Below are 56214 nucleotides of genomic sequence, written 5' to 3'. Positions count from 1 at the left end.
CTGCTCGTCGACGCCGTACTGGCCACCGGCGGCACCGTCGCCGCGACCCGGCAGCTGGTCGACCTGTGTGGTGGCGTGACGCAGGCGGTTTCGGTGCTGATGGAGCTCGGCGCGCTGCCGGGCCGTGAGGCGGTCGGCGGTCTGCCGCTGACGGTGCTGGCCACCGTCTAGCCACACCGGTCGGCCCCTAGACTGGGTCAATGACCGAGGACCCGGCCGTCGAGAGCCCGCGCCAGCGGGTCTCCGAGCCCGTCCTCACCCCGCGCGGCATGCGCGCTCGGATCGCCCGGATCGGCACCCGCAGCCAGGACCGAAACCCGGTCCTCGACCCGCTGTTCAACGCCGTCCGCGCCAACCATCCCAAGGCCGACCTCGCGCTCCTCGAGCGCGCCTACACCACCGCAGAGCGCTACCACCGCGGGCAGATGCGCAAGAGCGGCGACCCCTACATCACCCACCCGCTCGCCGTGACCACCATCCTGGCCGACATCGGCATGACCGAGCCGACGCTGGTGGCGGCGCTGCTGCACGACACGGTCGAGGACACGCCCTACACGCTGGAGGAGCTGACCGCCGACTTCGGCGCCGAGGTCGCCGCCCTCGTCGACGGCGTCACCAAGCTCGACAAGGTGCAGTACGGCGAGACCGCCGAGGCCGAGACGATCCGCAAGATGATCGTCGCGATGGCCCGCGACATCAGGGTGCTGGTCATCAAGCTGGCCGACCGGCTCCACAACATGCGCACGCTGCGCTACGTCAAGCGCGAGTCGCAGGAGCGCACCGCGCGACAGACGCTCGACATCTACGCCCCGCTCGCCCACCGACTGGGCATGAACACCATCAAGTGGGAGCTGGAGGACCTCGCCTTCGCGACCCTGCATCCGAAGATCTACGACGAGATCGTGCGGATGGTCGCCGAGCGGGCGCCCTCACGAGACCAGTTCCTTGCCCAGGTGATCCACCAGGTGGAGGCCGACCTGCGTGAGGCGCGGATCAAGGCGACGGTGACGGGCCGGCCCAAGCACTACTACTCGATCTACCAGAAGATGATCGTCGGCGGCCGCGAGTTCTCCGACATCCACGACCTGGTCGGCATCCGCATCCTGGTCGACGAGGACCAGGACTGCTACGCCGTCCTCGGCATCCTGCACGCCCGCTGGAACCCGGTGCTCGGCCGGTTCAAGGACTACGTCGCGATGCCGAAGTTCAACATGTACCAGTCGTTGCACACGACGGTGATCGGCCCGCAGGGCAAGCCGGTCGAGCTGCAGATCCGCACCTACGCCCAGCACCGGCGGGCGGAGTACGGCGTCGCCGCCCACTGGAAGTACAAGGAGGCCGGGCGCGCCGGCCAGGACACCGAGCGCCCCGGTGACCTCGACGACATGACCTGGGTGCGTCAGCTGCTCGACTGGCAGAGCGACGTGGAGGACCCGGGAGAGTTCCTGGAGTCGCTGCGCTTCGAGATCAACCGTGCCGAGGTCTACGTCTTCACCCCGCGCGGCGACGTCCAGGCGCTGCCCGCCGGCGCCACCCCCGTCGACTTCGCGTACGCCGTCCACACCGAGGTCGGTCACCACACCATCGGCGCCCGGGTCAACGGCCGCCTGGTGCCGCTGGAGTCCCGCCTCGACAACGGTGACGTGGTCGAGGTCTTCACCTCGAAGAACCCCAACGCCGGCCCGTCGCGCGACTGGCTCAACTTCGTCAAGTCGCCCCGGGCCCGCTCCAAGATCCGTCAGTGGTTCACCAAGGAGCGGCGCGAGGAGGCCATCGAGCGCGGCAAGGAGCAGATCGCCAAGCTGGTCCGCAAGGAGGGTGTCGGCCTCAAGCGGGTGCTCACCCACGAGTCACTGACGCTCGCCGCCCAGCACTTCAACATCTCCGACGTGTCGGCCCTCTATGCCGCCGTCGGCGAGGGCAACCTCAGCGCGCAGGCGGTGGTGCGTCGGGTCATCGACCTGCACGGCGGCGACGAGGGCGCCCGCGAGGACCTCGCCGAGGGCGTCACGATCACCGGCCGGCGCGGTCGCGCCAAGGTCACCCCGGTCGGCGACACCGGCGTCGTGGTCAAGGGCGTCGGTGACCTGTGGGTCAAGCTCGCCAAGTGCTGCACGCCGGTGCCGGGCGACCCGATCCTCGGCTTCGTCACCAAGGGCGGCGGCGTCTCGGTCCACCGCACCGACTGCACCAACGCCGCCGACCTGCAGCGGCAGCCGGAGCGGCTGGTCGAGGTGGAGTGGGCGCCCACGTCGCAGTCGACGTACCTCGTCAACATCCAGGTGGAGGCGCTCGACCGCGCGCGCCTGCTCTCCGACATCACCATGGCGCTCTCCGACGCCCACGTGAACATCCTCAGCGCCCACCTGACCACCACTCGCGACCGGGTCGCGAAGAGCCGCTTCAGCTTCGAGATGGCCGACGCCACCCACCTCGACACAGTGCTCAAGGCGGTGCGCAACGTGCCGGGCGTCTTCGACGCCTACCGCGTCACCCAGTAGCCCCGGCCGGGCCGGGAGTCAGCCGGTGAACTCGTCGGAGGCCCGGCGGGCCATCTCGAGGAACTGCTGCCGCGAGGCGAGGTTCTCCTCGAGCTCGGTGACCTTCTTCGCCTCGCCCGCGGCGCGCGCCTTGTCGAGGTCGGCCTCGATCTTGGCGATCGCGCTCTCGAGCTGGCTCACCATGTCGTCGGCGCGGGCGGACTTCTCCGGGTCGCTGCGCCGCCACTGCTCGTCCTCCAGGGACCGGACCGCCTGCTCCACCTTGCGGATCCGGCCCTCGAGCTCCTTCATCCGGTCGCGGGGCACCTTGCCCGCGGCGTCCCAGCGCTCGGCGATGCTGCGCAGGCTGCGCTTCGCCGCCTCCAGGTCGGTGACCGGCAGCAGTGCCTCGGCCTCGACGAGCAGCTCCTCCTTGACCTTCGCGTTGGCGGCGTACTCCTCGTCGACCTTGGCGTTGGCGGCGTCACGGGCCCCGAAGAAGGAGTCCTGTGCGCCGCGGAAGCGCTGCCACAGCGACTCGTCGACGTCGCGGGGCGCGGGGCCGGCGGCCTTCCACTCGCGCATCAGGTCGCGGAACGCACCGGAGGTGGGACCCCAGTCGGTGGAGCCGGCGAGCTCCTCGGCGCGGACGACCAGCCGCTCCTTGACCACCCGGGCGCCCTCACGGCGCTCCTGCTGCTCGGCGAAGTGCGCCTTGCGGCGGCGGGTGTAGGCGGTCCGGGCGGTGGAGAAGCGGCGCCACAACGCGTCGTCGGAGGCGCGGTCGAGCCGGGGCAAGGCCTTCCACTCGTCGAGCAGCTCGCGCAGCCGGTTGGCGCCGTGGCGCCAGTCGTTGCTGTCGGCGAGTTTCTCGGCGACGCCCACGATGCGCTCCTTCTCGGCCCGCGACTCCTCGGCCTTGGCGGCGCGCTCGACCTTGCGGGCCTCGCGCTGCTCGGCGATGACGGGGGAGAGGGAGTCCAGCCGGCCGGCCAGCGCGGTCAGGTCGCCGACGGCGTTGGCATCGGTGACCTGTTCGCGCACCGTCTTGACCGACGAGGTGGCCTCCTCGGGGCTGAGCACGCCGGCGCGGACCCGCTGCTCGAGGAGCCCGACCTCGAACGCGAGCGCGTCGAAACGGTCGGTGTAGAACTTCAGAGCCTCCTCGGGCGTGCCCTCGGGATACTGGCCGACGGAGCGCTCCCCGTCGGCGGTGCGCACGAACACGGTGCCGTCGTCGGCGACGCGTCCCCACTCATGGCTCGTCACGTTGGTTCCCTCTTCGTCCGGCACGCGTCACCGCCGACGCGCAGGGACCATGCTAGTCATGGCCGTCCGTGGCGATGCGGAGGCAGCCCCCCGCGGTCGGTAGTCTGCCCGGGTGTTGATCGCAGGCTTCCCCGCCGGCCCGTGGGCCACCAACTGCTACGTCGTGGCGACCGGGCCCGGCGCCGAGTGCGTGGTGGTCGACCCCGGCAAGGACGCCGCCGAGGGCGTGGCCGAGGTGGTGCGCGAGCACCGGCTCTAGCCGGTGTCCGTGCTGGTCACCCATGGCCACCTCGACCACATGTGGTGCGTCGCTCCGGTGGCCGGCGGCTATGACGCCACCGCCTGGATCCACCCCGCCGACCGGCACCTGCTGACCGACCCGCTGGCGGGCATGTCGCGGGAGACCCGGCAGATGCTGCCCGGGTTGCTCGGCGACGCCGACGCGGCGTGGGCCGAGCCCGACGACGTGCGCGAGCTCGCCGACGGACAGCATCTCGAGCTGGCCGGCGTGGAGTTCGTCGTCGACCACACCCCGGCCACACCGAGGGGTCGGTCACCTTCCGGACGCCGTACGCCGAGGTGCCCGGCGTGTCCGCGGTGATGTTCTCCGGCGACCTGCTCTTCGCCGGCTCGATCGGCCGCACCGACCTCCCCGGCGGCGACCACCCCACGATGCTGCGCAGCCTGCGCGACAAGGTGCTCACGCTCGACGACGACGTCGTCGTGCTGCCCGGCCACGGGGAGCAGACCTCGATCGGCCGCGAGCGCGTCACCAACCCCTACCTGCTGGACGTGGCCGAGGCCGCGGCCGGCCACGTCCCGCCCGTGACCCGAGGACTCTGAGACCCGATGAGCAAGGTGACGCCCCTCAGTGGGTTCCCCGAGATGCTGCCCGCCCAGCGGGTGGTCGAGCGCGAGGTGATCGCGTCGCTGTCGCGCTGCTTCGAGCTGCACGGCTACGCCAACATCGAGACCCGCGTGGTCGAGCCGTTGGACCGGCTGGCCAAGGGCGGCGAGATCGACAAGGAGATCTACGTCCTGCGCCGGCTGGCCGCCGAGGGTGAGACCGACGACTCGGGCCTGGGGCTGCACTTCGACCTCACCGTGCCCTTCGCCCGCTACGTCCTGGAGCACGCCGGGCACCTGGAGTTCCCGTTCCGCCGCTTCCAGATCCAGCCGGTCTGGCGGGGTGAGCGGCCCCAGGAGGGGCGCTACCGCCAGTTCACGCAGGCCGACGTCGACGTCGTCGGCCGCGACGCGCTGCCCTTCCACCACGACGTCGAGGTGGTCCGGGTGATGGTCGAGGCGCTCGACGCGCTCCCGCTGCCGCCGCTGACCTTCTGCGTCAACAACCGCAAGCTGATCCAGGGCTTCTACCGCGGTCTGGGCATCCCCGACGTGGTCGCGGCGATCAGGGTCATCGACAAGCTCGACAAGCAGCCGGCCGAGGTGGTGGCCGAGCAGCTGGTCACGGTGGCAGGGGCGACACCCGAGCAGGCGCAGGCCTGCCTCGACCTGGCCACGATCGTGGCCACCGACGCCTCCGTCGTGGAGCGGGTCCGCGCCCTCGGGGTCTCCGACGAGCTCCTCGACGAGGGGCTGGCCGAGGTGGCCGCCGTGCTCGACGGGGTGTCCGACCTCGTCAACGACCACGTTCGGGTCGAGGCCCGGCTGCGGATCGCGCGGGGGCTCGACTACTACACCGGCACGGTCGTCGAGATCTTCATGGAGGGCTACGAGCACCTCAAGTCGGTCGGCGGTGGGGACGCTACGACGCGCTCGCCAGCGACGGCCGCGCGACCTACCCCGGGGTGGGGGTGTCCTTCGGGGTCTCCCGCACCCTGGTGCCGCTGCTGTCCGACGGCGTCCTCGCGGGCAGCCGTCCGGTCCCGAGCGCCGTCCTGGTCGCGGTGATCGACGAGGAGTCCCGGGCGGTCAGCGACGCGGTGGCCACGCAGCTGCGGGCGCGCGGCGTCCCGACCGAGGTGTCGGGGTCGGCCGCGAAGTTCGGCAAGCAGATCCGCACGGCCGACCGCCGCGGCATCCCCTTCGTCTGGTTCCCCCGGCTCGACGACACCGGCGCGTGGACCCACGAGGTCAAGGACATCCGCTCCGGCGACCAGGTCCCGGCCGACCCGGCGACCTGGGCGCCACCCACCGTCGACCTCCACCCGCACATCGTCAGCACCCAGTCCTCGAAGGAGCAGCAGTGATCCGCACCCACGACGCCGGCACCCTCCGCGCCGAGCACGCCGGACAGACCGTCACCCTGGCGGGCTGGGTCGCCCGGCGGCGCGACCACGGCGGGGTCGCCTTCCTCGACCTGCGCGAGGCCAGCGGCGTCGTCCAGGTGGTGGTGCGCGACGAGGAGGTCGCGCACGCGCTGCGGTCGGAGTACTGCCTCAAGGTCACCGGCGAGGTCGCACTGCGTCCCGACGGCAACGCCAACGAGGCGCTGCCGACCGGGGAGGTCGAGGTGATCGCCAGCGACGTGGAGGTGCTCAGCCCGGCGGCCGCGCTGCCGTTCCCGATCGACGACCACGTCGACGTGGGGGAGGAGGCGCGGCTCAGGTACCGCTACCTCGACCTGCGCCGCAGCGGGCCCAACCAGGCACTGCGGCTGCGCAGCCAGGTCAACAAGGCGGCGCGTGACGTGCTCGACTCGCACGGCTTCGTCGAGGTCGAGACGCCCACCCTCACCCGGTCCACCCCCGAGGGCGCCCGCGACTTCCTGGTGCCCGCGCGGTTGCAGCCGGGCAGCTGGTACGCCCTGCCGCAGAGCCCCCAGCTGTTCAAGCAGCTGCTGATGGTGGGTGGCCTGGAGCGCTACTACCAGATCGCCCGCTGCTATCGCGACGAGGACTTCCGCGCCGACCGGCAGCCGGAGTTCACCCAGCTCGACATCGAGATGAGCTTCGTCGAGCAGGACGACGTGATCGCCGTCGGCGAGGACGTGCTCGCGGCGGTGTGGGCGCTGATCGGCTACGAGCTGCCCCGGCCGCTGCCGCGGATGACGTACGCCGACGCGATGGCGCGGTTCGGCACCGACAAGCCCGACCTGCGGATGGGGCAGGAGCTCGTCGACTGCACGGCGTACTTCGCAGACACGCCGTTCCGGGTCTTCCAGGCCCCCTACGTCGGCGCCGTGGTGATGCCGGGCGGCGCCTCGCAGCCGCGCAAGCAGCTCGACGCCTGGCAGGAGTGGGCCAAGCAGCGCGGCGCCCGCGGCCTGGCCTACGTGCTCGTCCAGGACGACGGGGAGCTCGGCGGCCCGGTCGCCAAGAACCTCTCCGAGGAGGAGCGGGCCGGGCTGGCGGCCCACGTCGGCGCCGAGCCCGGCGACTGCGTGTTCTTCGCCGCGGGCCCGGTGAAGGCCAGCCGCGCCCTGCTCGGCGCCGCCCGGCTGGAGATCGGCCGTCGCTGCGACCTCATCGACGAGGACGCCTGGTCGTTCCTCTGGGTCGTCGACGCCCCGCTGTTCGAGCCCGCCGACGAGGCCACCGCCGCGGGCGACGTGGCCGTCGGTGGCGGCGCCTGGACCGCGGTGCACCACGCGTTCACCTCGCCGCAGGACCTCGACGGCTTCGACGCCGACCCCGGCACCGCCCTGGCGTGGGCCTACGACATCGTCTGCAACGGCAACGAGATCGGTGGCGGCTCCATCCGTATCCACCGCCAGGACGTCCAGAAGCGGGTGTTCGCGGTGATGGGCATCGACGAGGCGGAGGCGGAGGAGAAGTTCGGCTTCCTGCTGGACGCGTTCGCCTACGGCGCACCGCCGCACGGCGGCATCGCCTTCGGCTGGGACCGGACGGTGGCGCTGCTCGCGGGCAGCGAGTCGATCCGCGAGGTGATCGCGTTCCCCAAATCGGGCGGCGGGTTCGACCCGCTGACCGCCGCTCCTGCGCCGATCACGGCCGAGCAGCGCAAGGAAGCCGGAGTGGACGCGCCCGCGGCGCAAAGCATCCCGCCTGTGTCCTGATTTTGCGGAAGTACCACCAGGAGAGACCAGATCGTTACCTGCCGATAACCCTCATCGGGTTGCAGTTCACATAGAGTCGCTTCCGGACTTGACCGGCAACCCCGCCCGCAACCCGGGTGCAGGTCGCCGCGGACGCCCCCAAGACCATCAGATCCGAGGTGCTCATGAGTGTTCCGGTGCAGGACCCGCTCATCGACAGCGGCCACGAGCCCGAGCCCGCCGAGGGCGCTCGTGCCATCGAGAGCAAGTCGCCGACGCAGCTGGCGATGGAGCGGTTCCGCAAGGACCGGAAGTCCATGGTCGCCCTCGGTGTGGTGATCTTCTACTTCATCGCCGCGATCTCCGCGCCGATCCTGGTCCACTTCAACGTGCTGGACCCGCTCACCCCTCACCAGGACCTCCTCGACGTCAACACGCTGCCCGCCGGCAAGTGGTGGGGCATCAGCTGGGAGCACCCGCTGGGCGTGGAGCCGGGCGTGGGCCGCGACGTGCTCAGCCGGGTCTGGCTGGGCATCACCTACTCCCTGGTGGTGTCGCTCACCGCCTCGGTGATCGCGGTGGCGCTGGGCGTGACGCTCGGCATCATCAGCGGCTACTCCGGCGGCTGGACCGACGCCATCATCGGCCGCGGCATCGACCTGACGCTCGCCTTCCCGGTCACCCTGCTGCTGCTGGCCGGCTCCTCGGTCGGCACCTACTTCCTCACCTCCAAGGTCGGGCTCCCGGCCGGCCCCATCACCCAGGGCACCTTCGTGATCCTGGTGCTCGGGTTCTTCGGCTGGACCGGCACCGCCCGCCTGATCCGCGGTCAGGTGCTGTCGCTGCGCGAGCGCGAGTTCGTCGACGCCGCGCGGCTCTTCGGCGCCAGCCGGCTGCGGATCTGGTTCCGCGAGCTGCTGCCCAACCTGTGGGCCCCCGTGCTGGTCACCTTCACGCTCTACATGCCGGCGTTCATCTCGGCGGAGGCGGCCCTCGCCTACCTCAACGTCAGCGTGAAGCCGCCGACGCCCACGCTCGGCAACGTGCTCAACGACGCGGTCCAGTACGCCGGGAGCGACTTCCTCTACTTCTTCGCCCCCGCGTTCCTCATCGCGCTGATCGTCGTGTCCTTCAACCTGCTCGGCGACGGCATGCGCGACGCCCTCGACCCCAAGGCGGATCGCTGATCCGGGGTCGTCCCACGAATTCCACAGTCTTTCGGTGACCCGATGTCGCCGAGGGGGAGCGCCGGAACCCGGCGCCGACAAGATCAAGGAGAGGTAATGGCCAAGATGCGAAAGCGGATGGCCGCCGTGAGCGGAGCGGCAGCCCTGGTGCTGGCGCTCGCCGCGTGCGGTGGGTCCGACGACTCCGGCAGCTCAGGAGGCACCGAGTCCAGCGGCGCCGCGAGCGCCAAGGGCGGGACGCTGCTCTACCTGCAGCACTTCCCGTTCGAGGCGACCGACCCGCAGCGGATCTACTACGGCGTGGAGCTGGCCAACTTCCGGCGCACGCTGTACCGCTCGCTGGTGGCGTTCCCGTTCAACGAGGACCCCGACGTCGCCAACACCCCGGTCCCCGACCTGGCCACCGACACGGGCACGGTGTCCGACGACGGCAAGTCGTGGTCCTTCACGCTGAAGGACGGGATCAAGTGGGAGGACGGCACCGACATCACGTGTGAGGACTTCAAGTACGGCGCGTCGCGTGCGTTCGCCGACGACATCCTCACCGGTGGCGCGGGCTTCTACCTGAAGAGCTACCTGGACATCCCGGCGGGCAAGTACAAGGGCCCCTACGCCGGCAAGGGCCAGGACCTGTTCGACAAGGCCGTCGTCTGCGACGGCAACACCATCACCTACCACTTCAACAAGCCGTGGCCGGACTTCCCGCTCTCGGTGGCGTCGCTGATGGCGACCGACCCCTACAAGGAGTCGTTCGACAAGGGTGACAAGTCGAAGTTCACGGTGCTGTCCAACGGTCCTTACAGGATCGAGGGCAACAAGTGGGACGTCAACAAGGGCGCCACGCTGGTCCGCAACGACAACTACGACCCGTCGACGGACACGCCGGAGACCCTGCGTCAGGCCAACCCCGACCAGATCGACTACGAGCTCTACACCGAGAGCGAGCCGATCATCGACCGCCTGATCGCCGACGCCGGTGACGACCAGAACGCCGTCACCCCGGCCCGCATCCCGCCCGCCTACTTCACCCAGGTGACGCCGGACATGGAGTCCCGCACCGTCACCGTGGAGTCGCCGTTCACCGACTACCTGGTTCCCAACCAGCAGAAGATGACCGACCTGAAGGTGCGGCAGGCGCTGGCCGCGGCCACCGACGTGCCCAACTACGTCAAGGCCCTCGGTGGTGACAAGTCCGCGGTCGCCGCTGACGACATCATCAACCCGAACCTGCCGGGCTACGCTCCGCAGCCGGCGTTCGCCGACGGCTACCAGCCCGACACGGCCAAGAGCCTGCTCGCCGAGGCCGGTGTGTCGACGCCCTACGAGATCACCTACACCTACCCGCAGGGCGACACGGCCGACAAGGCTGCTGCCGTGCTGAAGCAGGGCTGGGAGGCCGGTGGCTTCAAGGTCAACCTCGACCCGCTGGGCGACACCTACTACGACATCATCAACCAGCCCGACAAGGACTCGGATGTCGTGTGGGCCGGCTGGGGTGCTGACTGGCCGTCGGCCATGACCGTGCTCCCGCCGCTGTTCGACAGCCGGGCCAACTTCGCCACCGACGCCAAGGGCAACGTGACGAACCTGGGTCAGGACTACGGCTACTACCAGAGCGACGAGTTCGAGAAGCTGATCGACGAGGCCGCCGTGGCCCCCGACATCGACGCCCAGAACCAGTTGCTGATGCAGGCCGACAACGTGCTGTCCAACGATGTCGCCTACATCCCGACCGACACGAGCGTGTTCTACTTCATCTACGGATCCGGCATCACCGGGTTCATGACGGACGCCTCGTCGAGCTCCTACCCGGACCTCGGTCCCATCGGAGTGACTCAGTGATCAAGGCTCAGTCACAGCACCACTCGTGACTGAGGGTGGGGGCCCGGACCTGTCCGGGCCCCCACCCTGCCGCTGCTCTGCCCCCGGTGCGGCTGCCGAGGCGCCCGCCACCATCCCCTCAAGAGGACGACAGGACCCACCGTGTTCGCCTACATCGTGCGCCGGACCTTCATCGGCATCCTGCTGCTGCTCGCGCTGACGATCGTCACCTTCTTCCTCTTCTTCAACTCCCAGGTCGACCCGGTCCGGGCCGCCTGTGGCAAGAACTGCACCCCCGAGCGCCGCGAGATCACCGAGCGGGCGCTCGGCTTCGACAAGCCGGTCATCCAGCAGTGGACCGACTTCATGAAGGGCATCGCGGTCGGTCGTGACTACCCCGCCGACCCCTCCCTGCTCAAGGAGCGGCCCGACCTCGCCGTGCACTGCGACGCACCGTGCTTCGGCTACTCGCAGGTCAACGCGGCCACCGTCAACGAGGTGATCGGCGAGGCCGCCCCGATCTCCATCTCGCTCGCCGTGGTGGCGATGATCATGTGGGTGGTGTTCGGCGTCCTGTTCGGGCTCACCGCGGCCATCACCAAAGGCTCGTTCATCGACCGAGGCATCGTCGGCCTCACCCTGGTGGTCTATGCCTTCCCGTCGTTCTTCATCGCGATCTTCATCCTCAAATACATCGCCATCAAATGGCAGCTGCTTCCCTATCCGAAGTACGAGTCCATAGCCGAGGGCGGGATAGGCGGCTGGTTGATCAACCTGCTCCTCCCGTCCCTGACCCTGGCGCTGCTCTACCTCGCCGGCTACGTCCGGATCACCCGGGCGTTCGTGCTCGAGTCGTTGACGGAGGACTACGTCCGCACGGCCAAGGCCAAGGGGCTCACCCAGCGGGTGGTGCTGTTCAAGCACGCCCTGCGGGCCGCCCTGACGCCGCTGGTCACCATGATCGGCCTCGACTTCGCCGGGCTCCTGGGGGGTGCCATCATCACCGAGCGCGTCTTCAGCTACTACGGTCTGGGCGCCTTGGCGGTGCGCGCCAACCAGTCCTCCGACCTGCCGGTGCTGGTGGCGCTGTTGATGCTCGCGGGCGCTTTCGTGATCTTCGCCAACATCATCGTCGACATCCTCTATGCCTACATCGACCCGAGGGTGAGGCTCGCCTGATGACCGACACCGCTCCCTTTCTCGAGATCGAGGACCTGAAGGTCTTCTTCCCGACCTCCGACGGCCTGGTCCGGGCCACCGACGGCCTCTCCTACACCCTGGAGAAGGGCCGCACGCTCGGCATCGTCGGCGAGTCCGGCTCCGGCAAGTCGGTCTCGTCCTCGGCGATCCTGGGGCTGCACCGGGGCAGCAATGCCCAGGTCAGCGGCCGGATCACGCTCGACGGCGTGGACCTGCTGGCGATCAGCGACAACGAGATGCGTCGCAAGCGCGGCTCCGAGGTCGCGATGATCTTCCAGGACCCCCTCTCGGCGATGCACCCCTACTACACCGTGGGCAACCAGATCGCCGAGGCCTACCTGGTCCACAACAGCGCCTCCAAGAAGGAGGCACGGACCCGCACCATCGAGATGCTCGACCGGGTCGGCATCCCGCAGCCGGACCGCCGGGTCGACGACTACCCCCACCAGTTCTCCGGTGGCATGCGCCAGCGGGCGATGATCGCGATGGCGCTGATCAACGACCCGACGCTGCTGATCGCCGACGAGCCCACCACCGCGCTCGACGTCACGGTGCAGGCGCAGATCCTCGACCTGCTGGTCGACCTGCAGCGTGACTTCGACACCGCGATCATCCTGATCACCCACGACCTCGGCGTGGTGGCGGAGATGTCCCACGACGTGCTGGTGATGTACGGCGGCCGCGCGGTCGAGTACGGCACCGCCAAGGAGATCCTGTCGCACCCGGAGATGCCCTACACCTGGGGCCTGCTCTCCAGCGTGCCCGACGTCGCGCGCGACACCAGCCTGCCGCTGGTGCCGATCCCCGGCAACCCGCCCAGCCTGCTCAACCCGCCGTCGGGCTGCCACTTCCACCCGCGCTGTCCCCACAAGGACAAGGTGCCGGGCGGCCTGTGCAGCACCACGACGCCGGAGCTGACGCCGGGCAGCCGCGGGACCAACCACCTGAAGCGATGCCACCTCACCAACCCCGACGAGGTGTTCGCCGAAGAGGTCGCGCCCGAGATCGGCCTGGAGGTGGGCGCATGAGCGAGGTCTCGACGGCGTCGACGGCGACGCAGGAGAAGTCGGAGTCCCGCCCGATCCTGGAGGTCAAGGACCTCCGGATGTACTTCCCGGTCAAGTCGACCGGCCTGATCCGCCGTACCGTCGGCCACGTGCAGGCCGTCGACGGGGTCTCCTTCCGGGTCGACGCCGGCGACGCCGTCGGGCTGGTCGGTGAGTCCGGCTGCGGCAAGTCCACGACCGGACGTGCGGTCACCCGGCTCTACAAGCCCACCGGTGGCTCGATCGAGTTCGACGGCCGCGACATCACCAACATCAGCGCGGGCGAGCTCAAGCCGCTGCGTCGCGATGTCCAGATGATCTTCCAGGACCCCTACACCTCGCTGAACCCGCGGCACACCATCGGCAGCCTGGTCGGCGCCCCGCTGGTGATCCACAAGATGCTGCCGAAGGACAAGGTGCTCGGCCGGGTGCAGGAGCTGTTGGAGGTGGTGGGGCTCAACCCCGAGCACTACAACCGCTACCCCCATGAGTTCTCCGGCGGTCAGCGGCAGCGCATCGGCATCGCCCGTGCCCTGACCCTGCAACCGAAGCTCCTGGTCGCCGACGAGCCCGTGTCCGCGCTCGACGTGTCCATCCAGGCGCAGGTGGTCAACCTGCTGCAGGAGGTCCAGCGCGAGTTCAACATCGCGTTCCTGTTCATCGCCCACGACCTGGCCGTGGTCCGGCACTTCTGCCCCGAGGTCGCGGTGATGTACCTCGGCAAGATCGTCGAGATCGCCGACCGGGAGACGCTCTACGACCGGCCCCACCACCCCTACACGCAGGCGCTGTTGTCGTCGGTGCCCGACGTGGGTGAGGTGGTGCGCGGCGCCCAGCGGGAGCGGATCCGCCTCCAGGGCGACGTGCCCAGCCCGATCAACCCGCCGTCCGGGTGCCGCTTCCGGACCCGCTGCCCGATCGCCAAGGAGATCTGCGCCGCGGTCGAGCCGCCGCTGCTGCAGATCGGGGCGAGGCACAAGGTCGCCTGCCACTTCCCGGGCGAGATCGGGGCGCACCCGACCGAGCCGGTGACGTCGCGGCTGCTCGGGGTGGACAGCTACGGCCAGCCCGACGCGGGCGCCTCGCCGGTGGAGATCCCGACCGGGTCGGGCTACTCCGACACCTGGTTCGACCTCAAGACCAACTCGCTGGGCCGGGGCTGACCGGGACCGACCGGGTGCCCGCCGGGGCAGTAGGGTCGCTCGCGTGGACGGCCTGTTCGAGTACGACGCACCCGCGGGCGCGTCGGAGGCGAGGGGCGGTGCTCCGGCGCGTGGCGGCAGCCTGACCGGCACCGACCATGCGTCCGCTCCGCTCGCGGTGCGGATGCGCCCGCGCACGCTGGACGAGCTGGTCGGCCAGCCCCAGCTGCGCGCCCCGGGATCGCCGCTGCGCCAGCTGGTCGAGGGTGACCAGTCGCTGTCCCTGCTGCTGTGGGGGCCGCCCGGCACCGGCAAGACCACCATCGCCGCGATCGTGAGCGGTCAGACGGATCGCCGTTTCGTGGAGGTATCCGCGGTGACCGGAGGCGTCAGGGAGGTCCGCGCGGCGATGGACTCGGCGCGCGCCGAGCTCGCGGCCACCGGTCGCGAGACCGTGCTCTTCGTCGACGAGGTGCATCGGTTCAGCAAGGCGCAGCAGGACGCCCTGCTCCCCGGCGTCGAGAACCGCTGGGTCACGCTGATCGCGGCCACCACCGAGAACCCGTTCTTCAGCGTGATCTCCCCGCTCCTGTCGCGCAGCCTGCTGCTCCGGCTGGAGTCGCTCGGCGACGACGAGATCGGTGAGGTGGTCGACCAGGCGGTCGCCGACGAGCGGGGGCTCGCGGGCGCCCTGTCCCTGAGTGCGGAGGCCCGCGACCATCTGGTCCGGCTGGCCGGTGGCGACGCTCGCCGGGCGCTCACCTACCTTGAGGCGGCCGCCGGCGCCGCGCGCAGCCAGGGTCGTGACGAGATCGACCTGGCCACGGCCGAGACGGCCGCCGACCAGGCAGCGGTGCGCTACGACCGCCAGGGCGACCAGCACTACGACGTCACCAGCGCGTTCATCAAGTCGGTGCGCGGCTCGGACGCCGACGCCGCGGTGCACTACCTGGCCCGGATGATCGAGGCGGGCGAGGACCCGCGGTTCATCGCCCGCCGCCTGGTGATCCTGGCCAGCGAGGACATCGGGCTGGCCGACCCCACGGCGCTGCCCACCGCGGTCGCGGCGGCACAGGCCGTGCAGCTCATCGGGATGCCCGAGGCCAGGCTCAACCTGGCCCAGGCCACCATCGCGCTGGCGGTGGCGCCGAAGTCCAACGCGGTCACGCTGGCCATCGACGCCGCCCAGGCCGACGTACGCGCGGGCAAGATCGGCCAGGTGCCGGCCCACCTGCGCGACGCGCACTACCAGGGTGCGAAGAAGCTGGGCCACGGCGCGACCTATGTCTACAGCCATGACGCGCCCTTCGGGATCGCCGAGCAGCAGTACGCCCCCGAGGTGGTGGCCGACGCGGAGTACTACCGGCCGACCGCGCTCGGCGCCGAGGCAGCGGTCAAGGAGCGGTGGGAGCGGATCCGCCGGCTGATCCGTGGCTCGGGACCGACCGGATAGGGTGCGGCGTTGTGACGTGGCTCGACCTGACGCTGGCGGCCGGCCTGCTGCTCGCCCTCGCGGCGGCGGTGGCGCTGGCGGTCGCCTTGCGCCGCGCGCGCCGGGACACCGGTGCCGATCTGGCGGCCACTCGGGCCGAGTCCGAGGGGCTGCGCGAGCGGCTCGACGAGCTGGAGAGCCGTCTGGAGCGGGACGCTCCACCGGCCGCCCCCGACACCGCCGCTGACACCGACGCCGACGGGTCGCCCTACGTCATCACCGCGCTGGGCGAGCCCGGTGCACCGGAGCCGGCCGCCCGGATCGAGGGGCGCCTCTTCGCCGACCTGCTGCTCCGCGAGACGGTGGTCAAGGCCGCGGGACTGGCCCACGGCGTACGCCGCGCCACCTCGCCCGAGAACCGCTTCCGGATGCGCTATGCCTACACGCGCGAGGTCAAGGCCGCTCGCAAGCGTCGCCGGGCGGAGCTGCGCCGGTTGCGACGCACTGCCGGGGCCACGGCCCGCCGGCAGGCGCGCGGGGACGCCGCATGAGGCGGGGGCTGTGGTTCGCCGCGGGAGCCGGGGCCGGTGCCTATGCCGTGGTCCGAGCGCGCCGGGTGGCCGAGATGTTCACGGTCGAGGGGCTGCGCGACCGGTGGGACGGCGTGCGCGCCGGCGCCCAGGTGTTCGCCGGGGAGGCCGCGGCCGGTCGGGCCGAGCGGGAAACGGAGTTGCGGGAGCGCTACGGTCTGCGGCCTGATGGGACACCCGGGCTGCCGCCCGGCTCCGACGCACCGAGACACCTGACCACCACCGACGAGGAAGGCAGCTGATGGACACCGAGCCGATGAGCACCGCGGAGATCCGGCGGCGGTTCGTGGCGCACTTCGAGCAGAACCGCTCGATCGGCGCCCACACCGCGGTGCCCTCCGCCTCGCTGCTCCTCGACGACCCGACGCTGCTGTTCGTCAACGCCGGCATGGTGCCGTTCAAGCCCTACTTCCTGGGTCAGGAGACCCCGCCCTACCCCCGTGCGGTCAGCGTGCAGAAGTGCGTGCGCACCCTCGACATCGAGGATGTCGGCAAGACCACCCGCCACAACACCTTCTTCGAGATGTGCGGCAACTTCTCCTTCGGCGACTACTTCAAGGAGGGCGCGATCCAGCTCGCCTGGGAGCTCGTGACGAAGCCGCGCCAGGAGGGCGGCTTCGGGCTCGAGGAGGGCCGGCTCTACCCGAGCGTCTACGCCGACGACGCCGAGGCGTTGGCCCTGTGGCGCAAGGTCACCGGGCTGCCCGCGGAGCGGATCCTCAAGCTCGGGAAGAAGGAGAACTACTGGTCGATGGGCGTGCCCGGGCCGGGTGGTCCGTGCTCGGAGATCCTCTACGACCGCGGCCCCGACTACGGACCCGACTTCGAGGCGGTGCGGCTGGGGCCGGACATGCCCTACGAGCTCGAGGACCGGCTGCTCGAGATCTGGAACCTCGTCTTCATGCAGGACGAGCTCAGCGCGGTCCGGGCCAAGGACGACTTCGACATCGCCGGCTCGCTGCCGAAGAAGAACATCGACACCGGCATGGGCCTGGAGCGGGTGGCGTTCCTGCTCCAGGGCAAGGAGAACAACTACGAGATCGACGTCCTCTACCCGGTGATCGCGAAGGCCGAGGAGCTGACCGGCCGTCGCTACGGCGCGGGCGGCCAGCAGGGCCATGAGGACGACGTCCGGTTCCGGGTGATCACCGACCACGTGCGCAGCTCGATGATGCTGATCGCCGACGGCGTGACGCCGGGCAACGAGGCGCGCGGCTATGTGCTGCGGCGGTTGCTGCGCAGGGTGGTCCGCTCGATGCGGCTGCTGGGCTATGAGGACCCGGCGCTGCCCGAGCTGCTCCCGGTCAGCCGCGACAAGATGGGGGAGACCTACACCCAGCTGCACCAGGACTGGGAGCGCATCTCCACGGTGGCCTACGCCGAGGAGCACGCGTTCCGTCAGACGTTGCGAGCCGGCACCCAGATCTTCGACCTGGCGGTGGGCGAGCTCAAGGGCTCGGGCGGCACCCAGCTCTCCGGCGACCGCGCCTTCGCGCTCCACGACACCTACGGCTTCCCGATCGACCTGACCCTCGAGATGGCGGCCGAGCAGGGGCTCTCGGTCGACGAGCCGGGCTTCCGCCGGCTGATGGGCGAGCAGCGCCAGCGTGCCAAGGACGACGCGCGCGCGAAGAAGGGCCAGCACCAGGACGCGCACGCCTACCGTGAGGTGGCCGACTCGATGGGGCGTCCGGTGGAGTTCACCGGCTACGACGTCACCGCCGACGAGGGCACCGTCCGTGGCCTGGTGGCCGGCGGCGAGGTGGTCGCGGCGGCGCAGCCGGGCGACGAGGTCGAGCTGGTGCTCGACCGCACCCCGTTCTATGCCGAGGGCGGCGGCCAGCTGGCCGACCAGGGGGTCATCGAGCTGGCCAACGGCGCGCGGCTCGAGGTGCTCGACGTGCAGTCGCCCGTGACCGGCCTGGTGGTGCACAAGGCGCGGGTCCTCGAGGGCGAGGTCACCGAGGGGCTCGCCGCGCACGCGGCGGTCGACCTGGAGCGGCGCCGGTCGATCTCACGCGCCCACACCGCGACCCACATGGTGCACAAGGCGTTCCGCGAGGCGCTGGGCGAGACCGCGACCCAGGCCGGCTCGGAGAACGCGCCGGGACGGTTCCGGTTCGACTTCTCAGCGACCGGTGCGGTGCCGATGTCGGTGATGCACGACGTGGAGGCTCGGGTCAACGACGTGGTGCTCGACGACCTGGCGGTCCACGCCGAGGTGATGAGCCAGGCCGACGCGGTGGCGTCCGGGGCGATGGCGCTGTTCGGTGAGAAGTACGGCGACCAGGTGCGCGTCGTGTCCGTCGGCGACTGGGCGCGCGAGCTGTGCGGCGGCACGCACGCGGGCCGGTCCGGACAGCTCGGCGTGATCAAGCTGCTCGGCGAGTCGTCCATCGGAGCCGGCGTACGCCGCGTCGAGGCGCTGGTCGGCGGTGACGCCTACCGGTTCCTGGCGCGTGAGCACGTGCTGGTCGCCCAGCTGTCGGAGGCGCTCAAGGCGCGGCCCGAGGAGCTGCCCGAGCGCGTGCACGACCTGGTGGAGCGGCTTCGGGCAGCCGAGAAGGAGATCGAGAAGGTCCGGATGGCGCAGCTGCTGTCGGGCGGCGCCGAGCTGGCTGCCGGCGCCGACGACGTTCACGGGGTGTCCGTGGTGGCGCACCGGGTCGACGGGGCGGGCGGCGGCGACGTGCGCACGCTCGCGCTCGACGTCCGTGGACGGCTCGCGGCGGGCCGGCCGGGCGTGGTCGTGATGATCGGCACCGCCGACGGCAAGGTGTCGGTGGTCGCCGCGACCAACGACGAGGCGCGGGAGCGTGGGCTGTCGGCCAACGCGCTGGTCCGTGCGGTCGGTCCCCTGGTCGGGGGCAAGGGTGGCGGCAAGGACGACGTCGCCCAGGGCGGCGGCACCGACGCCACCCGGGTCGACGAGGCCCTGGCCGTGGTGGCCGCGGAGGTCGCCCGGACGGTCGGCGCCTGACCATGAGGTGGGGCGTCCGCCTCGGTGTCGACCCCGGGGATGCCCGGATCGGCGTGGCCCGGAGCGACCCGTCGGGGTTCCTCGCGACGCCGGTCGAGACCGTCGCCCGCGGCGCCGGCGACCTGGCCAGGATCTCGGCTCTGGTCGCGGCGGAGGAGGCGGTCGAGGTGGTCGTAGGGCTGCCCCGGTCGCTGTCCGGTGGGGAGGGCCCGGCCGCCGCGCGGGTGCGGGATTTTGCCGCGGGACTGGCCCGAGAAGTTGCTCCTGTGCCCGTGAGGCTGTGTGATGAGCGACTGAGCACCGTGTCGGCGGAGTCCATGCTGCGCGAACGCGGTCGCTCGGGGAGGGCCCGACGGTCGGTCGTCGACCAGGCGGCGGCCGTGGTGATCCTCCAGCAGGCCTTGGACACCGAGCGCGCGACGGGGGTGGCGCCGGGTGAGCTCGTGTCCGGGCCGACCGACCAGGACGAGGACGTTGATGACTGACTACGACCCGCGACGCGAGGGCTACCTCGACGCCCCCGGCGTCGACCCGTCGATGGAGCCGACCTACGCCGACCCGCAGCACGACGACCCCGGGCACGACGAGGAGGTCTACGACGACGACCCCTACGTCGCCGGCGGCGCTCGGCGCCGCAGCAGGCCGCTGTCGGGATGCCTCGCGGCGCTGGTCGCGCTGGCGGTCCTGGTGGCCGGTGGGGTGCTCCTGGTCACCATGGGCAAGGGCTTCATCTCCGACAGGTTCGGCGGTGCCCAGGACTACCCGGGCCCGGGGAGCGGCGAGGTGAGCTTCGAGGTGGCGACGGGCGACACGACCACCGTGATCGGCCGCAACCTCAAGTCCGCGGGCGTGGTGGCCTCCGTCGACGCGTTCCTCAACGCGGCGGCGGAGGAGCCCAAGTCGTCGAAGATCCAGGTCGGCACCTACACGCTGAAGAAGGAGATGGCCGCCGCCGACGCCCTCGCGGTGCTCATCGACCCGGCCAACGTCATCAAGAACACCGTGACGATCCCCGAGGGCCTCCGGGTCGAGGACATCGTCGACACCCTCGCGAAGAAGACCGACTTCAGCCGCGCGGACTACGAGAAGGTGCTGGCCGAGCCCGAGAAGCTGGGGCTGCCGTCGTACGCCAACGACAACCCGGAGGGCTACCTCTTCCCCGCGACCTACGAGCTGACCCCCGAGTCGACGCCGAAGTCGATCCTCAAGGCGATGGTCAAGCGGTTCAAGCAGGCGGCCAAGGACACCGACCTGGAGCAGCGGGCCGCCGATCTCGGCTACGAGCCCGGCGAGATCGTCACCATCGCGAGCCTGGTGCAGGTGGAGTCGCCCCCGAAGTACATGCCGAAGGTGGCCCGGGTCATCTACAACCGGCTGGAGAACCGCGGCGAGACGAACTACCTCCTGCAGCTCGACGCCACGGTCAACTACGCCCACGGTGAGAACCTCGGTGCGACGACGACCGACGAGGAGCGCAACATCGACTCGCCCTACAACACCTACCGGGTGCCGGGGCTGCCGCCCGGACCGATCTCGGCGCCGGGCACGGACGCGCTCGAGGCTGCGCTGGAGCCCGCCGACGGGCCGTGGTTCTACTACGTCACCGTCAACCTGCGCACCGGCAAGACACTCTTCGCGGTGACGCTCGACGAGCACAACCGCAACCGTGCCAAGCTGCTGAAGTACTGCGAGACCTCCGACGCCTGCTGAGCTGACCGAGATGAGGCACTGTGGGGTCCTCGGCGACCCGATCGAGCACTCGCTGTCGCCCGTGCTGCATCGGGCGGGGTATGCCGCTCTCGGGCTGGACTGGAGCTACGACGCGCACCGGGTGTCCTCGGGCGGGCTGCGGGAGTTCCTGGCGGGCCTCGACGGCTCGTGGCGCGGGCTCTCGCTGACGATGCCGCTGAAGCGGGAGGCGATGGCGCTGGTCGACGAGGCGAGCGAGCTCGCCGAGCTGGGGGGAGCGGCCAACACGCTGCTGCTGGGCGAGGGAGTCGTCCGCGGCGACAACACCGACATCCCCGGGGCCGAGGCGGCGCTCCGCGAGCGGTACGCCGGCCCGGTCGGCCACGCCGCGATCCTCGGCGGTGGCGCGACGGCGGCCTCGACGCTGCTGGCGCTGGCCCGCCAGGGGTGCCGCTCGTTCGTGCTGCACGTGCGCGACGCCGCACGCGCCGCGGAGACGCTGGCCGCCGCGGAGCGGTTCGGTGGGCTCGAGGTGTCGATCGCCCCCTTGGACGTGGCGCCGGAGGGCGACCTGCTGGTCTCCACGATCCCGGCCACGGCGCAGACGCCCGACCTGGTCGCCGGCTGTGCCCGGGTGCCGGTGCTGTTCGAGGTGCTCTACGACCCGTGGCCGACGCCGCTGGCGGCCTCCGCCGGCGACCGCGTCCTGGTGCGCGGGCTGGACCTGCTGGTGCACCAGGCGGCGCTGCAGTTCGAGCAGTTCACCGAACTCCCCGCACCGCTGCTGGAGATGCGGCAGGCTGGGGAGGCTGCTCTGCGCGAGCGGCTCGACGAAGGGACCTGAGCGTGGACGCAAGCCAGCTCGCGGCCGGTGCCGCGGCGGCGGTGCTGTGTGGTGCCGCGGGGCTGCTGGTCCCTCAGCTGATCGCCCGGCTCCCGGAGCCGGCGCCCGAGCCCGGGGACGCCGAGCCCGACCCGCGGCGGGCCGACGAGCCTCCCAAGGAGCTCTACGTCGACCTCGCGGCGCGGCCCCCGCGCCCGCGGGGGGCCGCCGCCTGGGCCGCGGTGTGCGGCGGCCTGGCCGGTCTGGCCGCCGGCTGGTCCTGGGGATGGCTCGCCGTGGTGCCCGTCGTGCCGGTGCTGGTCGCGCTGTCGGTGGTCGACCTGCGGACCCGGCTGTTGCCGACCGTGCTGATCCGGATCGCGGGCGCGATGGTGGCCCTGGCCGTGGCCGTCGCCTGGGTCGCGACCCAGGACACCGGGAGCGTCCTGCGCTCCCTGGTGGGTGCGGTGCTGGCCTACCTGGTCTTCGCAATCGCGTGGATCATCTACCCGCCCGGGATGGGCTACGGCGATGTCCGGCTGTCGGCCGTGCTCGGCGGTGCCCTCGGCTTCCTGGGCTGGGGCCCGCTCTTCGTCGGCCTCTACGCCGGCTTCCTGATCTTCGGCCTGCCCGGTCTGGTGCTGGCCCTGGTGCGGTGGGACCGCCGGCTGCTGAAGACGGCGTACCCGTTCGGACCGTTCATGATCGTCGGTGCGCTGCTCGGTGTGCTCTGGGGCGCCGACCTGTGGGCGCGTTTCATGGCCGCGTGACCCCGTCAGCCTCGCCGACCCGCCATGACAGACTTGCGTCATGCTGCGCTGGCTGACTGCGGGTGAGTCCCATGGTCCCTCCCTGGTCGCGATCCTGGAGGGACTGCCCGCCCATGTGCGGGTGACGACCGAGGACCTGGCCGACGCCCTGGCCCGGCGGCGGCTCGGCTACGGCCGCGGCGCCCGGATGAAGTTCGAGGCCGACGAGGTGCGGCTGCTCGGCGGCGTCCGCCACGGCGAGACGCAGGGCGGGCCGGTGGCCATCGAGGTCGGCAACACCGAGTGGCCGAAGTGGGAGCAGGTGATGTCCGCCGACCCGGTGGACCCGGTCGAGCTGGAGGCGCTGGCCCGCAACGCCGCGCTCACCCGACCGCGGCCCGGGCATGCCGACCTGGTGGGCATGCAGAAGTACGCCTTCGACGAGGCCCGCCCGATCCTCGAGCGCGCCTCCGCTCGTGAGACGGCGGCCCGGGTGGCCCTGGGACGGGTGGCCTCCAACTTCCTGGAGCAGGCCACCGGTGCCACCGTGGTCTCCCACGTGGTGCAGATCGGCTCGGCCGTCGCGCCCGCGGGCGTGGTCCCGGGCCCCGGCGACGTCGCACATCTCGACGACGACCCGGTGCGCTGCCTGGACCCCGAGGCGAGCGCCGCGATGGTTGCGGCCATCGACCAGGCCCACAAGGACGGCGACACGCTGGGCGGCGTGGTCGAGGTGGCCGTCGACGGGCTGCCGCCGGGGCTCGGCTCGCACGTCCACTGGGACCGGCGGCTGGACTCCAAGCTGGCCGGCGCGCTGATGGGCATCCAGGCGATCAAGGGGGTCGAGGTCGGCGACGGGTTCGCGCTGGCCGGCACCCCCGGGTCGCAGGCCCACGACGAGATCGTGCCGACCGAGGCCGGCCTGCGTCGTACCTCCGGGCGGGCGGGTGGCACCGAGGGCGGGATGAGCACCGGCGAGCAGCTCCGGGTGCGGGCGGCGATGAAGCCGATCGCCACGGTCCCGCGCGCCCTGCGCACCGTCGACGTCGCCACCGGCGAGGAGGCGGTCGCCCACCACCAGCGCTCCGACGTCTGCGCCGTCCCCGCGGCGGGCATCGTGGCCGAGGCGATGGTGGCGCTGGTGCTGGCCGACGCGGTGCTCGAGAAGTTCGGAGGCGACTCGCTGGCCGAGACCCGTCGCAACGTCGAGAGCTATCTCGACACGCTGAGGTTCCGGTGAGCGAGGCCGGGGCAGGGTCGGACGGGTCCGGGCCGCGGGTGGTGCTCGTCGGGCCGATGGGCGCCGGCAAGACCACCGTGGCCGAGGTGCTCGCCGCGCGCTGGGGGTTGCCGGTGCGCGACACCGACGCCGACGTGGAGGCCGCGGAGGGCCGGTCGATCTCCGACATCTTCGTGGACTCCGGCGAGGGCTACTTCCGTCGGCGCGAGGCGGCCGCCGTCGCGGCCGCCGTCGCCGAGCACGACGGGGTGCTGTCGCTGGGCGGGGGAGCGGTGCTCGACCCGGCGACCCGCGAGCTGCTGGCCGGCCTGCCCGTGGTCTTCTTGCGGGTCGGCCTCTCCGAGGCGGTGAAGCGGGTCGGCCTGGGCACCTCGCGGCCGCTGCTGCTCGGCAACGTCCGAGCCCGGATCAAGGCGCTGCTCGACGAGCGCACCCCGGTCTATGAGTCGGTCGCCGCGGTCGTCGTCGACACCGACGGTCGCACCCCCGACGAGGTGGCCGACGAGGTGGCGGCGGCGCTCGAGAGGAGTCCCGCATGAGTCACGCCGTCGACTCCGGTGCGGAGACCGTGCTGCACGTCGGTGGGGCCGCGCCCTACGACGTGGTGGTGGGCCACGACCTGCCGCCTCGGCTGCCCGCTCTCCTGGGTCGGACGGTGCAGCGCGTCGCCGTCGTGTACGACGGAGACCTGGTCGACCTGGCCGACCGGGTGATCGCTCCGCTGCGCGCCGCGTCGTACGACGTGGCGGCGCTGGGCCTGCCTTCGGGCGAGGAGGCGAAGACCGCCGCCGTGACCGCGGAGTGCTGGGAGGCGCTCGGTCGGGCCGGGTTCACCCGCTCCGACGCCGTGGTCACCGTCGGTGGCGGCGCCACCACCGACGTGGGCGGCTTCATCGCCGCCACCTGGCTGCGCGGCGTCCGCGTGGTCCACGTCCCGACCACGCTGCTGGCGATGGTCGACGCGGCGGTCGGCGGCAAGACCGGCATCAACACCGGCGCCGGCAAGAACCTCGTCGGCTCCTTCCACGAGCCGGCCGGCGTGCTGTGCGACCTCGACCTGCTCGAGACGCTGCCGCGCGCCGACCTGGTCGCCGGCCTGGGCGAGGTCGTGAAGTGCGGATTCATCGCCGACCCGGTGATCCTCGACCTGGTCGAGGCCACCGACCCGGAGTCGCTGACCGCCTCGTCCCCGGTGCTGCGCGAGCTGGTCGAGCGGGCGATCCAGGCCAAGATCGACGTCGTCGTCGCCGACCTCAAGGAGACCGGTGGCGCCGACGGGCACCCCGGGCGCGAGGTCCTCAACTACGGGCACACCCTGGCGCACGCGATCGAGCGGGCCGAGGACTACACCATGCGCCACGGTGAGGCGGTCGCGATCGGCTGCGTCTTCGCCGCCGAGCTGGCCGCGCGCGCCGGGTCGCTGGACGCCGCGGTGGTCGACCGGCATCGCACGGCGTTCGGCAGGGTCGGGCTGCCGGTGGGCTACGACGCCACGCCCTTCGACGAGCTGCGCGCCACCATGGGGGTCGACAAGAAGGCCCGCGGCTCACAGCTGCGCTTCCTGGTGCTCGACGACGTCGCCCGCCCGCGGATCCTGGCCGGGCCGTCCGAGGACGACCTCGCCGCGGCGTACGCCGCCCTCGTCGGGGGTGACTCGTGACCCGGGTGCTGGTCCTCAACGGACCCAACCTCGGCCGGCTTGGTCGCCGCCAGCCCGAGATCTACGGCTCGACCACGCACGCCGAGCTGGCGGCGCTGTGCGTCGAGTGGGGCACCGGTCTCGGCCTCGAGGTCGAGGTGCGGCAGACCAACCACGAGGGCGAGCTGCTCGACTGGCTCAACACCGCCGCCGACGAGGCCACCCCCGTGGTCCTCAACGCGGCCGCCTGGACGCACTACTCGCTCGCCCTCTACGACGCGTGCGCCCAGCTCACCGCACCCCTCGTCGAGGTGCACATCTCCGACCCGAAGCAGCGCCCCGAGGTCTTCCGGCACACCTCCTACGTCGAGCCGCACGCGGCGCTGACGATCTCGGGTCAGGGCGTCGACGGCTACCGCCAGGCGCTCGAGGCGATCTCCGGGCTGCTCGGCTGAGGCCTGGTAGGCCGCCCCCGTGGACGACGTGGACGCTCGCTGCCGGCTCGAGACCGACCGCGCCGCCGTCCTCGATCGGCTCGCCGTGCTGAGGCGCGACTACGACGACCTCGTGGCTGCGTCGCGAGACACCAACGCCGACGACGAGCACGACCCCGAGGGGGTCGACCATCGCCTTCGAACGCTCACAGCTCGGCGCCCTGTCGCCGGGCGCAGGCCCATCTCGCCGAGGTCGACGCCGCCCTGGCGCGGCTCGACGACGAGAGCTACGGCCGCTGCGATCACTGCGGTCGGCCCGTCGGTGCTGCTCGGCTTGCTGCCCGTCCCACGGCCCGCCGGTGCATCGACTGTGCGCGGGACACGCGCGGAAACGCGGGGTGACAGCGCGCTCTCAGCGGCGGATGCGTGCGCATCGGCAGTCCTCCAATCAAGTACCGGGGCCGTGCGGAGACCGAGCGGAGCGGGGTCTAGGAAACCTGGCTCATGGCCACCGCGAAGAAGAGCAGAACGAGCATCGTCGCGATGACGCAGGCGAGGCCAAACACCCTCGTCCGTGCCGGAAACGCCGCGACGACGCCGGCCACGACGACCCAGGCCCAGATCCTGGTCGCTGATACTCCCGTCAACTCCGTCACTCCGAAGACCACGGCAGGGAGGAATGCCAGGAAGGTGATCGACCAGAACACGAGGGCCAGCGTCGAGTTCTCGGTCAGACCAGAGCCCTCCACGGGGGTCGGGGGATCAGCCATGTGGCCATCATCCACCGGGAAGGTCGCGGCCACCTTGCCATGCCCTCGATCCCCGAAGCAGCCGTCCTGATCTCGGCAGAGCCGCGCACTCGCTGCGGCTGATCCGGAAGGTCGGTCAGGCTTCGATCCGGCGAGTCGACAACCATGCTTGACCGCCCGCCACGGCACCGAGCATGCAACAGGCCAAGACGATGCTCACCTCTGCCGCGGCGACGCTCGCAGCGGTGGTGTAGTTGGCCGCATCGGCAAGCGCGACCGCCGGAGCCAGGCTCACGAGGCCCCCGGCTACCAGGCCCAGGCCGACCCACACCACACCCGTACGGACGTCGGGGAGAGACCGATATCGCCAATACAGCGCGAGCAACGCCCCGGCGGAATTGGGTCGTCCCTGAGCGGTCGCCCTGCGAGGGTTGAGGCATGCGCCCCTTGGACGAGCCGACGGTGCTGAACACTGGCGGCTGGGACATTCGCTTCGCGGTGGTACGCGCCGTCAAGACTGTCGGTGACCGGGGAGTGGCCGTGATCGATGCGAACGGGGATGGCGCAGACATCAACCTGGAGCACTTCGCCTGGCTAGACGGGGAGTGGCAGCTGCAGTCAAGTTCCGGCGGGGCAGGAGACTGGGCACGCGGGTGGCACGACGGCATGTGGGCCGAAAGCCACCGCGATGGCAACGGCTGGCGGCTCACCTTGGAACCCGGACCCTCGGCCGACGGACCTGAGTAGCCTGCGCTCGACCAGCGGCATGTGCGGATGCTCCGACCCGACAGCACCTGACCGGACCGCGCATGTGAGCCGTTGAGGAGCGATGCGCGAACGACAGTGTTACGGAGCGCCTACGTCGCGCCCGGCTCCGTCCATGCGGCCGCGCCACCGCCAAGCTGCTCGCGAAGCAGCTGTCTCGACTCCCAGAACGACTTCGGGTGGAACGGGTCGATGTCGTTGGGGGCCAGGAGCAGAGTGGGGTCGTCCCCGATGGCCACGAGTCGACGGCCGAGGTCGTCGAGCTTCTCGGTGAACTCTTCGAGCTTGTCGTCGCCCCTGAACTCCCAGATGTTCCCGGCGACGTCGAGGAAGTGTCGCCGGTCGTGCTGCAACGTTTCGTAGAAGTTGAAGTCCATGTCCGCCACCTGCATCGGGAGGGTCAGTCGCTGGTGGACGGTGGGTATCACGAACCCGTACAGCACCTGGAACGCGACCTCGCTGTCGCCGTAGCCATTTCGCCTTTGGCTGATGAACTTCACCCACGCCGACCTGGCCTCGTCCCAGTCGCGCCGGTAGGCCGTCGTGCTCTCCACTCGTACGAACCCGTGGCTCCCGAGAACCGGGCCGCCGTATCGCGTCACGAACCTGCGCCACTTGTTGGGTCCGGACACGGAGTCTCTCCTCGACGTCATGAGTCTGTTGCCGACTCGCACCGCTGGGTCGAATCGGTTCCCCGCAGTTTGGCCCAGACGGACGACCCGTGCCATCACATCGCGCAACGTCTGATCCGACTTCGTCCGAGACACGCTCATCGGCTAAGTTGCAGCACTGCCCGCGCATGAGCGGATGCCTACTGCTCGTCTGACAGTTCCTCCTGGACGTCATAGCGCAGTCCCTGGTAGTCGATCCAATCTGCATGCGCCGCCCAGAAGGATGGCAGGTCTTCCTTCTTCACCGTCTGAATCTCTTCACCCGTGTAGTGATCGCACGCCAGCCAGAGGTTGGGCTCCCCATCCGAGTCATCTTCAGGGTGGATGAACATGTCGTACACGTACACGCCTCTGCGCCGGTAGTCGGCAAGGCGTTCCTCGACCACCGCGTCGATGCGCGCCATGAACTGCTGGTACCGGTCGCGCTCTTCGGGACTCCAGTCATCCATGAGCGACATGGCGCTGATCGTAGATCTCTGCACCGAAGGACGGCGAGAGGATCAACCGCAGATCGGCATGTGCGCAGAAGAAGACTGATTGGTACGGGCACCTGCAAGGCCAGGAGGTGAGCACCCGTCTTACTGGCTACGCCACTACCGCTCACACGGTCCGGCGGCGCATTCAGTCGTCTTCGGAGTACCTGCGAGCAGGACACAGTGGCGGCTACTGGTCGGGTGGGTCGGGGTCGCCGCCGCTGTCGATGAGGTGGAGGCAGTTGGCCGTCATGGGCAGGCCGTCGGGACTGACGTCGCGGGTGCCGGTGTGGTCGACGAGCAGGCGGTAGCCGTGCGGGGTGGACCAGAGGTACGTCCCGGGTTCGATCACGGCGTAGCGCCACGGGGTGTGGGTCTTCAACCGGTGATGGCTCCGGCAGAGCGGGCGAGGTTGCAGCCGCAGGTCGGCCCCGGTCGGGGTCGGCCTCGTCGTACGGGACCACGTGGTCGTGGTCGCACCGTCTGGCTGGTCTGGTGCACCACGGGAAGACGCAGTGGCCGTCGCGGTGGTCGACCAGGTCTTTCAGCCGGTCGGGGACCTCGTACTGGTCCACCCGCACATGCCCGCCAGGTCCAGGACCGGCTTGACGGTCACGGTCGCGTCGGGGTGGCCACACCACGCCCGGATCGTGTCGGCGTCGATCGGGGTGCGGGTGTTCTCACACCGCCCCACCCGGCCACGGGCCCCGGTGAGGGCCTGCTCGGAGAGGTGCAGGAACAACGTCACCGGCCGCTGCGGGCCGCGGTCGGCCCCCCGGAGTCACTGTCGTAGGAAAGGGCGAGCTGGGTGCGGGACATCTCACCCAACGCGGTCGCCCGGCGAGCATCCAAGCTCTCGGTCGACCCGGCGATCCTCAGCTGCTCGGCCCCCGCAGCGAGCGCCTGGTCGAGGTGGAGGGCGTCGGCCAGGTCCAGCTCACCGGTGACGGCGACGGTGCCGGTGAAGGACACCTGATCGGTGTGCACCTGCACGTGGCGGGTGTCCGGCATCTCGGGGGGGGGTTCTCCGGGTCCTCCCGCTCCACCCCGACGCACACGGATCTTGGCTTCCAGGACCAGCGCGTCCAGCTGGGGGACCGACACCCGGCCGACCACGGCGGCGACCTGACGGTCCACGAACCCCGCCCCCGCCGGGACAGCGTCATCGTGGCCTCGGCGACCCGGCGGGCCCGCCACACCGGGACCCGGCCCTCCTGCACCAGCCCCCACAACCGAGGCAGCCGATAGGCGAGCTCCAGGGCATGCCCGATCAACCGCCGCCCGGCATCGCTTGTCAGACCCGAGGGCGGTGGCGAACTCCGCCACCGCGAACTCGGCGATCTCCGGGGCACCCGCCCCGGCCAGCGGCAGCACGTGGCCGGCCTCCCACCACGACGCGGCCTCGCCGAGATCGGTGGGCTCATGCATCGAGGCCCACTCCACCGCCGAGGCCAGCAGCCCGGCCTCACCCCACACCACCGCCCGCTGGTGATTGCGGGCAGCCGACAACACCGCATCCGGCGACCCCGGGACCGGGACCCCGCGCGGTGATCGGCTGACTGGCTCATGACAACAACCCAACCAGGCACCACCGACAATCACGCCTGCTCAGACCCCGTCCGTCCCACGAGATGAGACGATATCCAAAGAAACTTTCGACCCGCGCCCAAAGATCCACCACCAGATCCACGCCTCGCGCGAGCCCCGCAGCAGACCCGGAAGCCGCCAGGCGACCGCAACGCGCTCCGCTCCTCACTGCCAAGAACCGCAGCCCCAGCAGACCCGGAAGCCGCCAGGCGACCGCAACCCCAACGGCGCTCCCGCCCCTCACAGCCAAGAACCGCAACCCCAGCAGACCCGGAAGCCGCCACGCGCCGCAACCCCAGCAGCGCTCCCGCCCCTCACAGCCCAGAACCGCAACCGAAGCAGACCGCCACCCGGCGGGTCGCCTCAGATCCCGTGCGTCCGCACCGAGTCGAGCACCCGGTAGGCCTCGGCCTGCGAGGTGCTCCGCACCTGCACCCACAGCAGCCGCGACGGGGTCACCTGGACGACCCGCTCGACCACGACGCCGGGGCAGCCGGTCCACACGACCGTGACCAGCGGGTCTCCGTCGCGGACGTCGTCGGTGCGGGTGCCGTCACCGGGGCACTCGGGGTGCCCGGGGACGGTGGTCGGGAGGCCGTCACCGGGCATCAGCCCCACGAAGACGCCCTCGCCCTCCTCCTCGGGGTCGGTCCACGCCGAGACGGAGCCGGCGGCCAGCGCAGGGAAGCGGGAGTCCTGCCCCGGCGGCTTCCAGGTCTTGGTGGAGCGGACGGCGTCCCACGCCCGCGGGACGGTCACGCTCAGGGCCCCGGAGGCGTCGCTCATCGACGCGTCGGGAGCGGTCCTGCGAGCGACGAAGACACCGCCGAGGGCTCCGGCGACGAGCGCCACCGCCGCCAGCATCGCCACCACCAGGCGCGGCCAGCGGCGCCGCGGCGGGACGGGCTCCTCCGGCTGGGAGCCGAGCTGAGGCATCGTGTAGGGCGTCGACGGGCGAGGCCCCGGCTGCGTGAGCTCGGGGTCGGCGGGGATCCATGCCTCCGGTCCGTCGGCGTGCGCGTGCGGGTGGTCGGCGACGGCCTCGCCGAGCACCGACAGGAACGTCGCGATGGTCGGCCAGCGGTCCTCGCGTGCCGGCGCCATCGCGCGCACGATCGCGGCCTCCACGCCGGCCGGCAGCCGCGGGTCGAGCGGGGCGGGTGGCAGCGGGCTGGTGGCGGCGGCGATCGACGCGTGGGAGTACGGCGGCCGCCCACCGACCAGCAGATAGGCCAGCGCCCCCAGGGAGTACTGGTCCGAGCGCTCGTCGAGGGGCTCCCCCCGCGCCTGCTCCGGCGAGACGTACGACGGCGTGCCCCCGATCATCGTCAGCCGCGAGGAGGCCTCCATCGCCTTGCCGAGCCCGAGGTCGCCGACCATCGCGCGCACCTCGCCGTCGACGGTGCGGAACAGGACGTTGGCGGGCTTCACGTCGCGGTGGAGCACGCCGCGCTGGTGCAGCGCCTGCAGCCCCGACCCGACCTGGCGCACGACGGCGATCGCCTGGCCCAGGGGGAGCTGCGAGAGATCGAGCCGGTCGACCAGGTTGCCCTGGTCGGCATAGGCCATCACCAGGTAGGGCCGGCCGTCCTCGAGCTGACCGGCGTCGTAGACCGGCACCACGTGCGGCGACTCCACCTTGCGGAGGAACCGCCCCTCCTCCACGAAGCGCTGCCGGACATGGTGGTCCTCGCTCCAGTTGTCGGCGAGCACCTTCACCGCGACCAGGCTGTCCAGCTCCTCGTCGTAGGCGAGCCACACCGTCGCGAAGCCGCCGGCTCCGATGCGGCGCCGCACGGCGTACCGCCCGAGACGTGAGGGTGTGGACACCCCGGCATTATGGTGCAGGAGGTAAAGGAGACGTCGAAGGGTGGATGCGTGAGTGACGGGGGAGCCAATCCGACCGCGGACGAGATCGACGAGCTCGCCCGGCGGGCGCAGGACGGCGACCGGGCGGCCCTGGAGGACCTGCTCGCCGCGGTCCGCCCGCGCGCGCTCAACGTGTGCCGCGGCGTCTTCCCCTACTCCCCCGACGCCGAGGACGCCTGCCAGGAGGCGCTGATCAGCGTCGCCAACAAGATCGGATCCTGGAACGGCCGCGGCCGGTTCACCACCTGGCTGCACGTGGTGGCGCTCAACGCCGCCCGGTCGGCCTACCGCCGGATGAAGAAGCAGGCCGTCGCCGCCGAGGTCGAGCAGCTCGACCGTCCGGACCCCCGCACCACCAGCGTCATCGCCGGCACCCGGCTCGACATGCTCGAGGCCATCGAGGCGCTCGAGCGCGACCACCCGCAGTACGTCGAGCCGCTGGTGCTGCGCCAGTACGCCGAGCTGACCTACGACGAGATCGCCGAGCAGCTCGGGCTCCCGGTCGGCACCGTCAAGGCCCAGGTCCACCACGGTCGCCGGCTGGCCCGGCCCCTGCTGCGGGGCGACGAATGACCGCGGCACTCCGCCCGATCGAGCCCCGCGACCACGCCGCCGTGCTCGCCCTCAACGCCGATCACGTCGAGGTGCTCGCCCCGATGGACGAGGCGCGTCTCCACGAGCTGCTGGGCATGGCCGACCGTGCCGACATCGTCGACGCCGACGGCATCGTGGCCGGCTTCGTGCTGACCTTCGGGCCCGGCACGGCCTACGACTCCGCCAACTACCGCGCCTTCACCGACCGCTACGGCGACGAGTTCTACTACCTCGACCGCATCGCCATCGCCACGGCGCATCAACGTCGCGGGCTCGCCTCGCTCGTCTACGACGAGATCGAGCGCACCGCCGCCCCCTACGCCCGCCTGGCCCTCGAGGTCAACGCCGTGCCGCCCAACGCCGGCTCGCTCGCCTTCCACGCGGCCCGGGGCTTCCTCGAGGTCGGGGTCCTCGGTGACGACACCAAGGCGGTCTCGCTGATGGTCAAGGAGCTGGGGTGACCCGGGCCGTCCGGTCGGCGGGCGTGGCCGCCGTGCTGGCCTGCGTGCTGGCCGCCTGCTCGGCCGACCCGGCGCCGCCGGCGCCCACCGACGGTGCCACCGCCAGCCCCAGCGCCTCCGCGGACGGCACCCGCCAGCCCACCGACGACGGCGCCGAGACCGACCTGGTCGACGGCACCAGCGACCCGGTCGAGGACAGCGTCTATCCCCGGGTCGGCGACCCGTCGGTCGACGCGCTGCACTACGACCTCGACCTGACCTGGGACCGCCACCGCCAGCGGTTGCGCGGGGTGGAGGTGCTGGACTTCCGGGCCACCACCACCGGGGACAGCTTCCAGCTGGACTTCGGTGCCCCGCTGCGGGTCGTCGACGCGACCCTCGACGGCCTGCCGGTGGAGACCGAGCACGACGGCAAGGACCTGGTGGTGCACGCGGCGGTGGAGGCCGACCGCACCTACACCTTCGCGCTCACCTACGCCGGCCGACCCAGGCCGGTGCGGGCGCCCACGACCCGTTCCGACTTCTCCACCACCGGCTGGACGGTCACCGACTCCGGCTCGGTGTGGACGATGCAGGAGCCCTACGGCGCCTTCACCTGGTACGCCGTCAACGACCAGCCCTCCGACAAGGCGCTCTACGACTTCACGGTGCACGTCGACGCTCCCTGGGTCGGCATCACCAACGGCACGCTGGAGTCGCGCGAGGTCGTCGACGGGCAGACCGTGACGTCGTTCCGCCTCCAGGAGCCGGCGTCGTCGTACCTCATCACCATCGCGATCGGCGACTACGCCGTCCGCCACGACGAGACCAGCGGCGGCACCCCGGTGACCTACTGGGCGCTGCGCTCCCAGCGCGGCGCCTTCGCCGACCTCTCCTACGGCACCGAGGCGATCGAGTGGATCGAGCAGCGGCTCGGCCCCTACCCCTTCTCCAGTGCCGGCATCGTGCTCACCGAGTCGACGAGCGGCATGGAGACCCAGACGCTGGTGACGCTCGGCGACAGCGACTACATCCGGTCCCGGCCGGTGATCGTGCACGAGCTGGTCCACCAGTGGTACGGCGACCTGGTCACGCCGACCGACTGGAAGGACGTCTGGATGAACGAGGGCATGACGACCTACCTCCAGCTCGTCTACGAGTCCGAGCACGGGGGCACCGACCTCGACGAGCAGATGGACCAGCTCTGGACCTATGACGCGACCTTCCGCGGCCAGGCCGGACCACCCGCGGCCTACGACCCGCAGGAGTTCGGCGCCCAGAACGTCTACTACTGCCCCGCGCTGATGTGGCACCAGCTGCGGCTCAAGGTCGGCGACGAGACCTTCTGGCGGCTGGTCCAGGAGTGGCCGCGCAGCGAGGCGTTCGGCAACGCCGACCGGGAGGAGTGGACGAGCTGGTGGGAGGCCCAGACCGGGCTGGACCTCGGCGACTTCTTCGACGCGTGGCTGCTCGGCAGCACCACCCCCGACCGCGGCCTGTGACGGCGGGGGTGGCCTCGTGCGCTGCCCCGGGCTCGGCTCAGCCGGTCAGCCGCGGCCCTTCATCATCACGTTCCAGTAGAGCATCGGCAGCCCGCGGCGCTTGAGGTACCACATGTCGCGCCGCTCCTTGGTGGTGTCGATGAGCGGGAACGACGGCTTCGGCTCCATGGTGTAGTCGAACTCCGCCAGCAGCATCTTGTTGCGGGCCGTGGTCAGCGGGCAGGAGGCGTAGCCGCCGTAGGACCCGTCGGTGGGCTTGCCGGCCATCTGCGCCTTGAGGTTCTCCACGACCACGGGGTACTGCTTGCGCACCGCCGCGCCGGTCTTGGAGTTGGGCGTGGAGCCCGCGTCGCCGAGGCTGAAGATGTTGGGGTAGCGGGTGTGCTGCATCGAGTTCTTGTCGACCTCGACGTAGCCACCCGGGTTCTCCGGGTCGGCCAGGGGGCCGCCCTTGATCCAGTCGGGCGCCGACTGCGGCGGCACCACGTGGGCCATGTCGAAGTCGATGGTCTGGGTGGACTGGTCGGTGTTGTCGCGGATCACCGCGGTGCGGCCGGCGCCGTCGATCTCGATCAGCTCGGAGTTCTTGTGGACCTCGATGCCGTAGTGGGCCACCACCCGCTCGAGCTCGTCGGCGAAGACCTTGACGCCGAACATGCCGGGCGTGGGCAGCACCAGCACCACGCGCATGTCCTTGAGGTTGCCCTGCTGGCGCCAGTAGTCGGCGGACAGGTAGGCGATCTTCTGCGGGGCACCCGCACACTTGATCGGTCCGGCCGGCATGGTGAACAGCGCGGTGCCCTTGCGGGTGCTCTGGATGTTGCGCCAGGTCGTCGCGGTCGACTCGAGCACGTAGTTGGACGACACCGACGGCGTCTCCATCGCCTCGACCAGGCCCGCGACGCCGTTGAAGTTGAGCTGGATGCCGGGGCAGACGACGAGGTAGTCGTAGCCGACCGTGCGTCCGTCGGACAGCGACACCGTCTGCTGGTCGGGGTCGACCGACTCGGCGGCCGCCTTGATCCAGTCGGCGCCCTTGGGCATCACCGACGCCTGCGGGCGCACCGTCTCCGCGGCGGTCGCGCAACCAGCGCCGACCAGCGTCCACAACGGCTGGTAGTAGTGCTTGTCCGACGGGTCGATGATCCCGATGTCGGTCTCTCCCTGCCGCAGCAGTCGCGCGGCCACCGGGATGCCGGCGGTGCCCGCCCCGATGATGACGATCTTGTGGTGAAGGCTGGTCGCCATGATGTCTGCTTCCCCTCGGTCGGCCGACGGACCTCGATTTCGACGAAATATGCCCGTACATTTGGGTGTGACGCAGGTTACGCGAGGCCACTCTACCGAGGCAAGGTTCGCCTACCCTTGACTGACCGTCAAAAGTCCGTACATTGATACCCCAGGTGGTATCTACAGGAGGACCGCATGCAGATCATCCCGTTCCGCACCCCCGGCCTGGGGGACCAGACCTACCTCTTCGAGCACGAGGGCAAGGGCATCCTGGTCGACCCGCAGCGTGACATCGGGCGCTTCCTCGATGTCGCCGCCGAGCGCGACATCGACCTCCGGTTCGTCCTCGAGACCCACATGCACAACGACTATGTCTCCGGCGGCCAGCAGGCAGCGCTCTCGACCGGGGCCGAGCTCATCCTGCCGGCGGCCTCGGCCGCGGCCTACCGGCACACGCCGGCCTTCCACCTGGAGGACCTCGGCGGCGAGGACGGGCTGACGATCCGCCCGATCCACACCCCGGGCCACACGCCCGAGCACACGTCGTACCTCGTGCTGATCGACGGCAAGGAGGTGGCGCTCTTCTCCGGCGGCAGCCTCCTGGTGGGCTCGGCCGGCCGCCCCGACCTGCTCGGTCCGGAGCGTGCCGACACCCTCGCCCGACTGCAGTACCTCTCCATCCACCGCCTGGCGGGGCTGCCGGGCGAGGTCGAGCTGCTGCCGACCCACGGCGAGGGCTCGTTCTGCACCGCCAGCGGCGCCGGCAAGTACACCTCCACCATCGCCGAGGAGGTGGCGTCCAACCCGCTGCTGGCCCTGGAGTCGCCCGACGCACTCTCCGAGGAGATGCTGCGCTCGCCGATGCCGATCCCGGGCTTCTACCGCTACATGGGCCCGGCCAACACCCTCGGCGTGCGCCCGCTGCCGGGCCGCTCGGTCCGCGCATCCCGGTGTCCGAGGTCGAGGGCCGCACCGACGTGCACATCGTCGACATGCGCCCGCGTGAGGACCAGGCCAAGGGCGTCCTCAAGGACACCGTCGCCGTCGAGTTCGCCGACGACTTCGGCTCCTGGGTGGGCTGGCTGGTGCCCTACAACGAGCCGATCGTGATCGTGGCCAACCCCGACCAGGACGTCGACGCGGCGATCACCCAGCTCGCCCAGATCCAGTTCGACAACGTCGTGGGCGTCGTCAACGACGTCTCCGGCGCCACCCTCCACTCCGACTTCGAGCTGCTCGACACCGAGGCCGCCCGCGCGGTGCTCGCCGACGGCGACCTGCAGGTGCTCGACGTACGCATGCCCAACGAGCGGGCCGAGGTCCGCTACCCCGGGGCCGTCGAGCGCTTCGTCGCCGACATCTACACCCAGGGAATCCCCGCCGAGCTCGACCGCGACCGTCCGGTGCTGGTGGCCTGCGCCAGCGGCAAGCGCGCGGTGATCGCGGCCAGCCGGCTCACCGCGCACGGCTACGACGTCCGGGTGGTCAACCCCGGCGGCATCCCCGACCTCGTCCCCGCGCCGTCCGGCGCAGCGAAGGAGTGACCCGATGAGCGGCAGCACCCAGGCGGTCTCCGTCGGACAGGCCCAACAGCTGATCGCCAACGGGACGACGCTCGTCGTCGACGTGCGCAGTCCGGGCGAGTACCTCACCTCCCACATCCCGAACTCCATCAACCTGCCGGTCGACCAGCTCGACCCGCACCTGCGCCGGATCGTCAGCGCGGCCGGCGGCACGCTGGTGCTGGTCTGCCAGGCGGGCGGTCGTGCGGAGCAGGCCGCCGACAAGCTCGGCCAGGCCGGCCTGAGCGACATGGTGGTGCTCGCGGGCGGGATGAACACCTGGGTGCAGGCGGGCGCGCCCGTCGAGCACGGCGAGATCAAGAAGTGGGCGCTGGAGCGGCAGGTCCGGCTGGTCGCCGGCTCGATCGTGTTCCTGTCGGTGCTGGCCAGCATCTGGTTCCCGCCGGCCAAGTGGCTGGCCTTCGCCATCGGCTTCGGCCTGTCCTTCGCCGCCATCAGCAACACCTGCATGATGGGCATGCTGCTGATGAAGCTCCCCTACAACAAGGGACCGGGTTGCGACATCGACGAGGCCATCACCCGGCTCACCAGGCCACAGGTCGCCTGATCGCAGGGAGCGGGTGGGGCCATGAGCCCCACCCGCTTCTTCATGCGGTGGACTTGCGAATATCCGCATATGTGCAACTATGAAGGTCCCGCACCTCGACGACCGGACGGAACCCGATGCCAGCGCTCTACCCCGCCAAGGCCGAGCTGTTCCGCACGCTGGCCCACCCGGTCCGGATCCGCGTCCTCGAGCTGCTGAGCGAGCGCGAGCACGCCGTCCACGAGCTGCTCGGCAGGATCGACGCCGAGCAGAGCAACCTCTCCCAGCACCTCGCGGTGCTGCGCCGCGCAGGTCTGGTCCGGCAGAGCCGGGAGAACGGGGAGGTCGTCTACTCCCTGCTGGTGCCGGCGGTCCGCGACCTGCTGCTGGCCGGCCGGGCCGTGCTGCGCGACCGGGTCCAGGACACCGCCGAGCTCGCCGACGAGCTGGACCGTGCCGAGGACGCCTCATGACCTGGGCCGCCATCGCCGGGCTGGTCCGGCGCACCGGCCGCGTCGCCGAACCTGTCCCCGAGGCGCCGGAACGGTCCGAGCTCGCCGCGCCGTTCGCCGGCAGCGTCCAGGTCCGGCACGTCGACGCGGGCTCCTGCAACGGCTGCGAGATCGAGGTGGCCGCTGCTTTCGGCCCCGTCCACGACGCCGAGAGGTACGGCGCCCGGCTGGTCGCCTCGCCGCGGCACGCCGACGGCGTCCTGGTGACCGGCGTCGTCACCCACAACATGGCCGAACCGCTGCGGCGCACCGTCGAGGCGACCCCGCGGCCGCGCGTGGTGGTGGCGCTCGGTGACTGCGCCGTCGACTGCGGCCTGTTCCGGGGCGCGCAGGGTGTCGTGGGTTCCGCCGAGGACGTCGTCCCGGTCGACCTGAAGGTGCCCGGTTGCCCGCCGCGGCCCGAGCAGATCGTCGCCGCACTCCGCGAGGTGACCGGCAGGTGAGCCCTCTGGTCTGGGCGGCCGTCACCGCGGCCGCCGGGGGCAGCGTGGTGTCCTGGCTGGCCCCCGCCCCGCGGCGGTCGCTGGCGGCCGGCATCGTCGCGGTCCTCCAGGCCACGGCCGGGGTCGCGCTCGGGGTAGCCGTGCTGGGTGGCGCCCGGGTCGACATGGCGCTGGCCCCGCGCGGCACCGCGCTGGCAGCGCTCGGCCGCCTCACGGTGCAGCCGACCGCCCTCGGCGCGCTGTTCCTGGTCGTGATGAGCGCGGTGGCGCTGGTCGCCGCGGTGTTCGCGATCGGCTACGTCCGCGGGCCCAGCGACTCGCGCACCGCCTGGACCTCCTGGTTCGTCTTCGTGGCCGGGCTGCAGCTCGTGGCGGTGGCCGGCGACGCGGTGTCGTTCCTGCTGGGGTGGGAGCTGATGGCACTCGGCTCCACGGCGCTGGTGTTCACCGAGCACGCCGCGCGCACCGCCGTACGCTCGGCGGGGCTGTGGTACGCCGCGATGACCCACCTCAGCTTCCTGCTCGTGCTGTCCGGGATGGCCGTGCTGGCCGGCCACGCGGGCTCCGTCGACCTCGACGCGATCGCCGCGGCCAGGCCCGGCGGCCACACCGCCACCCTGGCCTGGCTGCTGCTGGCCACCGGCTTCCTGACCAAGGCGGGCGCGGTGCCGCTGCACGTGTGGTTGCCGCGGGCCCACCCCGAGGCACCCAGCCACGTGTCGGCGGTGATGAGCGGCGCGATGGTCAAGGCGGGGGTCTACGGCCTGCTCCTCGTGTCGCTGCGCCTCCTCCCCGCGGGGCCGCGCTGGTGGGCGGTGGCGCTGCTGGTGGTCGGCCTGGTCTCGGCGGCCTACGGCATCCTGCAGGCCTCGGTCACCAGCGACCTCAAGCGGCTGCTGGCCTACTCCACCACCGAGAACGTCGGCCTGATGATCACCACCATCGGGCTCGCCGACCTCTATCGCGCCGCCGATCGCGACGACCTGGCCCAGGTCGCCCTGGTTGCCACGGGCCTGCTGGTCGTCAGCCACGCGGCGTTCAAGACGCTGCTGTTCCTGGTGGCCGGCTCGGTCCTGCACGCGACCGGCGAGCGGGACCTGGATCGGCTCGGTGGGCTCGGACCGCGGATGCCGGTCACCTCGGTGACCTTCGCGGTCGGCGCGCTGGCCGCCGCGGCCCTCCCGGTCACCTCGGGGTTCGTCGCGGAGTGGGTGCTGCTCCAGGCGCTGGTGCGCGGCGGCGCTCCCAGTGACCCGGTGCTCGCCGCGCTGCTGCCCGCCGCCATGGGCGTCGTGGCGCTGACCGCCGGGCTCGCGCTGCTGACCTTCGCCAAGGCGTTCGGCATCGGCTGTCTGGCCCGACCGCGCAGCGACGGCGCCACGGCCGCCCACGAGGGCTCCCGGTGGATGGGCGGCGCGCTGGTCGCGGCGGCGGCCGTGGTGGTGGGGCTCGGCATCGCCCCCGGGCCGCTGTCCCGGTCGCTGGCGTCAGCGCTCGCCCCCGGCGCGGCGTCGGCCTCGCCGCTCGGCGGCGTCTCGCTGCCCGGCCTGGGGATCGGCCTGGACCCGCTCGGGCTCACGCTGCTCGCGCTCGGCTGCGCCGCACCGGTGCTCGGGGCCGCGGCCTGGTGGGCTCGGCGGGCCCCGCGCCGCCGGGTGGAGCTCGGCTGGGGGTGCGGCGGGGCCCGGGTCAGCCCGCGGATGCAGTACACCGCGACGTCGTACGCCGAGCCGCTGGTGCGCGTCTTCGGGCAGGCCCTCGACCCCCGTCGTGAGCTCGAGGTCGAGCACTACGACGAGTCGCGACACCTCATCCACGGCATCCGCTACCGACACGAGGTCGGCGACCCCGTCGAGTCCGGCCTCTACGCCCGCGGCCTGCGGGGTGTGGCCGCGTTGGGCGAGCGGGCCCGCAGCCTCCAGAACGGCAGCATCCAGCGCTACCTCGGCTACTCCTTCGGCGCCCTGCTGGTGGTCCTGCTGGTGGTGTCGGCATGGTGACCCGCGACGCGCTCGCCTCGACGCTGGTCACCCTCGTGCAGATGGCCGCCGTGGTCGCCCTCACCCCTCTGCTGATCGGCATGATGCGCGCCACCCGGGCCCGGCTCGAGGGGCGGGCCGGAGGTCGGTTGACCCAGCCGTCCCGTGACCTGCTCAAGCTGCTGCGCAGGGAGCCGCTGCAGGCCGACGGCACCAGCCTGGTCTCACGCGCCGGGCCCGTGGCGCTGATGGCGACCAGCCTGATGCTGGCCGCGCTGCTGCCGCTGGTCGCGACCCGGACCTCGGCCCGGGTGCCCGACGACCTGTTCGTGGTCGTGTCCGTGCTGTTGCTCGGGAGCGTCTCGCTCGCGCTGGTCGGCCTCGACTCCGGGTCGGCCTTCGGGGGCATGGGCTCGAGCCGGCACATGACGATCGCCGCACTCCTGGAGCCGACCGTGCTGCTGGCGGTCTACGCCCTCTCCATCCCGGCCGGGAGCAGTGTGCTGTCCGACATCGTGGCGACCCGCGCGGAGAGTCCTGGCACGGTGATCTCCCCGGTGTCCCTGCTGGCCCTGGCCGCGCTGGTCATGGTGATCCTGGCGGAGACCGGACGGCTGCCGGTGGACAACCCGAGCACCCACCTGGAGCTCACGATGGTCCACGAGGCGATGGTGCTGGAGAGCTCCGGTCGTGATCTCGGCTGGCTCGAGCTGGGCTCCTGGATGCGGCTGACCGTGCTGCTGGGCCTGCTCGGCAACGTCACCACCCCCTGGGGGATCGCCGGCTCGGCGGCACCGCTCACCGTGGCACTCGGCCTGATCGCCCTGGTCGCGAAGGTGCTGGGGCTCGGGGTCGCGATCGCCGCGGTCGAGGTGTTCCTCGCCAAGGTCCGGCTGTTCCGCGTGCCCGAGCTGCTCGCGGCGTCCTTCGTGCTGGCCTTCCTGGCCGTCTCCGCGTCCTACCTGGTGACGGGGGTGGCGACGTGAGCACCATGACCGGATGGGCCGCGCAGGGCGTCGCGCTCGGGGCGGGGTCGCTGCTGCTCACGGCGGTGCTCCTCGTCTGGCGGGCCGGCACCCGCAACGCCGCGCTGCTGCTGGGCGTCCAGGGCGCGTCGCTGGCCCTGCTGGTGCTCACCCTCGGCGTGCACCACCACGACGCCGAGCTGGTCGGCGTCGCGCTGCTGGTGCTGGCGGTGAAGGCCGCGCTGGTCCCCTGGGCGGTGGGCACGACCGCCTCCCACGTCGGGACGCCGCCGCCGGCCCGGCTGTCTCCCGCGGTGGCGCTGGTCGCGACCACGCTGCTCACCACGCTGGGGTTCTGGGTCTCCCGGCCGGTCGTCTCCGCGAGCGGCCCCGGGGCGGGCGCCGTACCCGTGGGGTTCGCGCTGGTGCTGATCGGCTTCATGGTGATGCTCACCCGCCGCGACGCGCTCGCCCAGCTGGTGGGCTTCGTCGTGGTCGACAACGGCATCGCGACAGTCGCGTTCCTCGCCGCCGGCGGAGTTCCGCTCGTCGTCGAGCTCGGGGTGAGCGTCGACGTGGTCCTCGTGGTGCTGATCCTGCGGGTGCTGGTGCGCCGCATCGAGCACGTCTTCGGCAGCACCGACCTGGCGCTGCTCGAGGAGCTGAGCGACCGATGACGCCCACGACCCGGGCCGCCCGCCTGCTGCCGCTGCTGGCGTCGGCCACGCTGCTGGTCGCCGGACTCGTGCTGCTGCTCGGCACCCATCCCGCCGAGCCGTTCGCCGCCGGCCTGCTGCGTGTGGACGCGCTGAGCGCCTACTTCCTCGTGGTCGTGGGCGCGGTCGCGCTCACCGTCACCGCCGCCGGCCCGCCTCCCGCCGGCGAACCGGACGCCCAGCTCCGCTACGCCGGGTGGCTGGTGCTGTTCCTCGGCGCCATGACGCTGACCCTGCTGGCCGACAACCTCGGTCTGATGTGGGTGGGCATCGAGGGGACGACCATCGCCACCGCCTTCCTGGTCGGCCATCGCGGCGACCGGCGGGCCGTCGAGGCCGCCTGGAAGTACGTCGTCCTCGGATCCGTCGGCGTGGCCATCGCGCTGTTCGGCCTGGTGCTGCTGTACGCCGCCGGCTCGGGCGAGCAGCGGACGCTCTCGTGGAGCGCCCTGATGGCCGACCCGGCCATGCTCGACCCCGATCTCGCCCGGCTGGCGCTGGCGCTGGCCGTGCTCGGGTTGGCCACCAAGGCGGGCCTCGCGCCGATGCACGCCTGGCTGCCCGACGCCCACAGCCAGGCGCCGGCCCCGGTGTCCGGGCTGATGTCGGGGGTGCTGCTCTCCGTGGCGTTCTACGGCATCCTGCGGCTGCAGGCGGTCAGCGACCTGGTCGTCGGCCCCGGGCTGATGCGCGCCCTGCTCGTCGGCGGCGGACTGCTCTCCCTCGGCGTCGCCACCGCGCTGATGCTCGGGCAGCGCGACCTCAAGCGGCTGCTGGCCTACTCCAGCACCGAGCACCTCGGGCTGATCGCGCTGGGTGCGGGCATCGGCGGTCCGCTCGCGCTGGGGGCGGCCCTCCTGCACGTCGTGGCCCACGGCCTGGCCAAGGCGGTCCTGTTCGTCACCGCCGGCCGGATCCTCGACGAGACCGGCACGGTGCGCCTCGGGGACCTGCACGGCCTCCTCGCCGAGCGCCCGCGGCTGGCCTGGCCCCTCCTCGGGGGGATGGCGACGCTGCTCGGGCTGCCCCCCGGGGCGCTGTTCCTGACCGAGCTCGGGATCCTGGCCGCCGCCTGGCAGCAGGGGCTGGGATGGGTGTCACTGCTCGCCGCCTCCCTCCTCGCCGTCGCCTTCGCCGCCCTCGCCCGGCACACGCTCTCGATCACCCTCGGGGCCGGGCCCGGTGACGACGCCACGTCCGACGCGGGGCGAGCGGGGTCGTTCGCCCGCCCGGCCCCCCTCGGGCTGGCACTCGCCGCCACCGTGCTGGTGGGGCTGACGCCCGGGATGCAGACCGTGCTCGACCGGGCCGCCGCAGCGCTGGGGGTCTCGTGATGGACGTCGCGACCACGCCGACCATCCCGGCCACCCCACGGGAGCGAGTCTCCCGCGAGGAGCTCCCCGGCGCGGTGGAGCGGCTGATGGCCTCGGGCTGGCGGCTGGCGCTGGCGTCGGCCCGCGACCTGGGCGAGGAGCTGCGAGTCACGCATCTGTTGCTGCGGCCGGTCGGTCAGCGTCGCGAGCTCGAGGTCGTCGTACCGGCCGACGACCCGTGGGTCCCGACCCTGGCCGGGGTGTCGTGGACGGGTGGCCGCTTCGACCGGGAGATCCGCGACCTCTACGGCATCGAGCCCCGTGACCACCCGCTCCCCCGGCGGATGGTGCGCCACGCGCACTGGCCGGCGGGGTGGTACCCCCACCGCCGCGGGCACGAGGCGGTGCCCGAGTTCGCCGACGACCTCGGGTCCTACCCGTTCGTCCACGTGACCGGTCCCGGCGTCTACGAGATCCCGGTCGGTCCGGTGCACGCCGGGCTCATCGAGCCGGGTCACTTCCGGTTCTCGGTGGTCGGGGAGACGATCATCCGGATGAAGGCGAGGCTGTGGTTCGTGCACCGGGGGGTGGAGCGGCACCTCGAGGGCCGGACGGTCGCCGACGGCCTGGAGATCGCCGAGCGGATCAGCGGCGACACCGCGGTGGGCCACTCGCTGGCGCTGGCGCTGGCCGTCGAGGAGGCGGCGGGGATCGCGGTCCCCGGGCGCGACCGGCTCGCCCGCGCGCTGCTGCTCGAGCTCGAGCGCATCCACAACCACGTCGCCGACCTGGGCGCGATCGTCAACGACGTCGGGTTCGGGCTCGTGCACGCACACTTCCAGCGGCTCCGCGAGGCGCTGCTGCGCCTACGACGAGCTCACCGGCCACCGCCTGCTCCGTGGTGGCGTCACGCTCGGCGGGTCGGCACTCGACCGGGCTCCCGACCTGGCGCTGCTCGACCGGGTCGCGACCGAGGCCGCCGAGCTGGTGGCGATCTGCGCGGACCATCCCACGGTCCACGACCGGCTCAGCGCGACGGCCGTGCTCGACGCCGACACGGCCCGGCAGCTCGACACCGTCGGCTACGTCGCCCGCGCCAGCGGGCTGCCCGGCGATGCCCGCCGCGACCACCCGTTCGTGGCGATGCCGGCCTGGTGGGCGCCGGTCGTCCAGCACGACGGCGACGTGCTCGCGCGGTTCCGGGTGCGCGCCGACGAGCTGAGCGCGTCGGTGCTGCTGGTCCGCGACCTCACGGCCCGCTGGGCCGACGCCGCTCCTGGCCCGGAACGGTCAGGCCGCGACCGGTCTGGCCCCGCGGCCGTCGTACCGGCGGCGAGTGGAGGACGCAGCGGCGCGGGCGTCGTCGAGGCGTGGCGCGGCACGCTCGTGACCCGCGTCGAGCTGGCTCCCGACGGGACACTGGCCCGGGTCAAGGTCGTCGATCCGTCGTTCCTCAACTGGCCGGCGCTGCCCATCGCGCTGGCGGACACGATCGTCCCCGACTTCCCGCTGGCCAACAAGAGCTTCAACCAGTCCTACGCCGGCAACGACCTCTGACCGCGCGGCTCGGCGGCTCGGCGGCTCGGCGAACGACACGGGGCGAGCGCCCGGCGTGGATCTGACAGCCGGGCGCGCCGAGGGTCATACTGGGCAGATCCGACCACCGGCGAGGTAGGGCCTGTCCGCCGGTCCCCGACGTCAGGTCCGCCGCCATGACGACTCCCCCTGCCGCGCGCCGGCCGCCCACCGTGCCGGCCGCCGCGTTGGTCCACGTCTACACGGCCGTCGGCGCGGTGCTGGCCTTCTGGATGGTGGTCGCCGCCTTCGAGGGGCGCACCACGACCGTGCTGTGGCTGTTCCTGGTCGCCATGGTGATCGACGGCAGCGACGGTCTGCTGGCCCGACGGCTGCGGGTGAAGGAGGCGATCCCCGGCTTCGACGGTGCGCTGCTCGACAACATCGTCGACTACCTCACCTACTGCTTCGCGCCGATGCTGCTGCTGTGGGCCGACGGCCGGCTCCCGGGTGGCGCCGTGGGGGCGGTGCTGGCCAGCCTGCCCATGCTCGCGTCGTCGTACGGCTTCTGTCGCTCGGACGCCAAGACCGAGGACCACTTCTTCCTCGGCTTCCCGTCCTACTGGAACATCCTCGCGTTCTATGTCGTGGTGCTCGAGCTGTCCCCCACGGTGACCGGCGTGCTGGTGGCGGTCTTCGCGGTGCTGGTCTTCGTGCCGGTGAAGTACGTCTATCCCTCACGCACCGAGAACTGGTGGTGGACCAACATGGCCGCGACGGCCGCCTGGTTCGCGGCGTACGCCGTGATCACGGTGCAGCTGCCCGACCCCAACGTGGTGCTGGTCGGCCTGTCGCTGGCCTACGTCGCGTTCTACACCGTCGAGTCGTTGATGCTCACGCTGCGCCGGCGCCGGACGGACCCGGCGTCGAGCTCCGCCGCGGCGCCCGCGCCGTCGGCGTGAGGCGTCAGTAGGCGCCCGCGACGTCGACCTGATAGGTCCGGCCGGACTCCCACTCGGCGGCGAAGCTGAAGCGGCTGCCGCGGACCAGCGTGATCCGGAACTCCACGGGCCGCTCGTCGAGGCAGCCGGTGCGCTCGACCAGCATGGCGGCCTCCTGGCGCTTCATGCCGAGCAGGGCGCGCTGCTCCTTCGACGGCACCACCGCGCTGATCCGCTCGCGGCCGCCGGTCAGCCGCACGCCGGCGGTGCGCTGCCACTCGTCGTACAGGCCGGTGTGGGCGAAGTCGCGCTTGAGCAGCGGGAGGGCGAGCGTCGGCTCGAGCCACGCCCGGTCCCAGGCGATGGGCTCGTCGCCGCCGAGCCGGAGTCGCTCGAGATAGACCAGCCTCGTGCGCGCGGGCAGGCCGAGGCGCTGCGCCGCGAGGTCGTCGGTACGCCGGTCGGCGACGATCAGCTCGCTGCGCTGCTCGATGCCGCGCGACTCCAGCTCCTGGAAGAGGGAGTACATCGCCCCGAGCTGCTGGGAGATCACGCCCGGATGGGCGACCGACGAGCGGCCGCGGGAGGACTCGATCAGGCCGTCCTGGCGCAGCCGGCGGAGCGCCTCGCGGACGGTGTGCCGGCTGACGGAGTAGACCTGCACCAGCTCCATCTCGCCGGGGAAGCGATCGGCGAACTCACCGCCCTCCAGGCGCCGCAGCAGGTCGTCGCGCAGCTGGGACCACAGCGGGTCGGAGGACCGGCGGTCGAGCTTGCGCGGCCCCGGGCGTGCGGGCATCGGTCACCTCCTCGTCTCCGACGCGGCGCGCCGGGGATCCGACCTCCGGCACCTGTCGTCACCCGACGGTATCGCGCGCACCCGGCCACCTCGACCGCAGACGGGCGGACAGGGGGTGCGTGTTCCCCGTGGCGCCGGTGCTGAGGGCCCGAGGACCCACCCCGAATGTCCGGACAACTGCCGATTCGCGGTACCGTGGGGGCACACGGTCGGGACCTCCCGAGACGACGAGGAGAGAGGGTGGGCATGGCCCGCGATCAGCAGCTGGGTGAGGACCCGGACTATCGGTTCAGCCTGGCCAACGAACGCACGTTCCTGGCCTGGATCCGCACCGCGCTCGCGCTGCTGGCCGGCGGGGTCGCGCTGGTCGCCGTCGTTCCCGACTTCGGGCCGCCGTGGCTCAAGCACACGGCGGGCGCGGTGATGCTGCTGTTGTCGGTGACGCTGTCGTTGCTGGCCTACCGGCGGTGGCGGTTGACCGAGGTCGCGCTGCGCACCGGTCAGTCGTTGCCCGCCCCCCACCTGCTGCAGATCCTCTCGACCGGGCTGGTGATCGTGGCCTTCGTCGTGCTCGCGTTGCTGGTGTTCTGAGGCTCGCATGGCCCACGTCTCCCGGAGCGCCGACGACAACGACAACGAGCTCGTCCACCAGGTGGCCGCGCTCGAGCGCACCGCGCTCTCCTGGGAGCGCACCGGCATCGGCGTCGCCGCCGCGGGTGCGCTGCTGCTGCACCTGCGCGACGAGTCGACCGGCCTGCTCGTCCTCGGTGGCCTGCTGATCCTCACCGCCATCGCGATCGTGCTGGTGCTGGCGCCGCTGCGCTACCGCGCCGCGCGCGACGACGTACTCGCCAGCGAGAGCGTGGTCCAGCAGTGGGCCCTCCTGAGCCTGTCCCTCATCGTGGCCGTCGTCGGCGTCGGCTTCCTGATCGACCTGGTCGTCCGCTCCCTCATCTGAGGCCGAGGCGGTCAGCCCTGGTAGTGGTAGGCCTTCCGGCGCGGGGTGACGTGGCGCATCATGAACTCCGGCCGACGGAGGCCGTCGGGGCCGGGGCCGGGGCGGGTCATCGAGAGCCAGCGCTGGTAGACCTCGCGGGCCTTGTTGGTGTCGACCTCGACGTCGCCGTACTGGTCGGTGGGGTGCGCCTTCTCGATGCGGACCTTCTGGTGCCAGCAGTGCATGCCGGAGACCGGGTCGGGCTGCACCGGGAAGGTGAGGTTCTGGTGCACGCCCGGGTCGTCCCAGTAGATCCGCTCGGAGTCGGGGTCGTCGGAGGTGAACGGCTTGATGCCCTCCTTGTAGCGGAGCTTCCAGATGCCGTCGTCGTTGCGGTTGAGGTCGACCTTGCCCATCACCCAGCGGCTGCCGGGGTGGCCGTCCTGGTGCCAGCGGCCCATGTGGTGGGACATGCCGACCACGCCCGGCCGGATCGCCTCGGTCGCCCAGACCCGCGCCACGAAGTGGCCGATCTCGGTGCTCACCCGGGCGAGGTCGCCGGTCTTCAGCCCCATCGCGGCGGCGTCGTCGGCGTTGAACCACAGCGGGTGGGTGTTGGAGATCTCGTTGAGGTACTTCGCGTTGCCGGAGCGGGTGTGGATCATCGTCGGCAGCCGGAAGTTGGGCATCAGCACGAACTCGTCGTTGCCCCGGTCGATGTTGCGCGCCGAGACGTGCGACTCGAAGTAGTTGGGCATCGCATGCTCGGGCCAGCCCCAGTCGGCCAGCGTGGTCGAGAAGATCTCGAGCTTGCGCGAGGGAGACAGCCAGCCGAAGACCTTCGACCCGTCCTTGTGCTGGAGCCCGACGGCACCCGCCTCGCCCACCAGGGGCGGCTGGGTCTCCTCGGTCACCGGCTTGCGGAGGACGCCGTTCGCGTCGGGCGTCGCGCCGTCGAGCTCGGCCTCGGTGAGCGGACGCTCGTCGAGGCGGTACTGGTCCTTGACGAGCTCGAAGGCGCCGAACTTCCGCATGTACTCCAGCGGCGTGAGCCCCGCCGCAGCCGCGGCGTCGGGCAGCCCGGGGACGGACTTGTTGAAGAGGATGTCGTAGTACTCATCCATCGTCATCCGCTCGCCGGGGTGCTCCCGCGACTCGAACCACTGCCGGATGCCGAGCTCCCCGTCGGGGTCGATCTCCCACGACAGCGCGAACCAGAACTCGTTCTCCTCCCACACCTCGCCGGGGTTGGCGTCGCGGCTGTCGGTGTAGGGGATGCCCTGCTTGTCCATCGCCACCCGCATCACCGGCTGCCGGAAGGCCAGCCACTTGGAGGTGTGCGTCTCGAACGACATGGTGTCGTGGCGCTCGGAGGCGTGCCCCATCGGCAGCACGTAGTCGGCGAAGGTGGCCGACTCGCTCCAGGTCGGGGTGAGGGCGACGTGCATCCCGATCTTGGACTCGTCGGTGAGCACGTCGATCCAGGTGAACCCGTCGGGGTTGATCCACAGCGGGTTGTAGACCCGGCTGAAGTAGACGTCGACCTTGCCGCGGTTGCCGTCCTTGAGCAGGTGCGGCAGCAGGATCGACATCTCGTTGGTGGTCAGCGGGTACTCGATCGGCCAGAGCTTCTCGCTCCACTCCTCGTTGGGCGGCGGCATCTCCGGGAAGTGGGCGATGAACTTGTCCCAGCCGTTGGGGTGCGTCCCGCCCGGGGTGCCGACGGCGCCGGTGAGCACGTTGAGGAAGAACATGCTCCGGGTGATCTGCCAGCCGCCCAGGTTGCCGGCCGTGGCCGACCGCCAGGTGTGCGTCGCGAGCGCGGTGCCGGCCTCGGCGACCATCTCGGCGAGGGCCTGGATCTGCGCGGCGTCGACGTGGGCCTCGGCGGCGGCGTACTCGAAGGTGTAGTGGGCGTAGTCCTCGGTGAGCCGCTCGATGAACGCGTCGAACTCGACAGGGGCGTCGGGGTGCAGCCGCTCGAGGTAGACGTCCCAGTTGACCCAGCGCTCCATGAACGCGCGGTCGATCTTCCCCTCCCGGAGGAGGTACGACGCCACGGCGAGGAAGATGACCGCCTCGGAGCCGGGCCACGGGGCGATCCAGAGGTCGGCGTGCGACGCGGTGTTGGAGAGGCGCAGGTCGAGGACGGCCACCTTGGCGCCGTTCTTCTTGGCCTCCATGATCCGCTGGGCGTGCGGGTTGAAGTAGTGGCCGGTCTCCAGGTGGCTGGAGAGCAGCACGATCGTCTTGGCGTTGGCGTAGTCGGGCGACGGCCGGTCGAAGCCCATCCAGTGGGTGTAGCCGGTGCGACCGCCGGACGAGCAGACGTTGGTGTGGCTGTTGTGGCCGTCGACGCCCCAGGCCTGGAGCACCCGCTCGGCGAAGCCGTCCTCGCCGGGGCGGCCGACGTGGTACATCACCTCGTCCTTGCGGTCCTCGACGATCGCCTTGCGGATCCGGCCGCCGATGTCGGCCAGCGCCTCCTCCCAGGAGACCTGCTCGAACTTGCCGGAGCCGCGCTCGCCGACCCGCCGCAGCGGGTGCAGGATGCGCTCCGGGTCGTGGACCTGGTTGATGGTCGCCGGGCCCTTGGCGCAGTTGCGCCCGCGCGAGCCGGGGTGGGCTGGGTTGCCCTCGAACTTGCGGATCGACAGGTCGTCGTGGTCGACGTAGGCCAGCAGCCCGCAGGACGACTCGCAGTTGAAGCAGATCGTCGGGATCAGCATGTAGTCGTGGGGCTCGCGGGTCTTCGGGTCGGCCTGGGTGTGCCGGTCCCACTCCTCCGGAGGCGGGTAGTTGGACAGCCCCCAGCGGGTGCGCTGACCGGGCAGCGGGACGGTCATCTCGGTGTCCTTCTCGATGGTCATGACAGCGGCACCTCCTGGCCGGCGCGGACGAAGACGTGCTCGTACATCAGCAGGGCGACCTGCGCGGCGATGCCGCCGAGCGCACCCAGCCACAGGCCGCCGACGAAGAAGCCGGCGAGTGCGAGGACGGCTGCCACGACCGCGATCCCGTTGCCGAGCTGCAGCGTGGAGCCGTAGCGGGCGCCGGTCATGATCTTCACGCCGGCCTGGGCGTTGTCGGTGCCGTGGTGACCGCGGATCTCGATCATCACGAACATCAGGTGGAGCACGGTGCCGGCCAGCAGGCCGACGAGCAGCGGCACCCGGAGGTCGCCGTACGACATGAAGGGCCCGAGCACCAGGAGCAGCCCCGAGCCGACCATGAAGGCCTGGGCGAGGAGGTGCCAGAACAGCAGCGGGTTCTGCCACAGGTCGCGACCCTCGGCCTGCTTGAAGAGGAACGCGGTGTAGCCCGCCGTCAGGGCGCCGGCCACCACGGCCGGTCCGGCCAGCCAGCGGATCGCCGTCGGGGCGTCGACCAGCCCGAAGACGAACCACAGGAACGACAGGCCGGCCGCGACGGAGAGCACCAGCCCGCCCTTGAAGAGCCACGAGGTGGGGTTGGGCTTGAGCAGCAGCATCCAGAACCGCTCGGGGCGCTTGAGGTCGAGGATCAGCAGCAGCGCGGTGGACAGCAGTCCGGCCATCGCGAGCAGCGGGGCCACGACCTCGCCGAGCGTGCCGCCGGCACCGCCGAAGAGCATCACCAGACCGGCGAGCATCATCGCGCCGGCGGCGACCCCCTTGGTCCAGAGGTAGGTCGACACCATCCAGCCCCACGGCCGCGGGTGGGCGGTGTTGAGCGTGGTGCGGGCCATGGTCTCGGGGTCCATGGTCAGGTCGGTCTTGATCGCGGTGCGCAGCTTGTCCGGCTGCGCCCAGATGTAGGTGTCGTCGACCGGGGCGGCCAGCGGCTGGAGCACGCTGGGGCTGGCGCCGACGTAGTGGACGTTGGGGCCGGTGTTCTGCTCCGGCGACCGGACCTGGGTGGTGTTGGTGGCCACGAACTGCGAGATCGCGCTCTCCGGGTCGTCGAGGTCACCGACCCAGATCGACTCGGTCGGGCAGACCACGACACAGGCCGGCTCCAGGCCCTGGTCGACGCGGTGGGAGCAGAAGTTGCACTTGGCCGCGGTGTGGGTGTCCTCGTCGATGTAGATCGCGTCGTAGGGGCACGCCTGCATGCACGACTTGCAGCCGATGCAGCGCGAGTTGTCGAAGTCGACGATGCCGTCCTCGCGCTTGAACAGCGCCTGCGTCGGGCAGATCGCCACGCAGGGCGCGTCGGTGCAGTGGTTGCACCGCATCACGCCCATGTCGCGCTGGGTCTCGGGGTAGGCACCGGAGTCGACGTACTTCACCCAGGTGCGGAACTGACCGAGCGGCACCTCGTGCTCGGTCTTGCACGCCACGGTGCAGGCATGACAGCCGATGCACGTCCGCTGGTCGATCGCGAATCCGTACTGCACGACACCTCCGCAGGCTTGATGACCGGAAGACCCGGTCGGGCCGAGCCTACGGTGGCGCGACCCGTGGGTCCAGGATATGTACGTACTTTTCTTTCCGCAACGGTCAGGTCAGCCGGCGGTCGCGCAGGCCAGCGCCGCCGTGTCGAGAGCCGTGCGGTTGACGTCGGACATCAGCGAGATGTCCTTGTCGACGTAGTGCCACTGATCGTCGAAGAGCCCGTCGGCGACCATCGCCGCGAGGCCGACGTCGCCGATCCAGGTGGTGGCCACGCAACGGGCCTGTGCCTCGGTGAGCGTGCCGGCGTCGACCAGCGCGGTGCGCAGTCCGCGCTCCGCGGCGCGCTGGTCGGCGGCGTCGTACGTCGCGTCCGCGGGCACGCTCGACGACCCGCCGTCGGTCGGCGACGTGGTGGATGCGGTCGGCTCGGTCGGCGTCGGCACCGTCGGCGTCCCCGACTCGGATGCGGCGACCGTCGGGTCGTCCGGCCCCGGGTCGCCGCCGGGGCCGAGCAGCTGCCAGGCGCCGACGGCAGTCCCGCCGACGAGCAGTACGACGGCCGCCGCGACCAGCCAGGGCGCCCGCGAACGCCGCGGCTGCGTGGTCGGCTCGACCGCGGGCCGAGCCGAGGCCGCGCCCCTGACGGCGGTGACATCGGCAGCCGGACGCGGGACGACGGGCACCTCGCCGGCGAGCGCACGGCGCAGGTCGTCGTGCATCGCCTGGGCCGAGGGATAGCGGTCTTCCGGCAGCTTGGCCAGGGCGCGCGCGAGGATCGGGTTGATCCGCGCCGCCCACGGGTCCCCCTCGGGCAGGGCGGGGACCGGCCGGTCGATGTGCGCGGAGACGATCTCGAAGTCGGACACCCCGTCGTACGGCGGCTGCCCGACCAGCGACCACCACAGCACGCACCCCAGGGAGTAGACGTCGCTGGCTACCCCCGCCGTCCCACCGGTGTGCAGCTCGGGCGCCATGAATCGCGGCGTGCCGACCGTGCTCGAGGTCAGCGTCGGGTCGCCGCCGTCGACACGGCGGGCGATCCCGAAGTCGCCGAGGAAGGCGTGCACCCGGTCGCCCCGCTCGCGGATGAGGACGTTGGCCGGCTTCACGTCGCGATGGACCAGCCCGGCCGCGTGGGCGTCCACGAGGCCGAGCGCGACCTGCGCGACCAGGTCGACCGCCACCTCCCGCTGCGGCAGCCCCGCTCGCGCACCACCCGCGCCAGGTCGCCTCCCTCGATCAGCTGGGTGGCGAGGTAGAGCACGCTGCTGCCGTCGTCGGCGACCTCCTCGCCGTAGGTGTAGACGTGCACGACGTGCGGCGAGTCGAGCGCCGCCAGCGCCCGTGCCTCGGAGGAACCGCGCGCGGAACTCGGGTCGTCTGCCCACTGCGGCGCGATCACCTTGAGCGCCACCCGCCGGTCCAGGTCACGCTGGGTCGCGGCCAGCACCACGCCCATCCCGCCGTCGCCGATCCGACGGTCGACGCGGTAGCCGCCGATCTCCTCCCCCGGTTGGGGGTACCCCCGTGCACTCACGTCTCTGTTCTACCGCGAGGGGCGCCTCACCGGTCGTCCGGTGGCGGCCGGCTGAGACGTCGGGCGGCGAAGCCACGCCCGTCGCCGCCGGGTAGCGTCCTGTCCTGGAAGGCCGCCCGTCGGGCTGCCCCACCATGTTTGCCCTGGGTGAGCCGGCACCCAGGACGGATCCGCCTCGTGCCCAGGGAGCCCCACCATCGACAACGAGATCCAGCTCATCAGCGATGGCGAGGGCTTGGCCGTCATCGGCGAACCCGGGGTCGTCGACCTGTTCCTCGCCTCCGAGGGACTCGTCTCCCGCGACCGGGGCTGCCCCGGCTGCAGACCGCTCTGAGCTCGGAGCAGCGGTCAGCCAGGCGGGGTCCGAGCTCGCCGCCAGCTCCGGTCGCTGGGTGAAGCTGACCAAGGAGTCGGCGCAGCTGGTCGACAAGCACGGGCTGAGGAGGAGCGGCCAGTCCGGTCTCGAGACCGGCGTCATCCGCGGGAAGAAGGGTCAGGTCAAGGGCTTCGTCGAGTTCGCGAGGACTCCCGGCGCCTCGATCACCAACCCGGCGGTCCTGGCCGGGGCCGCCGGCATCATGGCGCAGGTCGCCATGCAGCAGACGATGGACGAGATCACCGACTATCTCGCCGCCATCGACGAGAAGGTCGACGACGTCCTGCGCGCCCAGAAGGACGCCGTCCTGGCCAAGATGATCGGGGTCGGCTTCGTGATCGAGGAGGCGATGACCACCCGAGAGCATGGCGGCCGGGTCAACGAGGTCACCTGGTCCAAGGTGCAGGGCGCTCCGGGGACGATCGCCGAGACCCAGGCCTATGCGCTGCGTCAGCTCGACGCGCTGGCCGAGAAGCTGGAGGGCAAGGCCAAGGTCGGAGACCTCGCCAAGGCTGCGAGGGAGGCCGAGTCGACGGCCCAGGAGTGGCTCGCCGTGCTGGCCCGCTGCTTCCAGCTGCAGGAGGCGATCGCCGTGATCGAGCTCGATCGGGTCCTGGACGCCGCTCCCGACGACCTGGACGGGCATCGGCGCGGCCTCCAGGCCGCCCGACGTGACCGGCTCGAGGTCATCTCCCGCTGCACCGAACACCTGCTGGCCCGCATGGATGCGGCGGCGGCGACCGCCAACAAGCAAGTGCTCACGCACCCGAGCAAGTCCCGTGAGGTGGTCGCGTCGAGCAACCACGTGGCCGGATCGGTCGGCGAGTTCCGCGAGCGCCTGGGCATCGCCGCAGACGGCCAGTCCTGGGAGGCGCGCCGCTGGTCCGAGGCCGCGGGCGAGGTCCGCGACAAGGTCCTCGAGACGGGCGTCGAGGGTGTGACCGCGGTCAGGCGCGCCGGGGCCGGGGGATTCGAGCGAGCGAGGTCGGCCACGGGCAGGGTGTCCGAGCGCCTCGGCGACCGCACCTTCCGACGCCGCAGCCAGGAGAGCACTGCTGACGAGGCCGACGACGAGGCGTGAGGCAGCTGCGGTCGCTCAGACGTTGCCCGTCGTGGACGGCCCGCCGGGGCCGTCGGACCAGGTGGCCAGCAGTCGGACCGGCGTCCGGCTGGGCAGGTCCGCGACCCTGACGACGAGGGTGGTCGTTCCCACACCCCGCACGCTGCAGGGTCGGCTCTCGCCGACGGTGCACCTGGCGTCGCTGGCCGGACTCGGGAGGTCGACCGTCAGCCGGGCGGCATGGATGTCCAACGCCCAGCCGGCCGGGATCAGCTGCCAGTCGAGCTGCCGCATCCCCGAGGCAGTGGTCCCCACCACGCCGGCAACCCGGTAGTCGATGCGCACCGCGTGCTGCCAGACGGACAACGTGCGTCGTGGATCGCCGATCCGATAGGCGAGGTCACCGCCGACCCTGGACTGCCGCGTGGGTGTCGACCGCCCGTCGAGGCGCGCTCTGAACCCCCTGACCACCGCGTCGCCCGTGAACGTCCGGTAGATCCCGTGCCGATCATCGACGGGTACGTCGAGCGTGAGCCTCTCGACGGCCTCGAGGTCTCCGGCCCCCGTGACCGCGAAGTCAGCGCGATAGCGGTCGATGCTCACCGGATCGGAGTCCGTGGGACCCGAGGTCGTGGGCGTGGGCGAGCTGGGAGCGGCGCTCGAGGACGGAGGTCCGGTCGACGTCGATGACACGGCGGGCGACGCGGTCGCCGGCCGGGCACCCGGACCGCCTGAGCCGGCGCCACAGCCGGGCACCAGGCCCAGCGCGATCGCCGTACCCGCCAACGCCCTCAGGAACCGCATGGCGTCACCCTAGGGCCGGCGACACCGCCATGCGGGCTGCTCCAGCAGGGCGGTTCACCCCACCCTGGTCCGAGTCCGTGGAGAGCAGTGCAGCTCGACGTCCGGGTGACTCGTCCGTGACGATGCCCCGCGCGAAGCAACCCCCGCACGGCGGCTCAGAACAACAGCGCGGTCCCCGGGTCCTCGAGGATGCCGGCGACGTCGGCGAGGAACTGGGAGCCGGCGGCGCCGTCGATGTGGCGATGGTCGAAGGACAGGGCCAGGGTGGTG

General features: G+C 71.5%; 58 protein-coding genes and 3 pseudogenes (2 of these 61 only partly in view). 44 read left to right on the top strand and 17 right to left on the bottom strand.

From position 1 onward, the window contains the following. Both R2740_RS08815 and R2740_RS08810 read left to right on the top strand, forming a co-directional pair. Positions 1-171 carry the final stretch of an adenine phosphoribosyltransferase gene (locus R2740_RS08815; RefSeq protein ID WP_371302325.1) on the top strand. The gene continues 348 nt to the left of window position 1, outside the view, so 171 of the gene's 519 nt are visible here — the last part of the coding sequence; its start codon lies beyond the left edge, outside the window; the stop codon is at positions 169-171. A 29-nt stretch (positions 172-200) separates the two neighbouring features. Beyond that, positions 201-2501 (top strand): bifunctional (p)ppGpp synthetase/guanosine-3',5'-bis(diphosphate) 3'-pyrophosphohydrolase, encoded by a 2301-nt coding sequence (locus R2740_RS08810; RefSeq protein WP_371302302.1) that lies wholly within the window; start codon positions 201-203, stop codon positions 2499-2501. A gap of 18 nt (positions 2502-2519) precedes the next feature. Here R2740_RS08810 and R2740_RS08805 read toward each other — a convergent pair whose 3' ends face one another. Beyond that, entirely contained in the window at positions 2520-3749 is a 1230-nt protein-coding gene (locus tag R2740_RS08805) for a DUF349 domain-containing protein (RefSeq protein ID WP_371302301.1), read from the bottom strand. 112 nt (positions 3750-3861) lie between these two features. On the opposite strand from R2740_RS08805, the gene R2740_RS08800 reads away from it, so the two are divergent. From R2740_RS08800 to R2740_RS08690, 23 genes and pseudogenes are all read left to right on the top strand, one after another. Further along, positions 3862-4008: an MBL fold metallo-hydrolase gene (locus R2740_RS08800; RefSeq protein WP_371302300.1), complete on the top strand. Its 147-nt coding sequence runs from the start codon at positions 3862-3864 to the stop codon at positions 4006-4008. A gap of 9 nt (positions 4009-4017) precedes the next feature. Beyond that, positions 4018-4350 (top strand): MBL fold metallo-hydrolase, encoded by a 333-nt coding sequence (locus R2740_RS08795; RefSeq protein ID WP_371302299.1) that lies wholly within the window; start codon positions 4018-4020, stop codon positions 4348-4350. Beyond that, positions 4338-4592 carry an MBL fold metallo-hydrolase gene (locus R2740_RS08790; protein ID WP_371302298.1) on the top strand — a complete coding sequence of 85 codons (255 nt, stop codon included), beginning with the start codon at positions 4338-4340 and terminating at the stop codon, positions 4590-4592. The genes R2740_RS08795 and R2740_RS08790 overlap by 13 nt, the downstream gene beginning before the upstream one ends. 6 nt (positions 4593-4598) lie before the next feature. Then, positions 4599-5962: pseudogene (gene hisS / locus R2740_RS08785) on the top strand (histidine--tRNA ligase). Further along, the gene (gene aspS / locus R2740_RS08780) at positions 5959-7731 is read left to right on the top strand and encodes an aspartate--tRNA ligase (protein WP_371302297.1); all 1773 of its coding nucleotides are present in this window, start codon (positions 5959-5961) and stop codon (positions 7729-7731) included. Before hisS ends, aspS begins: the two are co-directional and overlap by 4 nt. A 164-nt stretch (positions 7732-7895) precedes the next feature. Next, entirely contained in the window at positions 7896-8897 is a 1002-nt protein-coding gene (locus R2740_RS08775) for an ABC transporter permease (RefSeq protein ID WP_371302296.1), read from the top strand. Positions 8898-8993: 96 nt separating this feature from the next. Then, a complete protein-coding gene (locus R2740_RS08770) occupies positions 8994-10739 on the top strand; it encodes an ABC transporter substrate-binding protein (protein ID WP_371302295.1) in 1746 nt (581 codons plus the stop codon). Between the two features lie 141 nt (positions 10740-10880). After that, positions 10881-11897: an ABC transporter permease gene (locus R2740_RS08765; protein ID WP_371302294.1), complete on the top strand. Its 1017-nt coding sequence runs from the start codon at positions 10881-10883 to the stop codon at positions 11895-11897. Continuing rightward, entirely contained in the window at positions 11897-12946 is a 1050-nt protein-coding gene (locus tag R2740_RS08760; protein WP_371302293.1) for an ABC transporter ATP-binding protein, read from the top strand. The genes R2740_RS08765 and R2740_RS08760 overlap by 1 nt, the downstream gene beginning before the upstream one ends. Further along, positions 12943-14127 (top strand): ABC transporter ATP-binding protein, encoded by a 1185-nt coding sequence (locus R2740_RS08755; protein WP_371302292.1) that lies wholly within the window; start codon positions 12943-12945, stop codon positions 14125-14127. Before R2740_RS08760 ends, R2740_RS08755 begins: the two co-directional genes overlap by 4 nt. 43 nt (positions 14128-14170) lie before the next feature. Further along, on the top strand, positions 14171-15559 hold the full coding sequence (locus tag R2740_RS08750; RefSeq protein WP_371302291.1) for a replication-associated recombination protein A: 1389 nt from the start codon (positions 14171-14173) through the stop codon (positions 15557-15559). Between the two features lie 11 nt (positions 15560-15570). Next, complete coding sequence (locus R2740_RS08745; RefSeq protein WP_371302290.1) at positions 15571-16089, top strand: hypothetical protein; 519 nt, start codon at positions 15571-15573, stop codon at positions 16087-16089. Beyond that, positions 16086-16370 carry a DUF6167 family protein gene (locus R2740_RS08740; RefSeq protein ID WP_371302289.1) on the top strand — a complete coding sequence of 95 codons (285 nt, stop codon included), beginning with the start codon at positions 16086-16088 and terminating at the stop codon, positions 16368-16370. Before R2740_RS08745 ends, R2740_RS08740 begins: the two co-directional genes overlap by 4 nt. 14 nt (positions 16371-16384) lie before the next feature. Beyond that, on the top strand, positions 16385-19108 hold the full coding sequence (gene alaS / locus R2740_RS08735; protein WP_371302324.1) for an alanine--tRNA ligase: 2724 nt from the start codon (positions 16385-16387) through the stop codon (positions 19106-19108). A 2-nt stretch (positions 19109-19110) separates the two neighbouring features. Further along, the gene (gene ruvX / locus R2740_RS08730; protein WP_371302288.1) at positions 19111-19593 is read left to right on the top strand and encodes a Holliday junction resolvase RuvX; all 483 of its coding nucleotides are present in this window, start codon (positions 19111-19113) and stop codon (positions 19591-19593) included. Then, positions 19586-20818: an endolytic transglycosylase MltG gene (mltG, locus tag R2740_RS08725; RefSeq protein WP_371302287.1), complete on the top strand. Its 1233-nt coding sequence runs from the start codon at positions 19586-19588 to the stop codon at positions 20816-20818. The genes ruvX and mltG overlap by 8 nt, the downstream gene beginning before the upstream one ends. Positions 20819-20828: 10 nt before the next feature. Further along, on the top strand, positions 20829-21641 hold the full coding sequence (locus R2740_RS08720; RefSeq protein WP_371302286.1) for a shikimate dehydrogenase: 813 nt from the start codon (positions 20829-20831) through the stop codon (positions 21639-21641). Positions 21642-21643: 2 nt separating this feature from the next. Beyond that, on the top strand, positions 21644-22390 hold the full coding sequence (locus R2740_RS08715) for a prepilin peptidase (RefSeq protein WP_371302285.1): 747 nt from the start codon (positions 21644-21646) through the stop codon (positions 22388-22390). A 40-nt stretch (positions 22391-22430) separates the two neighbouring features. After that, complete coding sequence (gene aroC / locus R2740_RS08710; protein ID WP_371302284.1) at positions 22431-23609, top strand: chorismate synthase; 1179 nt, start codon at positions 22431-22433, stop codon at positions 23607-23609. A 56-nt stretch (positions 23610-23665) separates the two neighbouring features. Further along, the gene (locus tag R2740_RS08705) at positions 23666-24148 is read left to right on the top strand and encodes a shikimate kinase (RefSeq protein WP_371302323.1); all 483 of its coding nucleotides are present in this window, start codon (positions 23666-23668) and stop codon (positions 24146-24148) included. Further along, complete coding sequence (aroB, locus tag R2740_RS08700; RefSeq protein ID WP_371302283.1) at positions 24145-25269, top strand: 3-dehydroquinate synthase; 1125 nt, start codon at positions 24145-24147, stop codon at positions 25267-25269. Before R2740_RS08705 ends, aroB begins: the two co-directional genes overlap by 4 nt. Next, the gene (locus R2740_RS08695) at positions 25266-25703 is read left to right on the top strand and encodes a type II 3-dehydroquinate dehydratase (RefSeq protein WP_371302282.1); all 438 of its coding nucleotides are present in this window, start codon (positions 25266-25268) and stop codon (positions 25701-25703) included. The genes aroB and R2740_RS08695 overlap by 4 nt, the downstream gene beginning before the upstream one ends. Before the next feature lie 3 nt (positions 25704-25706). Continuing rightward, positions 25707-26084 (top strand): TraR/DksA family transcriptional regulator, encoded by a 378-nt coding sequence (locus tag R2740_RS08690; RefSeq protein ID WP_371302322.1) that lies wholly within the window; start codon positions 25707-25709, stop codon positions 26082-26084. An 86-nt stretch (positions 26085-26170) separates the two neighbouring features. Here R2740_RS08690 and R2740_RS08685 read toward each other — a convergent pair whose 3' ends face one another. Then, positions 26171-26485: a hypothetical protein gene (locus tag R2740_RS08685; RefSeq protein ID WP_371302281.1), complete on the bottom strand. Its 315-nt coding sequence runs from the start codon at positions 26483-26485 to the stop codon at positions 26171-26173. An 82-nt stretch (positions 26486-26567) separates the two neighbouring features. Next, positions 26568-26726: a hypothetical protein gene (locus R2740_RS08680; RefSeq protein ID WP_371302280.1), complete on the bottom strand. Its 159-nt coding sequence runs from the start codon at positions 26724-26726 to the stop codon at positions 26568-26570. Between the two features lie 143 nt (positions 26727-26869). Between R2740_RS08680 and R2740_RS08675 the strand changes: the two genes are divergently transcribed. Beyond that, entirely contained in the window at positions 26870-27178 is a 309-nt protein-coding gene (locus R2740_RS08675; RefSeq protein ID WP_371302279.1) for a hypothetical protein, read from the top strand. A 110-nt stretch (positions 27179-27288) separates the two neighbouring features. Here the strand turns inward: R2740_RS08675 and R2740_RS08670 are convergent, their stop codons facing one another. From R2740_RS08670 to R2740_RS08645, 6 genes are all read right to left on the bottom strand, one after another. Beyond that, complete coding sequence (locus tag R2740_RS08670; RefSeq protein WP_371302278.1) at positions 27289-27828, bottom strand: hypothetical protein; 540 nt, start codon at positions 27826-27828, stop codon at positions 27289-27291. A gap of 179 nt (positions 27829-28007) precedes the next feature. Further along, on the bottom strand, positions 28008-28325 hold the full coding sequence (locus tag R2740_RS08665) for a hypothetical protein (protein WP_371302277.1): 318 nt from the start codon (positions 28323-28325) through the stop codon (positions 28008-28010). A gap of 205 nt (positions 28326-28530) precedes the next feature. Continuing rightward, positions 28531-28722: a hypothetical protein gene (locus tag R2740_RS08660; protein ID WP_371302276.1), complete on the bottom strand. Its 192-nt coding sequence runs from the start codon at positions 28720-28722 to the stop codon at positions 28531-28533. A 162-nt stretch (positions 28723-28884) separates the two neighbouring features. Continuing rightward, the gene (locus R2740_RS08655) at positions 28885-29088 is read right to left on the bottom strand and encodes a hypothetical protein (protein ID WP_371302275.1); all 204 of its coding nucleotides are present in this window, start codon (positions 29086-29088) and stop codon (positions 28885-28887) included. Then, positions 29085-29351, bottom strand: coding sequence for a hypothetical protein (locus tag R2740_RS08650; RefSeq protein WP_371302274.1), 267 nt, complete (start codon positions 29349-29351; stop codon positions 29085-29087). Before R2740_RS08650 ends, R2740_RS08655 begins: the two co-directional genes overlap by 4 nt. A gap of 939 nt (positions 29352-30290) precedes the next feature. Continuing rightward, positions 30291-31757 carry a serine/threonine-protein kinase gene (locus R2740_RS08645; protein WP_371302273.1) on the bottom strand — a complete coding sequence of 489 codons (1467 nt, stop codon included), beginning with the start codon at positions 31755-31757 and terminating at the stop codon, positions 30291-30293. Positions 31758-31805: 48 nt separating this feature from the next. Between R2740_RS08645 and R2740_RS08640 the strand changes: the two genes are divergently transcribed. The 3 genes from R2740_RS08640 to R2740_RS08630 are packed head-to-tail and all read left to right on the top strand — an operon-like array spanning position 31806 to position 34332. Further along, positions 31806-32369, top strand: a complete 564-nt coding sequence (locus R2740_RS08640; protein ID WP_371302272.1) for an RNA polymerase sigma factor — start codon at positions 31806-31808, stop codon at positions 32367-32369. Continuing rightward, positions 32366-32851, top strand: coding sequence for a GNAT family N-acetyltransferase (locus R2740_RS08635; protein ID WP_371302271.1), 486 nt, complete (start codon positions 32366-32368; stop codon positions 32849-32851). The genes R2740_RS08640 and R2740_RS08635 overlap by 4 nt, the downstream gene beginning before the upstream one ends. After that, positions 32848-34332, top strand: a complete 1485-nt coding sequence (locus R2740_RS08630) for a M1 family metallopeptidase (protein ID WP_371302270.1) — start codon at positions 32848-32850, stop codon at positions 34330-34332. The genes R2740_RS08635 and R2740_RS08630 overlap by 4 nt, the downstream gene beginning before the upstream one ends. Before the next feature lie 45 nt (positions 34333-34377). Here R2740_RS08630 and R2740_RS08625 read toward each other — a convergent pair whose 3' ends face one another. Further along, positions 34378-35580, bottom strand: coding sequence for an FAD/NAD(P)-binding oxidoreductase (locus R2740_RS08625; RefSeq protein ID WP_371302269.1), 1203 nt, complete (start codon positions 35578-35580; stop codon positions 34378-34380). 177 nt (positions 35581-35757) lie between these two features. On the opposite strand from R2740_RS08625, the gene R2740_RS08620 reads away from it, so the two are divergent. The 12 genes and pseudogenes from R2740_RS08620 to R2740_RS08565 all read left to right on the top strand — a co-directional run bounded on the left by R2740_RS08620 (position 35758) and on the right by R2740_RS08565 (position 46076). Then, positions 35758-36672, top strand: coding sequence for an MBL fold metallo-hydrolase (locus R2740_RS08620; RefSeq protein WP_371302268.1), 915 nt, complete (start codon positions 35758-35760; stop codon positions 36670-36672). After that, positions 36555-37106, top strand: a complete 552-nt coding sequence (locus R2740_RS08615; protein WP_371302267.1) for a rhodanese-like domain-containing protein — start codon at positions 36555-36557, stop codon at positions 37104-37106. Before R2740_RS08620 ends, R2740_RS08615 begins: the two co-directional genes overlap by 118 nt. 4 nt (positions 37107-37110) lie before the next feature. After that, complete coding sequence (locus R2740_RS08610; protein WP_371302266.1) at positions 37111-37692, top strand: rhodanese-like domain-containing protein; 582 nt, start codon at positions 37111-37113, stop codon at positions 37690-37692. A gap of 116 nt (positions 37693-37808) precedes the next feature. Further along, positions 37809-38144 (top strand): ArsR/SmtB family transcription factor, encoded by a 336-nt coding sequence (locus R2740_RS08605; RefSeq protein WP_371302265.1) that lies wholly within the window; start codon positions 37809-37811, stop codon positions 38142-38144. Beyond that, the gene (locus R2740_RS08600) at positions 38141-38626 is read left to right on the top strand and encodes an NADH-quinone oxidoreductase subunit B family protein (protein ID WP_371302264.1); all 486 of its coding nucleotides are present in this window, start codon (positions 38141-38143) and stop codon (positions 38624-38626) included. Before R2740_RS08605 ends, R2740_RS08600 begins: the two co-directional genes overlap by 4 nt. Then, positions 38623-40626, top strand: a complete 2004-nt coding sequence (locus tag R2740_RS08595) for a proton-conducting transporter membrane subunit (protein ID WP_371302263.1) — start codon at positions 38623-38625, stop codon at positions 40624-40626. The genes R2740_RS08600 and R2740_RS08595 overlap by 4 nt, the downstream gene beginning before the upstream one ends. Next, the gene (locus tag R2740_RS08590; RefSeq protein ID WP_371302262.1) at positions 40620-41591 is read left to right on the top strand and encodes a respiratory chain complex I subunit 1 family protein; all 972 of its coding nucleotides are present in this window, start codon (positions 40620-40622) and stop codon (positions 41589-41591) included. Before R2740_RS08595 ends, R2740_RS08590 begins: the two co-directional genes overlap by 7 nt. 5 nt (positions 41592-41596) lie before the next feature. Further along, complete coding sequence (locus R2740_RS08585; RefSeq protein ID WP_371302321.1) at positions 41597-42247, top strand: hypothetical protein; 651 nt, start codon at positions 41597-41599, stop codon at positions 42245-42247. Next, positions 42244-43620: a proton-conducting transporter membrane subunit gene (locus R2740_RS08580; RefSeq protein ID WP_371302261.1), complete on the top strand. Its 1377-nt coding sequence runs from the start codon at positions 42244-42246 to the stop codon at positions 43618-43620. Before R2740_RS08585 ends, R2740_RS08580 begins: the two co-directional genes overlap by 4 nt. Further along, positions 43620-44369 (top strand): annotated as a pseudogene (locus R2740_RS08575) (NADH-quinone oxidoreductase subunit C); the annotation flags it as partial. The gene R2740_RS08580 and the pseudogene R2740_RS08575, both read left to right, overlap by 1 nt. Positions 44370-44475: 106 nt before the next feature. Further along, a pseudogene (locus R2740_RS08570) lies at positions 44476-45156 on the top strand (formate hydrogenase); the annotation flags it as partial. A gap of 155 nt (positions 45157-45311) precedes the next feature. Next, positions 45312-46076, top strand: coding sequence for a phosphatidylcholine/phosphatidylserine synthase (locus R2740_RS08565; RefSeq protein ID WP_371302260.1), 765 nt, complete (start codon positions 45312-45314; stop codon positions 46074-46076). A 4-nt stretch (positions 46077-46080) separates the two neighbouring features. Here the strand turns inward: R2740_RS08565 and R2740_RS08560 are convergent, their stop codons facing one another. Further along, positions 46081-46854, bottom strand: a complete 774-nt coding sequence (locus R2740_RS08560; protein ID WP_371302259.1) for a GntR family transcriptional regulator — start codon at positions 46852-46854, stop codon at positions 46081-46083. A 246-nt stretch (positions 46855-47100) separates the two neighbouring features. Here R2740_RS08560 and R2740_RS08555 point away from each other — a divergent pair, with 246 nt between their 5' ends. Together R2740_RS08555 and R2740_RS08550 are read left to right on the top strand one after the other, a co-directional pair. Beyond that, complete coding sequence (locus tag R2740_RS08555; protein WP_371302258.1) at positions 47101-47445, top strand: YidH family protein; 345 nt, start codon at positions 47101-47103, stop codon at positions 47443-47445. A 7-nt stretch (positions 47446-47452) separates the two neighbouring features. Next, a complete protein-coding gene (locus tag R2740_RS08550; protein ID WP_371302257.1) occupies positions 47453-47812 on the top strand; it encodes a DUF202 domain-containing protein in 360 nt (119 codons plus the stop codon). A gap of 11 nt (positions 47813-47823) precedes the next feature. Here the strand turns inward: R2740_RS08550 and R2740_RS08545 are convergent, their stop codons facing one another. The 4 genes from R2740_RS08545 to R2740_RS08530 all read right to left on the bottom strand — a co-directional run bounded on the left by R2740_RS08545 (position 47824) and on the right by R2740_RS08530 (position 53704). Further along, positions 47824-50661 (bottom strand): molybdopterin-dependent oxidoreductase, encoded by a 2838-nt coding sequence (locus R2740_RS08545; RefSeq protein ID WP_371302256.1) that lies wholly within the window; start codon positions 50659-50661, stop codon positions 47824-47826. Then, positions 50658-52169, bottom strand: coding sequence for a 4Fe-4S dicluster domain-containing protein (locus tag R2740_RS08540; protein WP_371302255.1), 1512 nt, complete (start codon positions 52167-52169; stop codon positions 50658-50660). The genes R2740_RS08545 and R2740_RS08540 overlap by 4 nt, the downstream gene beginning before the upstream one ends. Before the next feature lie 108 nt (positions 52170-52277). Then, positions 52278-53351 (bottom strand): serine/threonine-protein kinase, encoded by a 1074-nt coding sequence (locus R2740_RS08535; RefSeq protein WP_371302254.1) that lies wholly within the window; start codon positions 53349-53351, stop codon positions 52278-52280. Further along, positions 53273-53704 (bottom strand): protein kinase, encoded by a 432-nt coding sequence (locus R2740_RS08530; protein WP_371302253.1) that lies wholly within the window; start codon positions 53702-53704, stop codon positions 53273-53275. Before R2740_RS08530 ends, R2740_RS08535 begins: the two co-directional genes overlap by 79 nt. A gap of 392 nt (positions 53705-54096) precedes the next feature. On the opposite strand from R2740_RS08530, the gene R2740_RS08525 reads away from it, so the two are divergent. After that, positions 54097-55161, top strand: coding sequence for a hypothetical protein (locus R2740_RS08525; RefSeq protein WP_371302252.1), 1065 nt, complete (start codon positions 54097-54099; stop codon positions 55159-55161). A 15-nt stretch (positions 55162-55176) separates the two neighbouring features. Here R2740_RS08525 and R2740_RS08520 read toward each other — a convergent pair whose 3' ends face one another. Together R2740_RS08520 and R2740_RS08515 are read right to left on the bottom strand one after the other, a co-directional pair. After that, the gene (locus R2740_RS08520; protein WP_371302251.1) at positions 55177-55743 is read right to left on the bottom strand and encodes a DUF2207 domain-containing protein; all 567 of its coding nucleotides are present in this window, start codon (positions 55741-55743) and stop codon (positions 55177-55179) included. A 356-nt stretch (positions 55744-56099) separates the two neighbouring features. Beyond that, on the bottom strand, positions 56100-56214 hold the final stretch of the coding sequence (locus R2740_RS08515) for a dihydrolipoamide acetyltransferase family protein (RefSeq protein WP_371302250.1). Its footprint extends 1325 nt past the window's final position; only the last 115 of its 1440 coding nucleotides appear in the window; the start codon falls outside the window, past its right edge; its stop codon occupies positions 56100-56102.

Origin of the sequence: Nocardioides sp., from assembly GCF_041393715.1 — a bacterium.
Classification (GTDB): Bacteria; Actinomycetota; Actinomycetes; order Propionibacteriales; family Nocardioidaceae; genus Nocardioides.
The sequence above is the reverse complement of the archived record's forward strand: the minus strand, read 5'-3'. Positions and strand labels throughout refer to the sequence as shown.

Bases quoted from the DNA above. Each gene is read 5' to 3' on its own strand.
- R2740_RS08770 (WP_371302295.1), top strand. From the start codon at position 8,994: ATGGCCAAGATGCGAAAGCGGATGGCCGCCGTGAGCGGAGCGGCAGCC.
- ruvX (WP_371302288.1), top strand. From the start codon at position 19,111: ATGAGGTGGGGCGTCCGCCTCGGTGTCGACCCCGGGGATGCCCGGATC.
- R2740_RS08720 (WP_371302286.1), top strand. From the start codon at position 20,829: ATGAGGCACTGTGGGGTCCTCGGCGACCCGATCGAGCACTCGCTGTCG.
- R2740_RS08775 (WP_371302296.1), top strand. From the start codon at position 7,896: ATGAGTGTTCCGGTGCAGGACCCGCTCATCGACAGCGGCCACGAGCCC.
- R2740_RS08555 (WP_371302258.1), top strand. From the start codon at position 47,101: ATGGCCCGCGATCAGCAGCTGGGTGAGGACCCGGACTATCGGTTCAGC.
- R2740_RS08585 (WP_371302321.1), top strand. From the start codon at position 41,597: ATGACCGGATGGGCCGCGCAGGGCGTCGCGCTCGGGGCGGGGTCGCTG.
- R2740_RS08625 (WP_371302269.1), bottom strand. From the start codon at position 35,580: ATGGCGACCAGCCTTCACCACAAGATCGTCATCATCGGGGCGGGCACC.
- R2740_RS08705 (WP_371302323.1), top strand. From the start codon at position 23,666: ATGGGCGCCGGCAAGACCACCGTGGCCGAGGTGCTCGCCGCGCGCTGG.
- R2740_RS08545 (WP_371302256.1), bottom strand. From the start codon at position 50,661: ATGACCATCGAGAAGGACACCGAGATGACCGTCCCGCTGCCCGGTCAG.
- R2740_RS08550 (WP_371302257.1), top strand. From the start codon at position 47,453: ATGGCCCACGTCTCCCGGAGCGCCGACGACAACGACAACGAGCTCGTC.
- R2740_RS08610 (WP_371302266.1), top strand. From the start codon at position 37,111: ATGAGCGGCAGCACCCAGGCGGTCTCCGTCGGACAGGCCCAACAGCTG.
- R2740_RS08810 (WP_371302302.1), top strand. From the start codon at position 201: ATGACCGAGGACCCGGCCGTCGAGAGCCCGCGCCAGCGGGTCTCCGAG.
- R2740_RS08650 (WP_371302274.1), bottom strand. From the start codon at position 29,351: ATGCCGGACACCCGCCACGTGCAGGTGCACACCGATCAGGTGTCCTTC.
- alaS (WP_371302324.1), top strand. From the start codon at position 16,385: ATGAGCACCGCGGAGATCCGGCGGCGGTTCGTGGCGCACTTCGAGCAG.
- R2740_RS08665 (WP_371302277.1), bottom strand. From the start codon at position 28,325: ATGTCGCTCATGGATGACTGGAGTCCCGAAGAGCGCGACCGGTACCAG.
- R2740_RS08620 (WP_371302268.1), top strand. From the start codon at position 35,758: ATGCAGATCATCCCGTTCCGCACCCCCGGCCTGGGGGACCAGACCTAC.
- aroC (WP_371302284.1), top strand. From the start codon at position 22,431: ATGCTGCGCTGGCTGACTGCGGGTGAGTCCCATGGTCCCTCCCTGGTC.
- R2740_RS08740 (WP_371302289.1), top strand. From the start codon at position 16,086: ATGAGGCGGGGGCTGTGGTTCGCCGCGGGAGCCGGGGCCGGTGCCTAT.
- R2740_RS08760 (WP_371302293.1), top strand. From the start codon at position 11,897: ATGACCGACACCGCTCCCTTTCTCGAGATCGAGGACCTGAAGGTCTTC.
- R2740_RS08635 (WP_371302271.1), top strand. From the start codon at position 32,366: ATGACCGCGGCACTCCGCCCGATCGAGCCCCGCGACCACGCCGCCGTG.
- R2740_RS08615 (WP_371302267.1), top strand. From the start codon at position 36,555: ATGCGCCCGCGTGAGGACCAGGCCAAGGGCGTCCTCAAGGACACCGTC.
- mltG (WP_371302287.1), top strand. From the start codon at position 19,586: ATGACTGACTACGACCCGCGACGCGAGGGCTACCTCGACGCCCCCGGC.
- R2740_RS08565 (WP_371302260.1), top strand. From the start codon at position 45,312: ATGACGACTCCCCCTGCCGCGCGCCGGCCGCCCACCGTGCCGGCCGCC.
- aroB (WP_371302283.1), top strand. From the start codon at position 24,145: ATGAGTCACGCCGTCGACTCCGGTGCGGAGACCGTGCTGCACGTCGGT.
- R2740_RS08605 (WP_371302265.1), top strand. From the start codon at position 37,809: ATGCCAGCGCTCTACCCCGCCAAGGCCGAGCTGTTCCGCACGCTGGCC.
- R2740_RS08560 (WP_371302259.1), bottom strand. From the start codon at position 46,854: ATGCCCGCACGCCCGGGGCCGCGCAAGCTCGACCGCCGGTCCTCCGAC.
- R2740_RS08755 (WP_371302292.1), top strand. From the start codon at position 12,943: ATGAGCGAGGTCTCGACGGCGTCGACGGCGACGCAGGAGAAGTCGGAG.
- R2740_RS08590 (WP_371302262.1), top strand. From the start codon at position 40,620: ATGGTGACCCGCGACGCGCTCGCCTCGACGCTGGTCACCCTCGTGCAG.
- R2740_RS08580 (WP_371302261.1), top strand. From the start codon at position 42,244: ATGACGCCCACGACCCGGGCCGCCCGCCTGCTGCCGCTGCTGGCGTCG.
- R2740_RS08600 (WP_371302264.1), top strand. From the start codon at position 38,141: ATGACCTGGGCCGCCATCGCCGGGCTGGTCCGGCGCACCGGCCGCGTC.
- R2740_RS08675 (WP_371302279.1), top strand. From the start codon at position 26,870: ATGCGCCCCTTGGACGAGCCGACGGTGCTGAACACTGGCGGCTGGGAC.